This window comes from Aequorivita flava (assembly GCF_038742595.1).
Lineage (GTDB): Bacteria > Bacteroidota > Bacteroidia > Flavobacteriales > Flavobacteriaceae > Aequorivita > Aequorivita marisscotiae.
The window spans coordinates 115,343-156,230 of the sequence record NZ_JBANCF010000006.1 but is presented as its reverse complement, the minus strand read 5'-3'; the positions used below and the strand labels follow the sequence as shown (position 1 = coordinate 156,230).

Sequence of the window (40,888 nt, the reverse complement as noted above, 5' to 3'; positions counted from 1 at the left end):
AGTACAACAATAGAAAACATCAGGGAATTAAAAGACAAAAGCCAAGAAACCTTTATACTTTTGAAAAACAAGTTCAACTAAAATCAGCTTGATAGTGGTCTAAAGAATAGGTAGTACTACATTATCGCCTTTTTCGAAGACTTAGAATATTTATCTGAAAAGGTGGGTAATCCTTATGGTGAAGCATCATTTATACCCCATTTTATAAAAAATGGTTGCCATGCGCTCCAAAATGGTTCAAATCCATCAGATTTGAATAATTTCGATTATTCTGATTTAGATGATTTTATGAAGAAAGTTCATGAGAGCACCGACAGCGATTGGGAAAAAACGAAGTTATCATCTTATATTACGTTCATAGACTATATAAATTATTTTCATTCTCCAGACTTTATGTTAACGCGAGCAGATGAAATTGAGGGAGAACTAAAAGCGCTGCCCTGCAGATAATTCCTGCAGATAAGTAAAGTGTATAATTTGGAACTTCCTCTATATTCGCGTCTGAGAACAAAATAGATTTGTGTTCGTAGTTAAATAGGTAGCGATTTCTAATTAATACTTAATGTATTCCATTATTTCTAAACCGTAACCAATCATCCCTACACGTTTGGTCTGTTCGCTATTGGAGAGAAGTTTAATTTTGTGTATTCCCAAGTCGTGGAGTATTTGAGCGCCAATTCCAAAATCTTTGGCATCCATTTCAATACGGGGTGCTTTGGCAATTTCATTTGGCTTTTGGTTTTCTCTAAGCTCTTTTAATCTGCTCAGTAAATTCAAAGACTGGCTCTGCTGGTTTATAAATACAATAGCGCCTTTACCTTCCTTATTCAGAACATTAAACATATCGTCTAATTTTTGTTCGGCGTTGTTGGTAAGCGTTCCTAAAATATCGCTATTTACTAAGGTGGCATTAACACGAACTAAAACGGGTTCATTTTCCTTCCAATTGCCTTTTGTAAGGGCAATATGAATTTGGTCGTTGGTAGTTTGTTTATATGCGCGAAGTCTAAAATCGCCAAATTTTGTATTTATTTTAAAATCTTCCTTTTTTTCTATTAAAGAATCGTGCTCCATGCGGTATTTCACTAAATCTTCAATTGAAATAAGTTTAAGATCAAACTTTTTGGCAACCTTTATTAACTCGGGAAGACGTGCCATAGTACCGTCTTCGTTTAAAATTTCAACTAAAATTCCAGCGGGCTTTAAGCCGGCAAGACGCGCTAAATCTATTGCAGCTTCCGTGTGCCCCGTTCTTCTTAAAACACCGCCTTGTTTGGCACGAAGCGGAAAAATATGCCCAGGCCTTCCCAAATCGCTAGCTTTGGTGGTTTCCTCAACCAACGATTTAATGGTTTTAGAACGGTCGTGAACAGATATTCCCGTTGTACAACCGTGACCAATTAAATCTATTGAAACTGTAAATTGCGTATGGTGAAGCACGGTGTTGTTTTCTACCATCATATTTAAATCGAGCTCCTTGCAGCGTTCTTCGGTAAGTGGTGCGCAAATAAGTCCGCGTCCGTGGGTAGCCATAAAATTAATCATCTCTGGCGTTACCATTTCGGCGGCGGCAATAAAATCTCCTTCGTTTTCACGGTTTTCGTCGTCAACAACAATAATTACCTTTCCATTGCGAATATCTTCAATGGCTTCTTCTATAGTGTTGAGTTGAATTGATTTTTCTTTTTCTGTGGAAATCATAGCTTTAAATATGTTGTGCAAAGATAATAGAAACGTCTATAATTAGCCATGCCAAATTAGTTTACTTTGCTTATTTTAAATGTAACCGATATCCGACCAAAACAATACGGGAGTACATAAATAAATAGGTTGGTTATGGTGTTGCAGAAGTACTGAAGGTTAAAAATTAAAATTCAATAAAACTATAAATTTATGAGGTGTCGGAAGTACTGCCGAACCCTATAATGTTTAAAAAAATTAATTTATCATTTGTAATTCCTCCTTCATTTTCTTTATGTGGTTAAAGTGAAGAAACACATAAATAACGGGGCCTAGCAACATAAATATTAGCCAGGCACCGGTGTCTTGATCTTTTCCTAAAACTTTATAAAATTTTGAGCTGCTTAAAAGAGATTTAATTGCAAAAACATATAAGGCAACAAGCGAAATAATCTGCCCAATTTGAGAAATTAGTTTTAAGGTTTCGGACATGGTTAAATCTATATTGTTAAATAAAATCATTCCTAAAACACTAATAATGGAAGCGAAATAGGCAACCAATGCTTTTTTTGAAAAACTAGAAGATTCTTTAAAACTTTGCAAGGCGGAAGAATATTCCCTATTCTCAAAATCGCCACTCATTTTGAGTTCCATTTCAGAATATCCCTTTAAGCTAAGTTGTTGTAAAGCGGCGTTTCGTACTTCTTCGGAATAACCATACTGACGATAATTTTTTACAATATCTTTAAGCTGGGTTTCGGTTCTCGATAAAATCAAGGCTTTTTCCTGCTGTGTAAGTAAGATGGAAATTTCCTCTTTTTCAGCTATTTCTTCCGATGGCTTTTTGCCAAACAAACGCCCAATTCGCTGCATAAAGCTATCAAAATCAAAAATACCTTGGTCCGTTGTGGCGCGATAGGTTAGCCAAATACTTAGCGGAAACATTATTGCCGTGCTCAACCAAGTAGCAATAAACGGATGCATGGTGCCATCTTCGGCACTGTTTTTCGCAAATATTCCGATAAAATGATAGGTTAAAAAGAGTAAAATTGCCACCACCATCGGGAGCCCCATTCCGCCTTTTCTGATAATGGCTCCGAGCGGCGCCCCCACAAAAAATAAAATAATACACGCAACACCCAAGGCATATTTTTCATGCAGTGCAATTTCGGTTTTGTTTAATCTTTTGGTTTTGTTTTTAAATTCTACTTTTTTGGCATCAACGGTTTGTAATGTTCCTTTAGCGTTGTTTAATGCCAGTTTAATTATTTGCAGCTGTTGCGCAGGTTTGTAAATTTCGAGAATGGAGTTTATAGCAGGTAATTTTGCGGTATCGCTTATATTGTTTTCCTTAAACTTTTCCACACCACTTCGGTAATACATATTTTTAGTGTAGCTTTGAATGTCGGTACTGTAACTTTTTGAAAGCGAATCAATTTCTACGTGTAATTCGCTAATATTATACATATTCTGATTGTTCAAATTGTTTTCCTTATCAATGTCCTGATTGTTCAGTTCTGTAAGGTCAATATTGATGGCGTACTCTTCAAAATAGCTTTTTGCGAAAGGCTCCCCTTTTTGTTGGCCGGGTTTGTTGCTTTGAATTTCCTCGTAATAATTTCCTTCGTTCAAAATAAGCGAAAGGGTATTGCTGCCTTCTTGGCTAGCAAGCTCGCCGTTGTTTGCAATAATTACGGTAAAATTGCCATTGGGTTTCGCTTCATTCTTTTTATGGATTACTACATCTTTTAAAAATTGGCCTCTATCGCCACTTTTCTCTTCCACTTTTATATTGAACAACTCTCCAATCTGGCTAAATTGTCCTTCGGAAATAACCATCGAAGGTTGAAATTGCGAGATATTTCGCCGTAAATTCTGCCACTTGTATTCAGAATAGGGGATAACGCTGTTGGCGAAAAAAAACGCAGTAATTGAAAGTACTACAATAAAGCCAATAACCCCACCCATGGCACGTTGTAAGGAAATGCCGGTAGATTTCATGGCGGCAAACTCGTATTTTTCGGCGAAGCTCCCAAAAACCATTAAGGAAGTTACCAAAATGGTAAGCGGCAATACCAACGGAATTAATCTGGGTGAAACATACCAAAGAAACTTTAATATAATCCAAACATCTAAGTCCTTGCCGGCAAGTTCAGAAATATATAACCAAATGGTCTGCAGGACAAATATGAACATTAAAATAATGAAGACGCTTAAAAACGTCTTCAAATATGTAACCAATATGTACCTGTCTAGTATTTTCACTTATGCGTTTATAGCTTATTTATGTAGTAGCCGTCCTTTTTATATTTGGCCTCATCAAAAGTAAACAAGGTTTTGGAAACAGGTTGATTTGTTTTAAAGGAATTAACGGTAAGGGTGTATTTTGTTCCTTTGGAATCTGTTTGTATAAGCTTGTAAATATGCTTTGTTTGAACATCTACACCTAAAAGAATATCTTTAATTTCAGCTTTTGAATCGATTGGGATAAGTTTAATATACTGAATTTTTCTACCCTTTACATTTTGCTCAATATCCATTTTATAGTTGTATCCCTTTTCGTAAAAAGTCAACATTTTTGAAGGCGTAATATCTTTATCGTCCTTTGGATTATAAGCCGAAATGGTTACTTCTTCATCTTCGGGAACAATAGTATAAATATTTTTTCCGTCAAAAATACGAGTAGTTCCGAGCATATTTAAAACGTACTTATCTCCCTGTAGCGTTACATCGCCACGAGTTTCTTGGTTTACGTTTTCTTTGCTGTTATTCAAGTTGTATTTAAAGTCGATTGCAATATTATCGTAGCTTTTAACTTTTTCAGAAACTTCTTTTAGCAACGACTTGGCATCTTGCGCCTGTGCGATAGTTGTAAGTGTAAGTGCGATTAATAGCAGACTGATTTTCTTCATTTTAATTATCATTAGTTTCGTTATCTAATAGTTGATTTAATGCGTCAATTGTGGGAACCAAAACCTGGCGTGCCTTACTGCCCTCAAAGGGACCAACAATTCCGGCCGCTTCCATTTGGTCTATTATTCTGCCCGCCCGGTTATACCCCAATTTTAGCTTTCGCTGCAATAATGAAGCCGAACCTTGTTGTGCAATTACCAATACTTCTGCGGCTTCGCGAAATAGTTTGTCGCGTTCCGATATGTCATTATCAATAGTTGTGCCACCCTCTTCACCTACATATTCGGGTAATAGATAAGCATCGGGATACGCTTTTTGCGACCCAATAAAATCTGTGATATTGGCAACTTCGGGCGTATCTACAAAAGCACATTGAATACGGGTTAACTCGTTGCCTTGGGTATAAAGCATATCGCCACGCCCAATAAGTTGATCGGCTCCCGAATTGTCTAAAATGGTACGTGAATCAATTTTGCTAGTTACTCTAAACGCAATTCGCGCCGGGAAGTTGGCTTTTATAATTCCCGTAATTACGTTAACTGATGGTCGTTGGGTAGCAATTATTAAATGAATTCCGATAGCACGTGCCAACTGTGCCAAGCGGGCTATTGGCGTTTCAACCTCCTTTCCGGCGGTCATTATTAAATCGGCAAATTCGTCTATTACCAGGACAATGTACGGTAAAAATCGATGGCCTTCATTTGGGTTTAACTTCCTGTTTTTAAACTTGGTGTCGTATTCCTTAATATTACGCACCATTGCGTCTTTCAATAAATCGTAGCGCGCATCCATTTCAATACACAGTGAATTTAATGTGTGTATAACCTTGTTTGTATCGGTAATAATTGCTTCTTCGGTATCCGGCAATTTTGCTAAATAATGGCGCTCAATTTTGTTGAAAAGCGTAAGTTCTACCTTTTTTGGATCTACCAAAATAAATTTTACTTCTGCGGGATGTTTTTTATATAAAAGTGAAGTTAATACAGCGTTTAACCCAACCGATTTTCCTTGACCCGTTGCGCCTGCCATTAACATATGCGGCATTTTGGCAAGATCTACTACAAAAGTTTCGTTGCTAATGGTTTTTCCAAAGGCGATGGGAAGTTCCATTTCGGCATTTTGAAATTTTGCCGATGCAATCACCGAACGCATCGAAACAATTTTGGCGTTTTTATTGGGTACTTCAATACCAATAGTACCGCGACCCGGAATAGGGGCAATAATTCTGATTCCCAAAGCGGAAAGCGAAAGCGCAATATCGTCCTCGAGGTTTTTAATTTTTGAAATTCGAATCCCCGCGTCAGGTACAATTTCATATAAGGTAACCGTTGGGCCAACGGTAGCTTTTATATTTGCAATGCCTATTTTATAATTGTTGAGCGTTTCAACTATGCGGTTTTTATTTTCTTCAAGTTCTTCTTGGTCTATTGTTATGCCAGCGCCAATAGTATAATCGCGAAGTAGTTCTAAATTGGGGAATTTATAATTACTGAGCTCCAGTTTGGGATCGAATTCACCAAAATCCTTGACTAATTTATTGCTTAAATTTTCAATTTCTTCCTCGTCAGCGGTTTGTTCTACCTCCATTTCTACATCGCCTTCAACATCAGATTTTAAAATTAATTTTTCTACTACGGGTGGTTTTGGTGTTGCCTTTTCCTCAATGATGGGTGCAGGTTTTTTCGTTTCGGATGTTTCTTCTTCTTCTGAAACTTTTTTGGCAGTAGTTTTCTCAGTTTCACCTGAAATAAATTCTGAAGCTATTTGTTCTTTCGTATTGCTAAATAGGCTAATTGCCATCTCTGGAGTTAATTTAAGCCTTACGACCAAATAAAAAATAAGGACAAAAACCATGACCAACATAGCGCCGATTAAGCCCAAATAATCTTGTAAAATATCGTTTGTTTCAAATCCTACGATTCCACTAAAAATGGTAGCTTCACCCCCGAAAAATCCGAAAAAAACAGAGGCCCAAAGCATTAATAACAATCCCCAAAACCAAAATTTTATTAGTTGCTTTTTAAGGTAATCGAAAAAATAATAAACACCAGTGAGTGCTACTAAAAAGGCAAAAATAAAAGCCGAAATACCAAAGCCGTCGTAGATAAAAAAGTGCGCCACATTTGCGCCAAATTTGTTGAGCCAGTTTTGGGTGGGAAGATTGCGCTCGGCAAAATTTCCTAATTCACTTTGGTCTGCCTGCCACGTAAAAAAGTAAGAAATAAAAGAGAACACCAATGCAAGCCCCAATAAAAACAAAAAGCTACCCAAAAGTATCTTTTGTTGTTTGGATAGCGAAAAACCTATTTTTTTACGCGGAGCTTTAGTTGTTTTCTTCTTTTTTTTGGCCATTAATGGAGCGGTTGTATTTGCTGCAAAAATACAAATATACAACGGCACAAGCTAAATAAAATTTTATAAAAAAATAGCGGCGTTAAAACGCTACTTTTCATGTGTTTAAATGTTGGGCAATTGGTATTTTACTACTAATTGGTCGTTCATTTTCCAGCGGATCCAACCTTTTCCCAATTCGCGATAATTTTTATCTTTTAAAATTACCTGAATCCAATCTTCCTTTACTTGCAACGGTGTTAAATGCACAAAAGGGGTATTAATATCTCCTGCATAATCCAGAGGTTTTTCTTTGGGAATTTGTGTTTTTCCTTCAATAAAATTAAGTGATGAAGCCGTTAATAAAAATTCGGCCCAAAATAATAGCTCCCCATTGTGTTTATTGAGGTAGGATGTTTGCCCAGTTTTGGAATTCACTTCTACTTCAATAAATTCGCGCCCAAGAGTTTTTACCTTAAAATAAAAAATGCCAAAAGGTGTATTCATAGCCTCCGGCCAAAGCCAGGGGGGAGCAGATATAAGTGCGAAATCTCCAAACTGATCTCTCCCCAACGCCAGGCTATCTGTGGGGGTATGCTGGAATACCGATTTTTCTTGTGTCACATTTCCATAAAAGAATAGGGTAGGGAATTGAAAAAAGTTGGGCTCAAAAAACCCGATGCCCAAATCGTTATTTACATTTAATGAATTTTTTATCGATGTGTAATTAGATGCATCATTTTTATAATATGTTACCATACCAATGGGCTCCGTCTGCTTGGTTGGCGTAGTGGGAATAGATTTAAATTGTTCGGTTTTATCCTTTTCTTTTTGGCGCTGTTTGTACCGGTAATGGGTTATACCGTAGGAAATTATAATTATTACCAGCAACACAATATTGGCGTTTACTATAAATTTATGGGAAACAAAATGGACAATAAAAAATGAAGCAATAAAAGCGATACCCCCAAAGAGAACCCCATAACCCAAAACAATGGCACCGCCTGCCAAACCTTGTCCTTTCCCTGCTCCTATAAGTCCGGCAAAATACAGGCCAGCAATAAAAAAGGTAATAAGCATTAAAATATAAAAGGCGATTTTGGCGGGTTTAAAGAAGTTTTTCATTTTTTAGACATTAGACATTAAACATTAGATGTGAGACGTGATATTTTTTTGAATGTATTTACCTGCAAGGCATTGTGTTGTATTTCTGCAAAACTTCCTCGTAGGTCTGAGTTGAAATCAGGAAAATAAATTAGAATTAATCAGCAGTTTGTCGTCCTTTTTCCAACGTATCCAGCCTTTTCCCTTTACAGTGTTGTAATCGTCTGCCAATATTTCTACTTCCATCCAATCGCCCATAATGTAGCGAGCCCTAAAATTTGTGGGACTCACCACTCTTCCGGCAGATTTTATCATTGGATTATCGAATACTTTTTGATTTTTGTCTATAAATTCCACCGAATGGCAATTTAATAAAAACTCGCCCCAGGTTATGAAATTCCCTTGCCAAGCAGATACATAAGCCGTTTTGCCAGTTTCTTCATTGATGATAATTTCGTGATAATCCCGGCCCAATCGCTTTACTCTAATTAAAAAAACACCATAATCCAACTTTTCGTTAAATGGAGCAAAACCTTCAGGAGCGTAACCAATGCCATCCACATGATTGGCATATCGCTTTATAAATGTAATGCTGTCTATGGGGCGTTCCTGACTGCCCGCTCTGCTGTTTGGAATATCGTATAAATAGAGTGTTTCGGCTTCTGTTGTATTTGGTGAAAAAAAACCTTCACCCAATTCACTTTGGGCTCCCACAGTAAGTAGTGAACCAAAGAATACTATAAAAAAAGTACATATATTATAATTCATGTTTCACAATTAATAGTTGAACGTTTGCTTTATAGCTTCCCCTTTTTTAACAGTTACCGTCGCCGATTTATCGCCGCTAAAACCTGTTTTTTTCAGTGCTCGGACTTTTATTTCATAAGTTCCTGGGTTTATATTCATTTTTACACCTCGATCGTATGATCTTCCGCCGCCTACGCTAGTACGGGAGTTTACCTCAATTACATTAACTGTGGCATCTATATTTTTACCTCCGCCCATTGGCACAACTTCTAGGGTGCCCGACTCAAAATTATAATCTACAGCAGTGGTTTGCCCGGCGGTTACAACTTGGTTTTCTACCTTGGCTTTGGTATGTATTCCATTTAATTTAATAGCTTGCAATACAACGCTGTATGTGCCTGCGTTTAATTCAAATTCCTTAGTTCTGCCGTAAGTACGACCACCGCCAACTGTTTTTCCATCGGCATCAAGAATCTTTACGGTACTATCCCAGCCTTCGCCATTATTGGTAGAGGTAACGGCAAACTTGCCACCATCAAAACTTATAATACTATAGGTTTTATTATCGTTGGAGGTTTTAATTCCTTTTAAAATAATGGGTTCTACTCTTGAATTTTCTAAGGGACGTATTTCAAGGTCGTAGGTTTCTTGTGGTAAATACACAAAGGAAGTGTCGCGATAGGTGCGCGTGCCTCCGGCTTTATTTTTGGTGCCTGCTTTATATGCAGTAACCAAGGCATCTATGGCTTTACCGTTCATCGTAGCATAAACCCCGTGATTTCCCTTTGGCTTATCTACAGTTTCTGATGCTACTTCGGTCATTGCCTCACTTAAGCCACTGGCATCGGCGGCGTCGTAATAGTTGCCATCACCTGCTTTTGCAGCACATTCCAACTGCTTGGTTTCTCCAGCTTTTAGGCCGAAACCTACTATGTGCAATTTAAAATCAATTCCTTCTTTTTTGGCGGCTTTTACCACATCGCAAATATTGCCGTCGCAGGATTCTATACCGTCGGTTATTAAAACGATGGTCGCTTTTTCCTTACTTTTCCGAAGCTGTTCCATAACCATTTCTGCGGAATAGGCGAGGGGGGTCATCCCCAAAGGTTTGATGTTTTTAACGGCCAGTGCTACTTCGCTTTTTGAAGTATTGCTAATGGGAAGCAATGTTTCTACATCTCGGCAATCTCCCTTTTTACGATGTCCGTAAGCAACGAGCCCAATTTTTTGGTTTTCGGCAAAATCGTTAATGGAATTGGAAAGCACCGTTGATGCAATTTCCATCTTCGTTTTGCCTTGCATTTGGCCCCACATAGAGCCACTGGCATCATAAATAAAAATAATGGGGGAAGGAACTTCTGGAGCTTGCTTGGTCTGCGCCTCGCTTTGGAAAGTGAAAAGCAAAATGCAGAAAATAGTAACTAATTGTTTCATAATCAATAAGTTTGGTTGTGTTAAATTTAGTGAAAATTAATTCAAAAAATAAACTTACAACCAAATCAGAGAAAATGTAATTACCCAATTGGGTAGTTTTAAAGCCTTAAGCCTTAACGGGAAGGAATGCGTATAAGAAGTTAAAATTTCGGGATATAAATAAAGCACCCAATGATTATCGCAGTAACGGCCGCAAAAAAAACAGCACCCGCCGCAATGTCTTTAATTAATCCAATTTTATTGTGGAAATCGGGATGCACAAAATCCGCAATTTCTTCCACAGCTGTATTTAAGCCTTCAATACTGAGTACTAATCCTATTGCGAATATTTGAAACATCCATTCAACGGTAGTAATTTCAAAATAAAAACCCGCAATGGTCATTATTATCGCCAGAGCGGTTTGCACCTGAATACTCGCTTCATTGCGAATTAATAGAAAAGCACCTTTGAATGCATACCGAAATGCTTTAAGGCGCTTTCCTAAAAATGAATTCCTCATTATAAAAGAGTTTTTAATGCGGAAAGATAATCGGGCTCCTCACCAATGGCAGGTACCTGCTGGTTGTAAATTACTTTCCCATCTTCATCTAAAACAACTACGGCACGGGAATGAAGCCCTCTAAGCGCGCCGCTGGTCATTTCAACCCCGTAATTTTTTCCGAAGTTGCCATCGCGAAAATCAGACAGATTTGTAACGTTATTTAATTCCTCATCATTTACAAAGCGTTGTTGGGCAAAGGGAAGGTCTTTAGAAATACAAAGTACTTTTGTGTTTTCCAATCCGGTTGCTTTCTCATTAAATTTTCTAACCGAGGTGGCACAAACATTAGTGTCTATGCTCGGAAAAATATTCATTACCACTCGCGACCCTTTGTAATCGGAGAGTTTTTTTGAACTTAAATCGCGCGTGGTTAATTCAAAATCTGGAGCTTTTTCTCCCACTTTTGGAAGGGTTCCGAATGTTTCTATGGTGTTGTCACCTAATTTTATTTCTGCCATAATTTCTTTTAAAATTTATTTGCTTAAAAATAAGAAATCAAATTCACAATGATTCTAAAAGTCTTCCTAAAGGTTTTTAGTGCCTTTGCAATGTGGTAACATTCGGATTGTCATTTTTTAAATTACCCAGACGGGTAATTGACTGGCGTTTACGTGTATAGTAGATTTGGACGTATTAACTCTCCCCATTTTAAACTTCAAATTATGAAAAACAAAAACTTTATTACAGCACTTATCGTGTCGGTATTGGTGGCGTTTTTGGGCGTACAAACAGCCGAAGCACAGATCTGGAAAAAATTAGGAAAAAAATCTGAAGATGTCATCACCAGAAAATTAGAGAAAAAAGTTGAAAAAGATACCGGGAAAGCAATGGATACCCTTTTGGGCAACGATGGCGGAAGTAGCTCCAGTGGCACTTCTAATGATGGAACCTCAAATGGTAATAGTGGCGAACCCAATGGTGGAAGCAACACAGAAGTAGCTCAAACCGAGACCGCCACGGTAACCATGTACAAAAAAAGCGATTGGGTGCCGGGAGAGGATATCATTCTTTTTGACGATTTTGCCGATGACCCCGTGGGCGATTTTCCGCAATTATGGAATACCAAAGGTTCTGGTGAGCTTGTTACTTTAAGTGACAATCCGAAACAAAAATGGTTGAAAATGTACAATTATACAAAGTACGAACCAGATTTACCAAAGAATCTGCCAAAGGATTTTACTGTTGAATTTGATGTTAGAGCATTTAATTTAAAGAATAATAATACTTCACAAACAGCAGGCTTTTATGTGTATTTAGCCGATGGGGTTAAACCTTTAAAATTAGGCCAGCGATATGTGTATAGCTATTTCTCACCATATCCCAATTGGGTTAAAGCCCAAAACTTAAAATCGATAGATCACCAAGGTGAGGGTGAAATGGCCGTAGGGCGAACCGAAAGAGATATACGCCAAGCTTTTCAGAAAGGGATGCATGTGGCTATTTCAGTTAAAGAGAAACGCTATAGAATGTATGTGAATGGTGAGAAAATTTTTGATGCGCCACGAGCCATCAACGACTCTAAAAATTTTGGCAGTATCATTTTTGACAGTTATGGGCTGAAGGACGATCAGGCCATTTTGTTAACTAACTTACGTGTGGCCGAAGGTTTGCCAGAACCACGGACCAAGTTGTTTAAAACGGGAAGCTATTCTACCACCGCCATCACGTTTGATGTAGATAGCGATAAATTGAAACCTGAAGCTTATGGTATTCTAAAGGAAATTGCGGAAGCGATAAATTCTGAACAGGGAAAAAATATATTGATTACCGGCCACACGGATTCCGATGGATCCGATGAACACAATATGGATCTTTCCAACCGTCGTGCAGCATCGGTAAAAAATGCGTTGGTAAATGAGTTTGGAGTTTCTGAAGCTCGGTTAACAACCCAAGGAAAAGGAGAAAGCGACCCAGTGGCTTCTAATGATACTGCACTTAATAAGGCGAAAAACCGTAGAACGGAATTCAAACTTTTATAAAACGAAAGAATATGAAAAAATTACTCTATATCATCAGCTTTTTGTTCTTTACGGTCGCAATTGCCCAAGACGATTGCATACCTATTCCCAACGGAAATTTTCAGGAATGGTCTGGAACCGACAACCCCAAAAACTGGCTCACTACAAATATGGGCGATAAATACGGCACGCCAAACATTAATTTTGATATGCGGAATGTATTCCAAACTCCGGGAAAATTCGGCTTTGGCGTTCGGATAAAAAATGCTTCAATACTTGAAATGCTTAAAAATGAAAAACCGGCAGAGTATGCAAAATTACCAGCATCAATTAAAGAGCAACTACGGAAGAGTTCCTTTAGCGGTTCGTTATTTACCTGTCAAGGCAATTGTGAAGGAGCTGTCTTAGCAGAAAACGAAATTTTTATGCGCGAAAACATGAGTTTTCCCGTGGAAAAAGCTCCCGGCGCATTATGTGGCTATTATAAAGCTAATTTAAAAGAAGGCGATAAGCTATGGATTTGGCCCATATTATTTATGGAAAACAAAAACTTTGCAGGTGGTGTGATGCCGGGAGAAACTGCTTCAGTAATTTCAAAAAGTACTGGCGATTGGACTCCTTTCAGAATTCCACTTCGCATTTTGCCAAACCGAAAAGTGGCTAAAGCAGTAATACAGCTGCAAATGGTAAATAGCGGCTTTCCCATTACGCCACCCTATGGAATGAATGCGGTGGAACTCGCACAAAAATACCCCAGTACTGATGGCAGTGAAGTGTTTATAGACGAACTGTGTTTTTGTGGGGAAGCAGATTATATAGCTGAAGATGATCCTATTTTAGATGGAATTGATACAGAGGGAGGCTCAATAGGGCAAAACCCAAATGACGACGGAACTAACGGTGATGATGATCATCCAGAAAACCTATATGTTGCAATGGATGGTAACGACGCCAATTCTGGTAGTAAAACCAATCCGTTTGCAACACTTCAAAAAGCGTTGGATGTTGCCAATGGCAAACGGCAACAAGGAAAAAATGCAACTATAATTGTAAGGGATGGTACTTATAAGCAAGCCGCCTCGGTGCAATGGGGAACTTCAAGTTTGCCGCCCCTCAAGATAAAGGCTGAAAATGAACATCAAGCTATTTTTGTGGGGTCTGAAAAGATTTCCGGTAATATTTCTTGGCAAAATTTTGGTCAGGATATTTATAAAGCCTCCAATGCCAAATTACATCCAAATATGGTTGAGGCAGTTACGGATTATTCTAACCCTTATCAAAATTCAGTACCTGCTTTGCTGATGAATGGCGAAGTTCTAAATTTTACCCAAGCAGTCCAGCAAACCGCCGGCAGCTATTTTGTTTCACCGCAAATTACAATGGTACATCCTAAAAATGGGGCTGCGCCATCAAGCTCAAATACCGAAGTTTCTGTGTTCCCTTCAGCAATTAAAATATCAGGTGGGGGAGCGATATCAATAAATGGATTGCGATTTAAAGGTTATCCTATTTCTTCATTGCCTTCGGGAACGGTACCATTTAAATCGGGTTTGGACGTAAGTGATAATGTGGGTGTAGCCAATTGTTTGTTTAAATAACCTTGAAGTCTATATAAAATAATTTGAAAAATAAGTTTTGTTGAAGTGCTTTTAAATTGAAGTCCCGCTCGTATATAATACAAGCGGGATTTTCAATTTTTGGGCGTAATTGTTCAGTAGTGAATGCATAAAGGGAAAGCATATTTATTGCTCCGTCATATCGGCAAGCGTATGGCCCTCGGTACTAAAAATTGCATCGTCAAAGGTATCGTTCAAATTAAGTATTGATAACAGTACTGGATCTTTCCTTTCCCGCACGTGAATTTTCGCAAGCATCGAAAATCCCTGTATTCCGCAGTTTGCTAGCATTTCTACCGCACTATCATCTTTTCCGGCACCTACGGTTTGGTAGGCCAACACTTGTACCAAACTCAATTCAATTTCGTTGGCAATCCAAAAAGTAGCTTCCAATTTATCGAAGCTACAAACCATTTTATTACACAAGTAACCATTTATTTCTTTTTGCTCGTTGGCCGTGTTCAACTGTTTTCTTGGACCTGTGCCGTAATCCCTAAGCGCATAATCCATTGAGGGCCAATACTTTTTGTTCATCGGCAATATATAGCCACCTTTTTTTTCATTCACTATAAATAACCCGGTAATAGTGCTGTCTTTCGGACTAAAAACCAAGCGCAGATCGGGTTGGTTGCCACGGGCATGAATGATAAGCGCCTTTTTGTTTTCTCCAAAAAAGAAGGATAACGTATCGCTCCGGCTATTGACGTCTGGATTTTCCGGGCCAATAACGAGGTCAAAACTGCCGGTAAAATTTTGCGCAAAAACAAATTGCGATATAATTATAAATACGGTGGTGGCTATTAATTGTTTCATCTGTATTATTTTAAATTTATAAATGTAAACTTCAAAAGAGTCCCTTGCGAAACCCTTTCTTTACTGCCTCCGCTCGTGAATTAACGTGCAGCTTTTTATAGATATTTTTTACGTGTGCTTTAATGGTGTTAACCGAAACAAAGAGCTCATCTGCAATCTGGCTGTTGTTGGTGCCATTGCTCAGCTTTTCCAAAACTTCCAATTCCCGTTCGCTTAAAATAGTTTCGTACGATGGCTTAAACGAAGTAATTACTTCTCTAGCAATAGAAGGACTCATAGGCGCGCCGCCTTCAAAAACTTCACGTATGCCATCGAGCAGCAATTTTGAATGATTGCCCTTTACCAAATATCCCACAGCTCCTTGCCGTAACGCGGAAAAAACGTGTTCAGATTCCTCGTGTATCGTAAGCATTACAATGTTTAGGTCAGGCTGTATTTTTTTTAACTTCGCAATAGCCTCAATACCGCTTATGCCTGGAAGATCAATATCTAATAGAAGCACATCGGGGTAGTTTTCACTAAAGTTTTCGAGTGCCGCTTCCGCAGAAAAATACGTGCCTATTACTTTAAAACCGTCAGCATTATTCAATACTTGTTGTAGCGATTTTAAAATCAAGGCATCATCTTCTATGATACAAATTTTTATGGTGGGCTGTACAGTCATTGTCTTGTAGAAAGATACGTTACTTTCAAGGCTTTTTCAATTACCCAAGCGGGTAGTTTCCAGTGTTAGAGTAAGTTTGGTGCCGCCATTGGTTTCTGATTTTATTTTCAATGTACCGCCTAGTGCTTCGGCGCGTTCTTTCATATTTGTTAATCCGTTGCCACGGGTAGTTGTATTGCTATTAAAACCTTTACCGTTGTCTGCTAAGCTTAGTTGTAGCATTCCGGGTCTCGAATTTATTTTAAAACTTATTTCTGTACAGTTACCGTGCTTTACACTATTGTTTATCGCTTCTTTTAAAATAAGTAGCAGATGCCTTCTTTCAGCCATATTGAGTTCTTTCTTTTTTAAATTATCAGAAATATTCTGTGACTTAAACTGAATATTTCCGAATTCACAGAACTTTGCGGCAAATTCCACAAAACGAGTTAGTGTATCAAAAGCATTGTCTTTACTTGGATCCAAAGCCCAAATAAAATCGCGCATTCCTCCGTTGAGGTCCTGAAGGTTCGTATCAATCTGTGCCAGGTATTCGAGCATTTCGGGGTCATTGTCAGACTTCATTTTTGCAAGTTCAGTTATCAATGCGATACGCGTAATTCGGGTGCCAGCTTCGTCGTGAAAATCGCGTGAGCTTCGCTTTCTAAAAATATCGCGTTCCTGCGCCCGGGCTAATTCTAACCTACGTTCCTGCTGCAAACGTAATTTAAGGAGTAAATACACGGTTGCAATGGCAAGGAAAAAATACAATATATACGCCCACCAACTTTGGAACCAGGGGGCGAGCATTTCCAGTTCAAGAGTAGCCGTTTCGCTCCAAACGCCATCGTTGTTTGCTGCCTTGGCCAACAATGTATAGTTTCCAGCACCGAGGTTTGACCGTGTAATTACAGGGCTTTTAGATTCAATCCAATCGTCATCAAATCCTTCCAGTTTGTAGGCGTAACGGGTTTCTTCGGGAAGTGTGAAGTTTACTGCATCAATACTAAAGGAAATTATTTTATCGGATGGATCTAGGGTTACCTTTTCAACATATGCTATATTTTTTGGGATTGACGTGTTCTTGGTTTTTTTATTTGAAATGGCAACGGGAACATTCACAATTCGAAAGTCTGAAAATGAAACTTGCGGTGGAAATTGGTTTTTATATATTTCTGAAGGTCTAAAACGAACAATACCATTCGTTCCTCCGAAATATATAACGCTGTCTTTAGTGAGCGTTGCCGCGTTGTGATTGAACTCAAAGTTACGAGCGTTCATTATTCTTTTATACGAAGTGGCTTTTTTTTCAGCAGTATTTATTTTTGAAATTCCGTTCCCGGTACTTATCCAATATTCGTTGTTTTTTGTCTTTATTATTTCCGAGGTAAAATCGCTTGAAAGCCCATTTTCCGTAGTATATAATGTGTAATCGGGGTTTTCGGTAGTGAGCAGTTGTTCTGCATTTGGAAAATGGAACACCCCTGCTTCTGTTGTAAGTAAGGCCTCTTTTCCACTAAAAAAATAGTCGTTTACCACTTTTAAATGGAAGGGTTTATCGCCCTTTATTTTTTTAAAAGAAGTTTCTGAAGTAGGATTTTCTACTACAGCCCCGCCCAGATTGAAATTACCCAACCAAACTCTTTTTTTATCGTCTATTTGAAGCGTAACAACAAAGTCTTTGGAACTCATTTCGGGATTTTGATCTTCATAGCGATATTGCTGTGCTTTTCCGGCGGCATCAAAGGTAATGACCCCTGCTCCGTGGGTTGCCAACCAAGTTCGGTTTTCAGCATCATTTTTAATCTCGTAAATTCGTTTTTCGGGAAGTTTGTTAGCTGCGATCGGACCTTCTGGAACGGTAGTAATTGTGTAATTAAAGTTGCTTCTATCTGGCCAATTAACGATATGCAGACCGCCGGGGCTGCTTATCCAAATATTGCCTTTTTTATCTTCGGCTAAAGAATATATAGCGCTACTCCGCAGATGTTTGTTGCCAGTACCTTTAGTTATGTGATGAAATTTTTGTTCGCCATCCTCGTTTTTCCAAAGAATGGTTATGCCGCTATCCATAAAACCAAACCAGAGATATCCTTTAGAATCTTCCAAAATGCAGAAAGTATTATTGCTTGAAATGCTTTGTGGATTTCCGTTTTGGTGTTTTAATATTTCAAATTGGTTAAGGTAGGGATCATACAGATCTACGCCGGCAGCAGAACCAATCCACATTCTATTTTGCTGGTCTTGGTACAATTTTTTTATTGCGTTTTGTGAAATGGAATTTGAGTTGTCGGTTTCACTTCGGTAGTAAATTATTTTATTGGTTTTTTGGTCAAAGACGGCTAAGCCTTCATAACTGGCAATCCACAATTTTCCCGAGGCATCCTCTTCAAAATCGTAAACTGTGGTTTTTTCTTCTTTTGGGTGAGTGAGTTGGGGAAACTCTTTAAATTTGGGGTTGTCTATATTTCCTGACATTTGTATCACCCCATCATAATTGGTAGCAATCCATATTTTGTCATTGGAATCCTTAAACAAGCTCCATAGCCCATTTTCACGCATTTTCAGGGGAATGGCTATTTGTTTAAAATTATCATTTTTTGGATCGAATGCAACTAAACCTTCATCTGTAGCCAAAAGTAGCGAGCCATTTTTTAGGAGAAGTATATCTATAATTGAATAGATATTTGGTATTTCTGAATTGTCCTCCTTGTGCCACCAAGTAGTAATTTGATGAGTTTTGGTATTTATTTTTGAAAGCCCCCCGTTGGTGCCAAGCCAAAGATAGTCGCCGTCTTCCTTAATTACCTTTATTATTCGGCCTGCCAGACAATTTTTACAATCACCTATTTCTGTAAAGTTTGTAAACGCTTCAAGTTGCGGGTCGTATTTTGAAAGTCCGCCCGAGGTGCCAATCCAGATCATTTTGTTTTTATCCTCGATGATGCTTCTAATTTTGGGGTTGGGAAGTCCATTTTTCGTACTATCCCGCGAAACGGTAAAAATCTTAAAATGCTTTCCATTGCCTTTGTTTAAGCCGTTTGCCGTACCAATCCACATATAACCACGGCTATCTTGAAAAAATGCGGTAATATTTGAGCCTGACAATCCTTCTTCCACACCGAAATGCTGAAAGGAAAGGTGATTTTGAGCCGAAAAAACCCCAACAAAACCAAGAAAAAACAATACTTGAAACAATAAACATCTCATTCGTAAAGTGTTTGTTTATTGAAAGTTACGAAAATATCTTTTAAATAAATGCCGTTATTTCTAAAATAAGATAAAATTGTTTTAAAATAACACGAGTACCGTTAGAGGAATTAAAGTTACTTTAGATACCATTTGGTGGCGTGGTAAACATGTAAAAAGTCCCTTTGCAAATAATTGCAAAGGGACCTTTATAAAATATACTTCAAATAATTATCGGTCTATACTTCCCAACACTTTTTGTGCAAATGCGTTGGCAGCATCGCGCTCTGGCATACCGTCTGCTATCATTTTGTGAACTTCTACCGCACCGCAAAGGTTGGTAATAAGTTCGCCGATAACATCCATCTCTTCGTCCGTAATTCGGTTGTATTCGCTAAACGATTCCAAAACTTCAACACAGCTTTCAATCTGTGCTACGGAATTGTTGCGTTGTATATGTCTAATTACTGGCAACTTCATTTACAAGATCTTTTAAAATTTCAAATTTGTTGGTTTGCACCTGGTTTACCAATTCGCCATTTTTAAAGGTTGCGAAAGTTGGCAAATTATCTACATTGGCCATTTTTCTGCTTTCAGGATATTTTTCGGCATCTACCAAAACAAATTTTAAACTTTCAGTTTCAGAAGCCAATTTTTTGAATTTCGGTTTCATAACTCTACAGTTGCCACACCATCCTGCCGAAAATTGAACTACTACGTTTTTTTCTTCAGAAATAAGCTGCTGCAGACTATCATCTTTTAACTCAACTACCATATCTTAATTTCTTAAATATGTGGCTACTGCTTCGCGCGTTGCTTGCATAGCATCTTTTCCTTCTTCCCAGTTTGCTGGACAAACTTCACCGTTTTTCTGAACGTGCGTATATGCATCAATTAATCTAAGAAATTCATTTACATTTCTTCCCAATGGCATATCGTTTACGCTTTCGTGGAATACTTTTCCTTCTTCATCAATTAAATATGTTGCGCGGTACGTTACGTTATCGCCATCTACAGTTAACAATCCGGTTTCTTCGTCGTAACGCTCATTGGTAATATCCAGAATTCCAAGGGCGTTAGATAGGTTGCGGTTTGTATCTGCCAATAGGGGGTAAGTTACTCCTTCAATTCCGCCATTGTCCTTTGGTGTGTTTAACCACGCAAAGTGTACTTCGGGAGTATCACAAGATGCTCCGATTACCATTGTGTTTCTGTCTTCAAATTTTGAAAGTACTTCTTGGAAAGAGTGAATTTCGGTTGGGCATACAAATGTAAAATCTTTTGGATACCAGAAAAGCAATACTTTTTTGTTGTTTTTCTTAGCTTCTTCAAGCACATTTAATTTAAAAGTATCTCCCATTTCATTCATTGCATCAACTGAAATGTTTGGAAATTGTTTTCCTACTATAGCCATAGTTTTATTTATTTTTAAGGTTAATATTTTTCTACTACAAAGATAGAAAGTACCTTAAAAAAAGAATGAAATCTTGAATGGATTAACTTATAAAACAATAGATTTTAACAATAGGTTAAAATTTTAACGATAAATAAAAGTGATGATGGGTTTTAGGCCTTCGCCGAAGAAGTTGTTAGCATTCTAATCTTAATTCTAAAAGCAGCGAAGAGCAACGTCATAAATGGACTTAGCCAATTAAAGATGGCGTAGCCGGCATAATGAAGTGTATCTACACCCAAGACGCCACTGTGATAGGCGCCACAGGTATTCCAAGGAACCAACACCGAAGTTACCGTACCTGAATCCTCAAGCGTTCGTGAAAGATTTTCCGGTGCTAAGCCCTTGTCCTTAAAGGCTTGTGAATACATTTTTCCCGGAACCACAATAGCCAAATATTGATCACTGGCAGTCAGGTTCAGCGCCAAACAGCTGGCCACGGTACTTGCAAATAGCCCGAAAGTAGTGTGAAACAATTTTAATAGCGCTTTACTAATGGCAGAAAGTGCGCCAATCCCGTCCATTATACCTCCAAAAACCATAGCGCATAATATGAGCCAAATGGTCTTTAACATTCCTGACATCCCGCCAGCAGAAAACAATTCTTTTAAAGCTTCATTTTCTGTAGGAATCGCGCTATCAACGGTTATGGCGTTCATTATTCCTTTATATCCACTCTCAAAGGTAAGCGACGAGCTTCCTCCAATGGCGGCTACAATATTAGGTTGAAATAGTAAGGCGGCAACTGCGCCTAAAAGTGTGCCTAATAATAGCGCTATTAATGGAGGGGTTTTTTTTACAATTAAAATGATTACAATCAGAGGCACCACAAACAACCACGGACTTACATTTATTGAATCTTTTACAGCTGCTAAAATTAAATGGGTATCTGCAGTTCCAGAAGTGTCTAAAGAAAAACCTATTATTATAAATACTAAAAGTGTAATGGTTAAAGTGGGTACCGTGGTGTACAGCATATACCTAATATGTGTAAATAAATCTGTACCAGCCATAGCAGGAGCGAGGTTTGTAGTGTCGCTCAATGGTGAAATTTTATCACCAAAATAAGCGCCAGAAAGTATAGCACCGGCCGTCATCCCCACAGAAATACCCAATGCATTTGCAATTCCAATTAAAGCAATACCTACGGTGGCCGAAGTAGTCCAACTACTACCGGTAGCTACCGAAATAATTGCGCAAATAATTACACAGGATGCTAAAAATATGGTTGGATTTAAAATTTGTAATCCATAATAAATCATTGTTGGTATTATTCCGCTTATCAGCCAGGTTCCTGCCAGTGCACCCACCAATAACAGAATTAAAATAGCGCCAGCAGTAGATTTAATGTTTAATGCAACTTCTTCCAACATTTGTTCAAATTTCACTTTGTTGAAAAAGCCAACAATTGCAGCAACGGCGCCACCCATTAAAAGAATAAACTGGTTGCTTCCGTCTAATGCCGCATCGCCATAAGCGAAAAAAACATTGTAAAAAAGCATTATTATAAGTGCAACGACAGGTATTAACGCCTCCCAAATATTCAGTTCTTTGTTTTCTACTACTTGTTCATCTTTTGGATCTGTGGGTTTAATTTCCTGACTTTGCATAGGGAAGTTTTAAATTGGAATGTAATGTTACGACTTTGTTAAAACCTATGCAAATTTTAACTTCTCTCTTTGGGTTCATCCGAGCATTTGGCCAATTTCTTTTGATAATATTTCAGAGATGTTTGCGCAAGATGTTGCTTAAGCAAGCTCAAACTAGCCATTAATTATGGGGGTACCCAATTTTTTATTTTCAGTTTAATTCTATTCCAGCTTTTATAAAAACATTCTCTAGTTCTTTTTCAATCGGAAATGGTTTTAATGGTGGAACATTTGCTCCTCCAGGATTTCCAATGGGAATTTTTCCAACAAAGGATTTTACGCCTCCAAAAATCAGACGTGGAATTTGTCCAATAACTTCTTTTCCGCTTTTGATTCTAATTCCGAATTGTAACATTTTCCAATGTACAAATGTATGAGCGTATGGATATTTTTGTCCAATTATATGTGCTCTTTCCAAATGATTCCACGCATTTTTTAAATTTCCGTTTGAGTATTCAGCTCGGTATTTTTCCAATTCCGCTTTATAATATGGATTCAGACTTTCAGGTATTGAAGTGTAAAATTTCATATTTTTTCTAATATTCTCTTCAGTTTAATTTTTAACGTTCAGTTTTTTGTAAATGTTTGCCACTATGGTTTCGCATAACCACAGTTACGGGATTAAATTTAATGCTTTTCGGCTAAGCACCTACGGATGCAATTACGCGTGAATTCGGACGCAGTTTCCCGTAGCATCGGGACGCTGTAATTGTGGTTATGCAGTGTTAGGCAACGTTTTTACCCGCGTGTTGCTTTATTTCGTTAAGTTCTTTTTCCTTATTTTCTTTTTCTTCTTCGATATCAAAATCGTTTTGGAGACCGAGCCAGAATTTTGCCGAATTGTCAAAATATTTACTTAAACGTAAGGCGGTGTCTGCCGTAATTCTCCGGTTTCCTTTTATAATCTCCGAGATGCGGGTTTGAGGTATTTTTAAATCTTTGGAAAGTCGATATGCCGTAATTTCCAAAGGCTCAAGAAATTCAGAATTCAATATTTCTCCAGGATGAATATTTGCTAATTTTTCCATTTTTTTATTTTTAATGATAATCAATTATATCCACTGCACTCGCGTTTCCATTATCCCAAACGAAAATAATCCTCCATTGTTTGTTAATCCGAATACTGTAAAAATCACTTAATTTCCCGGTCAGTTTTTCAAGTCGGTTCGATGGTGGAATTCGCAAATCGGAAATGTCTTGCGAGTTATTTAACATTCTCAATTTTCGACGTCCTATACTTTGAATATCGATCGGCATTTTCTTATCTCGGATTCCGTTCCGGATTTGTTCGGTTTCTTTTGAACCAAAGGATAATATCATATCTTTTCACGTTACTAACGTTAAAGGTAAGTGAAATTTTTGATTGTTCGTGGAGTGTTTTTTTAAATGCTGCTTAATAACGGTCTCGGCTATGAGTAGTTGCGTGGTTTAGCATTTAACTTTGCAACTACGTACCAAGTTGGAAATTCCTGCGGAATTTCCAAAGTACGCGAGAAAAAGCAAGTACTTAGGGCCAATGATGTGGTGTCATTTTTTTTACGCTGATATTGGTTTCACGTTGATTTGACCACCAATGGCTTTCAGCACCTTCATTATTGTTCCAAATTGTGGTTTCGCCCCATCGGATAATGCTTTGTATAGACTTGGTCTGCTCATTCCAGTTTTCTCCGCAATTTTGGTCATTCCGATTGACTTTGCAATATGCCCGATCGCTACTATCAAATCAGCACTGTCTCCATCTTCGAGAACTGTATTGAGATATTCAGCAATCATGTCTTCGCTGTCCAAATAGTCCGCTATGTCAAATTTAGTGGTTTCCATATCAATCATTTTTTATTCTGTTCCAGATTTTTTTCGCTTTCTCTATGTCCTTTTGTTGACTTGCTTTATCTCCACCAATTAAAAGGATTACGATTTTGTTGTCTTTTTCTTTAAAATATAGTCGGTAGCCTTTAGCATAATTAATTCTCATCTCACTAATTCCGTCACCGATAGGTTTACAATCTCCGAAGTGTTCATCCGTTTCAAGTTTTTGAATTCGGAAAAGTATTTTAGATTTTGCCCGAATGTCTTTTAGCTTTCTAATCCACTTATCGAATTCAGATGTTTTTTCGGTAATTATCATTTAAGAGTTGTATCCATTTAGATACAAATATAATTAATTTGTTGGATACGGAAAGAGGAAATTGTTTTATACGAAAGGTTTGCCAAAATGCATCACAATGGTTTTGCATAACCGTCAGTTACGGGATTAAAATTAAACTTTTTCGGCTAAGCACCGACGGTAGCAATTACGCGTGGATTCGGACGCAGTCTCCCGAAGCATCGGGACGCCGTAATTGCTGTTATACAGTGTGTGTACCCAGCATGGACATCTTTTACTTTACCGAAAGGTAACTAATTAATCTAGAGGGTCCAAGTCCCTTATGGGCAGGAGTAATGCCTTGAATCATTAGTAAGCTGCAAGCTCGTTTATCGTGAGGTGAGGAGTGAAAGAAGCAGGACTACAATCTCGGTACTGACCCTTCGGCTGCGCTCAGGATAAACCAAGCAGGAACCGTATACAGAGGCATTTGTGCACGGGTAAGCAACCACATAATTGTAAGGCCCCAAGAAAACCAAAAGTGCATATATGTAGATACGGCAGGAATCGAGAGAAAGAAGATGCCATTACCTTGGGAGGTCTCCATAGCCACGTATTGGCATAATGGAGAAGTCAGCAGAGGTCATAGTACTCACGGGAAACGAGGTGCAGCAAACTGCATAGGTCTCACGGGTGGGGAAGGACTGAACGCAATCTTTTCGGAAATTAGATAAGGAACGGAAATATCTGTAGCCTTTTCTTAAAGTACGCAATAGTTCCAATTGGTGTAAAGAGCGATTGGAAATATGGACTGCGAACCACCCAGTACGAAACCTGTACGCTGGGTGGTGTGAGAGGTGCACTCCGTTCCTATTTAGGAGCGGAACCGTCTATTGATTGTGTGGCATTATTAAGTTTTTCAATCGTTTTATCCAATTCTTTCTTTAAATATATTTCTGTCATTAATACGTCATTGGTTAGCAATTCAAAAATTCCGATTATATCCAAAATTTTCGTATTTGAATCTATTCCGATAAATTTAGTAGTTAAACTTCTTCCTAATTCAGTATTTGAATTTAATTTTTTATAAGCATTCGATATTAGTTTTATTTTCTCAATATCTAATTCTTGAAAAATTCCGCCAATTTTTGCACTTTCAAATGCTATGTCTTCAATACCAGGAATTCCAAGCCCATTCCAATTTGGAATAGAATTATGTCTAAATACAGTATTTGAAAAATATGGTAAATATGCATTTTCCATTGAAATATTTTTTCTAATACTATCAAATCCTACTTTAATGTTTTGATGATAAATAATAGATTCTTCTAATCTTAATGAGTTTGATTGCAACTCTTTTGTTATTAAGTCCAAAGATTCTATAACATTTTCTTTCATTTTTTTATCAGACTTGTATTCACTCACTTCTATCCCTAAAAAAACTCCAAAAGCAACAATCAACAATTCAAGTATATATTTTAATACAGACTTTTTATTTATCTTCATTTCTATGGTTTTAATGCCAGAAAAATATTTTAAAATAGACCTTTTTGACATTCTCATTTTCTTGTTTTTAATGACACACAACGGTTATACATTGTTGTAAAACGTTTTTATTTCGCTGTCCATTCCCAATTATCTAATATCAGCGTGATAATGACATCATTCCACATTTCGAAATTCGTAAGTTTTGGTCTAATAGGAATTATACTTGTTTTTAATAGTTCTTCTCGTCCTACAATAAACATTCTCGCATCATAAGTCATAGTTTTATCAAAAGGATTTTTTACGGTCAGCATCATCATTTCGCTTTTTCTATCTTTAACCTCTTGCTTAAAGTCAATTGTTATTGTTTTTTCAGGAAACTCAACTTTTTCAACTGTTTTCATTGATATTATGCTATCATTTTCAATTTCAACTTCGATATTTATTTTTTCGGACGGAAATATTTGAAGGATATTGTCTTTTACAAAATATGGTGACTTTTGTATTTCTTGTTGATAATAATTGACGCTATCTACCGCTAATTTTAAAACGAATGGTTCTCTATTCGGCTTTTCGTTTTGCCCAAAGCTAATTCCGATAGATATAAGAAATATGATGAGTGTTATTTTGTTTTTCACAATGTTTGTTTTAAATGTTTTACAATGCCAACGTTTATGAGCTGTGGCGTGTCTCGGCACAGACCTCTCCAAATAAAAACTGACTTTGGAAAATCCGCAGGATTTTCCAAGTGAGGACAGACCAAGCCATAGCTTATATACTGTGTTGCCACACGTTTTTTTTTCAGTTCGTTGGAAATGGCGGTTTTTCAATTCGAATATACGGATATTCATTTAATTTAATTTTAAGCGGTAAACTGTCAGAATGTTTTGTATTCAAATTATTAAATTCAGTAACAATTTGAATTAGCTGTTTCTTAATATCTTTCGAGCTATACGAACTATTTTGGTAATACATTATTAAAGCTTTCTCTATATCAGTTGAATAGTCGAAAACTTTTTTCGGATTTAGTATGTGGTTTTCTAAAACGGATTTTAGGCTATCAAATGGTTTTTCAATTTCGTCATTTATTATTATTGTTTCATTCTCTATCGAAATCACATTTCTACCAGAAAAATCGACAATGTCATTTGATTCAGAACATTCTTTATAAATAATCAGATTAAAGTCCGTTTTTTCATTTCCGAACCTCAATAAAGGTTCTTTTACGTCACAAGCGATTTTGTCGGCTATCTTTGTTAATTCTCCATAATTTTCTATAGAGTCCAAATATATTTTAATCAGTGAAGAATCAGATTTAAAGTTAGAAATTCGAGGATAATAGAATTCCGTTTTCTTTAATGCCACTTTATGCTTCTTCGTTTCGCAATTGCAAAACAAATTGGCAATTATTAATATGATGACGATTTTTTTCAAAATGTGTGGCAATATGTTATATCCAAACATTTATCTTGGTTATACCGAGCCTATGCTAGTCTAAACCAAGTCATTTGTTGTGGTTATCCGATAAATATAAGCTATTTAATGTAGAATTTAATGGACTTTTTATTTGCCGCAATTCTTATTTGGGCTTGTTAAATCGCGCTGCCTTGCAACTGCTTAACCAATGCAGGCATTCCGTTCATTTCCGAAGTAAAGGATATTTGTAACCATGCTACTGTACGAATGCATCCCATACCAAAACCAATTACAAAAAACACAGCCCGATTCCCTTATAAAAGGTGGTTTATTCAAAAAATTTCTTGAAGATTAATTGTTATGTCAACGGATCATTGATCATTAGAAGGGTTTCAGAATATAATAAATCCACCAAAATACTGGATGCCAATACCCGATTCAGTAATACTCTCTTACCATTTTCTAATATTGCGTATATAAAGTGTGTATAAAGTGTATTTATAGCGTATTTATAGTATGTTTATAGCGTGTATATAGCGTATTATAGATTGTTTACAAATATAATAACCTGTGGTCTCCCCCTTCCACGTAATCACTATAAATGATAATTCAAAAAATGTACAAGTTGCTAAAACAGGAAAAAACCGCAAACATTTACACTGTTTATGGAAAATAGGAAGATAAGAGAGAGGTTAGGGGTAAAATTTAGACTAGCTGAGTGAAAGCGATTGTATTTCCGGGATTTGCTATTTTTTATTTTAATTAAAGTCAATTTTTTAGCTACACTTCAAAAATAAAAACATTTAAGTGCGTGCCAATAACCTTTATATATAGAAGTCGATCAAAGGAAAATGTAAAAAAATCTACCAATTACAAATATCTAAAAATTGGGATAATTATAGCAACCTAAAAACTTGAAGTGACATATAAAAAACTCCCGGATCATCTTCGGGAGTTTCTGGTTATACTACGTTACGCATCTACAAAATCCCGACTTCAACCATACATTTCCTCATTATTTGATGGGTGCGTGCTATGTCGTTATCCAATCCTATTGAAAAACGTATTAATCCATCACTAAGGCCCATTTCTCTTTGTTCCTCCTCAGGTATTTCTGATGAAGTAGAAGAACCAGGCGCACTAAACAATGTTTTGTAAAAACCTAAACTCACCGCCAAATAGCCGAGGTTTTTTTCCTGCATAAGCTCCATTAACTCATTGGCTTTATCAATTCCACCTACATCTACTGTCAACATTCCGCCGAAACCGTATTCTGCGTTCATCATTTTTTTAAAAAGCTCATGACCACTGTGCGATTTTAATCCGGGATAAACTGTTTTTAGGCCGTCGGCTTCAAATTTTTCGGCTAAATACATAGCATTTTCGCTATGTTGTTTTATCCGAATATGAAGCGTGCGTAAATTCTTTAATATTGAAGCTGCCCGCAAACTGTCCATTGCCGGGCCAAGTAGCATATTTGCCCCATCGTTTACATTGCGAAGCGTATCAATAAAATCCTGTGTGCCGCAAGCAACACCGCCCATAGTATCGCTGCTCCCGTTTATAAATTTTGTTAAACTGTGCAACACCACATCGGCACCCAATTTGGCAGGTGAAATGCTTAAGGGCGAAAAAGTATTATCAACTAAAAATTGTAGGCCATGTTTTTTGGCAATTTTTGAAAGTGCTTCAATATCGGCTATCTCCAAAAGTGGATTGCTAACCGTTTCGCAGTACAATATTTTTGTATTTTGGGTAATCGCAGCTTCTACGATATCTAGCTTTGTAATATCTACAAATGAAGTTTCAATATTTAATCGCGGCGCAAAATTCTTTAAAAAAGCATAGGTTCCGCCATAAATAGTTCGGCTGGAAACTACGTGATCGCCAGCTTTGCACAGCTGTAAAATTGCAGGTGTAATTGCGCCCATTCCACTGGCGGCAACATTTGCGGTCTCGGTTCCTTCCATTGCTGCCAAAGCTTCGCCCAAGTATAAATTGGAAGGGGTAGAGTGGCGCGAATATAAGTAACAGCCTTCGGCATTGCCTTCAAAAGTATCAAACATTGTTTTTGCCGAAAGAAACGTATAGGTCGAAGAATCGGAAATAGAGGGATTTACCCCTCCAAACTCACCGAAATATTGTAAATCCTGTATTTTATCTGCTGGTTTAAAAGCCATAATTGAATTGTTTAGATTGTTTGACAAATTTGCAAAAATTAAAATGAGTGGTAAAATTATAAGCCAATTCCTTTTAAAAAAATCGTTTCGAAAAATGCCTAAACTTTATTGATTATAACTTTTACTATCTAAGCTTTAACTGTTAAATTTGCACTTCAATTTAAAAGAAATATTTTATGAGCACTTATGATGTAGCAATAATTGGATCGGGTCCCGGTGGCTATGTAGCCGCCATCCGTTGCGCACAATTGGGTATGAAAACCGCGATCATTGAAAAATATAATGTTTTAGGCGGCACTTGCCTAAATGTAGGCTGTATTCCCAGTAAGGCATTGCTAGATTCGTCGCATCATTACGAAGAAGCCATAAAACATTTTGAAGATCACGGAATTGAAATTCCCGGCGATATAAAGGTGAATTTCAAAAAAATGGTAGAACGCAAAGCTTCGGTAGTAGAGCAAACCACCAAAGGAATTGAGTTTTTAATGAATAAAAACAAAATTGATGTTTTTACCGGAATGGGGGCTTTTAAAGATGCAACCCATATTGAAATTACAGAAGGAGAAAAAAAACAAACCATTGAAGCAAAAAACACAATTATTGCAACCGGCAGTAAGCCCGCTACACTTCCGTTTATAAAACTGGATAAAGAACGAATTATTACTTCAACAGAAGCTTTGAGCTTAAAGGAAATTCCAAAACATTTAGTTGTAATTGGTGGTGGCGTAATTGGCTTAGAATTAGGCCAAGTGTACCGTCGTTTAGGTGCCGATGTGTCTGTAGTGGAATATATGGATCGCATTATCCCAACGATGGATGCCGCGCAAAGTAAGGAGTTAATGAAAGCGATGAAAAAGCAGGGCGTTAAATTCTATCTTTCTCATAAAGTTTCTGCGGTGTCTAAAAAAGGAAAAGAAGTAACCATTACTGCTACCGATAAAAAGGATAAAGAAGTAACATTTAAAGGGGATTATTGCTTGGTTTCCGTTGGAAGAAAACCATATACCGACGGTTTAAAAGTTGAAAATGCAGGTGTAAAAATCACCGAACGCGGCATGATTGACGTTAACGATCATCTCCAAACAAATATTAAAAACATTTATGCCATTGGCGATGTAGTTCGCGGAGCAATGCTGGCACATAAAGCTTCAGAAGAAGGAACTTTAGTTGCCGAAATTATCGCCGGACAAAAGCCGCATATTGATTATAATCTAATTCCAGGCGTTGTTTACACGTGGCCCGAAGTTGCTTCAGTAGGTAAAACCGAAGAACAATTAAAGGACGCTAATGTAGAATACAAAGCAGGACAATTTCCTATGCGTGCTTTGGGTAGAAGCCGTGCAAGTGGTGATATTGATGGTTTTGTAAAAATACTGTCAGATAAAACTACCGACGAAGTTTTGGGCGTACATATGGTAGGAGCAAGGGTAGCTGATTTAATTGCCGAAGCCGTTGTAGCAATGGAATTCCGCGCTAGCGCCGAAGATATTGCACGTATGAGCCACGCACATCCAACCTATGCCGAAGCTGTTAAAGAAGCGGCGCTTGCTGCGACTGACGATAGAGCCTTGCATATTTAATGAACGTGTTGATTATTACCAGAAAAAGCCGATAAGTTAAATATCGGCTTTTTTGGTATCGGGTGTTTTTTAAAAATCTATAACCGTAAACATAAATTCTCTATCTCTTGGCACTCTTGCAGTCCCACCATTGTCGTTGGAGCCAATTCCAACGTTAAAGCCGCTGGTTGATTGGCTACTATAGGAAATATTAATACTGTTATCACCTTGACAATCAGCACCTGTTCCAGTACATTCTAGATATGCTAACTGAATTATATAATTACTATGGTCTCTACTAGTTGAAAAAGTAATGCTGTAATTACCTGTGCCTATTTTTGAAACAGTTGCTCCTGTAATTTTTATAGCAGTACCATCATAAGCTACTTTTCCCGAAGCAACTATCGCAGGACCAGTATTTGATAAATTTCCATTTGCATCAGTATAAACCGGACCGGCGGTTAAAGATCTAACTCTTGTACTACCATTTACGTCCAAGGTTTGAGTTGGTTGGGATGTTCCAATGCCTGTTTTACCGTCATTTTTTATAACGAGTCTTTCTACATCTGATGAGCTACCCACAGGCGTAGTTTCTACTACAAATCTAGTGGGAACATTATCTGCCGATACCGCTACACTATCTATATAAAAACGAACACCTCCAGGTTCTCTTATTCTACTACCATCGAATGTTTTTACGATAAACGAACCAATTTCCTGATTTAATGGAAGTGGTAAAGGTTCTTCCAATGTCCCTGCTGTATTGTATAAAATTAAATTTGGCGGATTGGTATTAGCACTTGTTATTTGAAAATCGTTATCACCGGGCCCCTTAAATTCAAATCTTTCTATTGGATCACTTGTTCCAAAACCAATACGGCCATCATCTGTAATAACTACATCGGTTCCTGTTAATTTAGCCCGGGTAGCATAAATTAGATTGTCGCCACTGATGTTCGTTCCTGCCTTCCATTCTTCTGCGCCAATGGAAAACCATCTGCTATTGGGGTGGTCCCAATAATAAAATCCTTTATCATTTAAACCAACTGCATTTTGCAGAAAAATCATCATTCCGTTTTGATTTCCTCCAGGATCTACTGATGGAAAATCGTTTACTCTTGGTATCAAAATACCATCTGTATTTGAAGGAGCAGAAATACTAGAGGCCGAAATATCTAAAGTACTTTTCGGATCCGTATTATTTATACCTACCTGACCTTGAAGTGGTGCTGAAACCAGTAAAAGAACAACGCTCAGTTTTAAAATTGCTTTTTCCATATTATTTGGGGTATATGTTTATGGCAAATCTATGGTAAAATATTTAACAATTAACATTTTAACCGATATTTTTATCGATTAAATGCATAATTTAACGTTTATATGAATTGTATGTCTTTCTGCTAAAGAGTGTCTTTTATTATTTTCATGTTTCAAAAAATGACAGATTATTTAATTTTTAAAGAAATTTATTTTGCAATAATCATTAAATAAAAAAGAATTTGAGACATAAATTACACGAATACCATATATTAAAAACCTCTTTGAAGATCCAAGGGGTTATCATTTATATACCATATAACTTTCGGAATTGTCAATTATATATAATAACCTTCCAATTTGTTGAATTATTATAAACTTGTGAAGTACTAATATTTGAAAGCCTAAAAGTAATTTGATTATCAGCATTAACGAAACATTGCCAAATCAGTGAAGCTTCAATGTTAGGATATGGAGAGCAGGAACATATATCACCTAACCTTACACCATTAATTGGAACAGATCCTACTTCTACCGTACCATGTGCGGGTATGTTTCCAAGACTAAGACCGGAATATGAAAATTCTATCGCAGTTAAAACGGTCTTGCGTAAGTTAGATGGTGTAAAATACAATTGTGTACCATCATATTCTATCGCCCCTGTTTCCGGAGTAGTGGTCACTGTACCAGATGATAATTTAAGAGGAGCGCCGCCTACACCCGAAGTTCCTGGAGCGATTTCTAAAGTTGCCGTAGGGATGCCGGTTGTGCCAATTTTTACCTTACCGACAAATGTTGAATTTCCAGAAACCTTTAAAGCACCTCTTAAATAACTGTTTCCACCTACTTCCAAAAGATCGGTTGCATTAGGATTTGACACATTTCCAATGGTTACTTTTCCCACTAATGCAGTACTTCCTACAATACCAGCATTGCTGCCCACAAGAAAACTATCTCTAATAATTGCTGAGCCATTTACATCTAAGGGCAGAACAGGATCATTAATCCCAATTCCAACATTACCATTATTTTTAATTACCATTTGCGGATTGGCAGCATCTATTCCCGTAGAATTTTCTTGGGTAACCACAAATTCTATTTTGGTAGGAAGGCTAGCTGCGGTGTGTACGCCATCAGATTTAATCTGAATATTGGCGAGGTCTCCAGACTTCCCTGTACCATTATAGGCTTTTGCAGTAATATAGCCTATGGGTTCATTATCGGCTAAAAAATCTCTATTGGCAAAATCGGTTCCATTTGTAGTGTAAAATATTAAGTTTGGAGCATTTGGAGGAGCCACACTTGATATTTGTATATCATTATCGCCCGGTAATTTTATCTCTAAACTTTCTTCTGGCCTATCGGTGCCGAGCCCCATTCTGCCAGAATCATAAACCACAACATCTACATTATTGGCACTAGCTTGCTGCGCATAGATTAAATTATCCCCATTTGAATTTGCACCATCTTTCCATTCACCTCCATAAGAAATCCAGCGTGAATTTGCATTGTCCCAATAGTGGAATCCTTTTTTATACCCAACAATATCTTGATTTAAAAACACTAACACCCATCTTGATCTGCTGTTGGATTTGTAGTGGGAAACCTATTAATTCGGGGAATTAAAATACCATCTGTATTTGAAGGATCTGCCGAATCAGAGGCCGTAATGTCTAGCGCACTCTTTGGGTTTGTTGTTCCTATACCCACTTGGGCATGTAAAGAAATTGAAAAAAGTAGAGAAAAAGTGAGTAATAACTGAGGTAATATTACTTTCATAAATTTGGGATATATATTCTCGATAAAAGTATAAAATGTTACCGAAATAATTGAAAATATAACTACAAAGATTATTTTATATTCATCTAATTGTTAAAATAATGCACTAATATTTAAAAATGATTATCAAGATTTTAATTGTTGGTTGTTATGGGACTATTATGTTTAGTGCTTGGTCTCTCCAATCCTCCTCCATAATTTCGTGATCTGTAAACGCTTCTGCCATTTTAAAATCTGTAAAGTTTATTGGCTCCTGCAGTACAATTCCCAAGTACTTAGTAGTGTCGTCTTCTGAATACGAAAATTGAAAAACGAAATATTTTTTGTTGTTTATGGTCAATTGGTCTAAATAGTTTATAATTTCAGGGTAGCCATCGTATTCGGCCCCAACCATGTTGTAGAGTGATAGCTTGGCAAACGCTAAAGGGGCTAAATATTCTTCGGGAATTAAATATGATTTTTCTGCCTTTACTAAACTCTCCATCAATTCAAAACGCACATATAGTTCTTTTAAAACAGATTTTACAATTTGAGGATTTATTTCAATATTTAATTCAATTGCTGCCATTAATGCCTGAGCTTGCAACCAATTATCATCTTTTACTTGTTCGGAAATTAGTTTTAATGTTTTTGAAACTTCCTGCGGAATATTTTTAAAACCTTTTGCAAATTCAATATAACTGTACATAAGTCCGTCGGTAATAAGCAAATTCCCTTTTCGTGCAATTGTATCAACATATAGGGCTGCATCTTCGTACATATGCCTTAAAAGCTTATTTTTTAGTAATGGCATCCTATCTTTATAAATACTATCTTCCATGACGTAGTAGGAATACATTGATGCTATTTCGGCTCTGTAATCGTCTATTTCTGCAAGTTCGGCAAACTGTGCATCGTTTTCAACCAACAGCGGAATAGTATCTAAAAACGAAGTCATAATATCATAGTCCTTGTTTGACGGGTGATTGAGTTTATGCTTCTTTAAAAGATTAAAATAAGTTGCCATAGCCTCCGTATTTTTTAGTTTTGGAAGCTGCTCAAGAATTTCTATACGTGCTTCATAACTGTTTTGTTCATTTTTATAGAATGAAGAAAACGTTTTTAGCGTCTCTGGTTTTTCAAGTTGAGCCATGGCATTGATTATATAATATTTTGCACCGTAATAGATAGAGTCGTCTGGAAAATTGTGTTTTAAATGCTTTTCCAAATATTTGTATTCCGAAGCATCAAAATCGTAATACCCCAAAGCACCACTAGCTTCAGCAAATTTTGTGGTGTCCTCGGATTTTAAGTGTTTAAAAATTAAATCTGCTTTTGAAGCCGAAAGATCAAAATTTTTGGAGCTATGTTTAATTTTTAAGGAATTGAAAAATTTCTCAACGCGGGGATTATTAATTTCCTCATCGCCTAAATAGGTAAGCATTAAAAGGATAGTATCGTCATCCAACACAATCTTCATCCGCTGCTTTACGTGGGTATTTGTGTTTTGCATAAAAATTTCGCGCGCGGGTTTTCCTCCCAAAGTAATGCTCACATTACTTGTAATACTATCGTTGTTGGCAATAAGTAGCTCGGCGTAATCTTTATAAAACGCGTCGAGCGATTTTTTTCTGTAATACGGTTTTAATTTCATTTGTTGAACCAAATACGTACCCGATGAGGTTGGGTCCAGCGAGCTGTAATTTTTTACGGAACTGTATTCCGAATAGGCATCTTGGGGTTCGTCTTCGGTTAGCACATTTTTGCTCGGTGCCGTAAACAAATATTTATCTTGAATGTTTACGATAGTATCAAAAGCTGCGTTGGTATATGGTAAAAATGTAAACGACTTAAAGAATTCATTATCTGCTGAAATTTTTTCTTCTTCATTAAAACTTTGTGCCATGAGCAGGTATGTCCTGTTTCCGCGTAAAAATAGCTTTGCAATAGTATGGTGTTTTCCTGAAAATAAAAGTTCATATTTTCTACCCTCATTTCCATCCATCATTATTTTTTCAGGCTCTGCTACGTAGCTTCCACTCGCTTTAAAATAGGTGTCGAACTCGTTAAAATATACTTCTTTTTGATCTAAATAATAACCCACCGGTTGATCGTTATAACGAACCAGATAAATAGAATTGTTAGCCTTGTCTTCTGCCGAAAAAATATTAATTATGTAGGGCGAATTATCATTTCCGTCCGGATTGTCTTTTGTCTGGCTCCTATCTAAAATCTTGCCTGGCACGCGAATGCTAAACGCACCAATGCTATCTGTATGTGTTTTCCAGATAGATGGTTGTACCTTGGGTATAAAAATTTTAATAGAATTAAAAAATGCATTTGCGTAGGCCGAATTAATTTCGTCTAAAGTATTTTCGGTCATAAAAGTATATACTATTTTATCTTTCATGGCTAAGCGCATGCGTACATATTCACTGCCTTTTGCTATAAGCACTTCGGTAAATTGAACATCGTCTTTTACAAAAGTTTCTTTACTTATTATTGAATCCGTGGGCATACGGGTCTGACTGGCTATAATATTACCCAGAAAATCATACCCTTCTTTTAACACCTGATTTCTTAAATCGCCAATCATATACATAAAACTTCCGCCGTAAATTAAATCGGTACTCGTCATGGCATTTACGGTTTCATTAATTGCAATTGGGGTTGCCTTGTTGGGCGTTAAAACACTATAACCCATAGATTCGTCGCGATCTAGCACCCATCTGTCTAAATCGGGCGTTATACTGTATTGTGCTTCAGTATTGTTAAAGGTGGCCTTTACTTTATTTACCTCATATCCATCTTGGCGAAGCATAGCAATTATACCTTGCTCGCCAGGTAAATGAGCTGCGCCAACAGCGGCAAATAAGGTCTTGGTTTTTATAATGTTTTCAATACTGTTGCGCATAACGAGGTTTCGCTTAACCATGATAGAATCCGTAGCCCTGTCGCTTACATAATCTAGTATTTTTTCTAAATCGCCTTCGTAATATAACTGTGTTATGTGGTTAATTTGATTATTCGTATTTCGCTGGGTATCGTCCAAAATAGATAAAATACTCTCGCGCAACGTTATATCGTTTTGGTCATTAAATATGTACATTTGATCTGCAACATCTTCAAGACCGGTTATTTCTTTTTTGCTGTTGTACGCAATTCCGTATAAATAGGCATCTAAAAAAGTACGTCTGTCGTCAGACCTGCCTACAGTATTGGTTAACATAGATTTTATTAAACTCGGATCTTTCATTGGGAAACTATCCAAATTTATTTGTTTTACCTCAAAAAGACGATCTTTCAATTTTTGATATTCTTCTTCTGAAAGAATTTTTTTATAAATATTTTCTTTTTCGGTACTGTAAAATTTTTCACTAAAGCCACTTACTGCAGAATCGGGATGAATTTCCAAAGCGAACACTTCAGAACGTTGTATAGCAGGTATTACGGAATCACTAAAGCTAAAGGCACGAGCGTCCTTAAGGTGAAGGGTACCGAACAGATACGATTTTTTGTCGCTATTTTTGTGCTTAATCTCCCAGAGCAATTCATATTTACTTCTATCTTGGGAATAACCAATGTTTAGCGCAAAAAGAAGTAAAATAGTAAATAAGTAATATTGTGGCGAAGTATGCATAAGGGGCTGGGTGTGTTTTATTAGTTGTTTTCAATATTAATAAATTTAAAATTCATTTTAATTATTTTACTCCTTCAAAAAGTGAAATAAAAAAAAGCCACCTTAAAAATTAAGATGGCTTTTACAAAATGTATAGTACTATTATTTAATTATTCCACCACAGGAAACTCTTCCTCCAGCATCGCCAGTAGGTTGCGTTTTAAAATCGTCTTGTCCTTCGTGAACAATTACGGCTTTGCCAATTATATCTTTATCTTCATCGCCGCATCCTATGCACCATTGATCTGTAAGCATGGTAATCTTTCCGTTTCCATCTTCGCCTACCTCAAAGTTACCAATGTCGCCTTTGTGATAGCCCTCTGCATCGCCCCATTTACCGTGTTTGGAATGTGTGGGATTCCAATGTCCGCCTGACGATGTTGCATCTTCGGCGCTACAATCGGCCTTTTCGTGCAGGTGGATTGCGTGTGTGCCCGGGGTTAAGCCGCTAAACTTAGCTTCAAGTGTTACCACGCTATTTGTTTCGCTAAAATAAACTTCGCCCTGTGCGGTACTTTTACTCTTTGGCTCCATGGTTACTGAAACGCTTTTAGTTACTTCGGTTTCTGCTGGTGCTTCTACCTGAATGGTATCATTCATAGTATCTAAATTTTCAGCATCTTTTTTTTCATTTTTGCAACCTACAAATGCCAACAAAGCAAATAGGCTACAAACTAAACTAATTTTTTTCATGATTTATATTTTGGTTTACTTTTAGTTTTATAATTAAAGGTACAATAGTTTTTATGCGAACACAATTATTTAAGACTTATTTAAAAGTTTATAGTACTCAATTCTGAAGTATCCGTAATATTATTCGGATTTAATTGGTATTGATATATTCCGTTTTGTCCGATTGCAATAAGTACATTATTTTGAATTATAACATCAAAAGCAAGCCTGTCTATATTGTGAACCAACACTGAATTGGTAGGGTCCGAAACATCAAAAACCTTAATCTCGTCGTCGCATACAATTAGATAATTTCCGTAAAGTCCCAAACCTTTTGGGAAGGCTAGGTTTCTAACGCTTAGCAATGTTGGGTTTACAACATCGGTAATATCATAAATCTCTAACTGATTTACGGTGGTACCACAACCCAATTCAGACCAGAGGGTTACAAATGCAGTAGTAGCGTTTGCAACTACAGGGTCGCAGGCAGTAAAATGCGCTACATCTGAAAGATATTCAGGAAATTCAGGATTTGCCACACTGTAGATAAACATCCCATTTTGTGAACCTATATATAAAAACTCTTTGTAATTAAAAAGTGTCTCTATTCTAAAGCCAATGGGTACATTATTAACAAACACGGGATCTGAGGGTGTTGCAATATTATAAACATTTAAACCGTATTCATCTACGGTGTATAAATAATCGCCCAACATAGAAAACCGCGCCAAAGAACCTCCCTGCCCGTCGCCATTGCTCATCATTTCGTTTGCCGCACCATCGTTTCCGTCTTGGCTACAACCCATAGCCAATAGTACCGTTAGTAGTATAAAAGTTACTTTTTTCATGGCGTGTTGGTTTTAGGAATCCAATTTACAATTACATTATTTTCGGGAAGTTCATAAGGGAAAAATCCATCTGGAGATAGCATTACGGGAAATGTTTCCTTTATTCGTTTTGAAACGGTTAAATTGCCGCCTTCCAAATCTACTTGAACCGCAATAAGATCGGTAGCCTGATTTATAAAAAATACGTTTTCTCTTATGGCCAAATCTGTTGCGCCAGGCGATGCTAAAAAGTGAATGGGCAACGGATTGGATGGATCAGAATTATTAAAAACATGAAATCCTTCGTTTTTTTCATTTATAAAAAGATACGAACCTTGTACGTATATTTTTCCAGCATTTAGCACTGGTTTGGGAGCAGATAACTCCACACTCGTTTCAAAAGCGGGTCGCTCCATATACACTGGCTCATAGGCCGAAACTACCATAGTGCCGGGAAAGTCGTCTGTTTCATCACAATCGCCACTCCTACAGCAACTTTGTAACGTAGCAATACCTAACGTAAAAAGTAGTATTTTAAAAATTTTAGTCATAAATTTTAGATTTTGTACTACAAGTTTACGAAATAGATAAATATAAATAAATCTTAACTTAGTATTCTTCCAAAATAGTTATAACCTGGGTTTTGGAATGTAGCGTTTTATGTACAGGACATCTATCAGCAATCTGAAGCAGTCTGGCTTTTTGTTTGTCGGTAAGGTTTCCCTTTAAAATTAATTTGCGTTTAAAAGTGTCAATTTTAGCCGAATCATCTTCGCAATGTTCGCAATCTACTGCATGATCCTTTGAATAGTCTATATGGCAACTCACATTTTCAACCTCCCATTTTTTTCTTCGGGCATACATTTGTATAGTCATAACCGTACAGGCGGCAAGACCCGCAGAAAGCAACTCGTAGGGGGAAGGCCCAAAGTTATTACCTCCAAAATTTGTGGGTTCATCGGCAATAATATCGTGATCGCCTAGCTTCATTCGCGTAGTAAATTTATCATCGCCGTTTAGGCTTGCCACAACTTTACTTTTACTTTTCAATTCCTTTTTTTCGGGAAGCGTAACATAGCGCGCCGCCCAACCTGCAATTACTTGCCCAACATAGGTAGAGTCTTCTTTATTGCTCAAAAGATGATCAACCCCATCTAACGAAACAAAACTTTTGGGATGATGCGCAGCGATATACAAATCTTCGGCATTTTTTATACCCACCACTTTGTCTTGGGGCGCGTGTAAAATTAATAGTGCTTTTCTAAAGTTTCCAACTATGTTTTTGAGTGTTTTGTTTTTAAGATCGTCTAAAAATTGTTTTTTTATGGTGAAATCTATTCCGCCTAAATTTACTCTTGCCTTTCCATTTTTATTAATTTCCTGTGTGCTATCGCGCAATAAATTTTTAACATGCGAAGGGTCGCTCGGTGCATTTACAACTGCTACAGCCTTTATTGAAGCAATTTTATCTGCTGCAAAAATGGCCGCCGCTCCACCCAAGGAATGACCAATTATAAGCGTGGGGGCAGCATAGTTTTTTTCTAAAAAATTTGCAGCCTCAATTAAATCGTCCACATTTCCGGAGAAGTTGGTGTTTTCAAAATCGCCTTCACTTTCACCCAAACCTGTAAAATCGAATCTCAAAACTGCAAAGCCTGCAGCGGTAAGGGCGCGACTTACATTTTTAACGGCAATTAGATTTTTTGTGCACGTAAAACAATGTGCAAAAATTGCGAAGTTATGCGGTTTCTGGTTTAAGGGCAATTCTAACCTTCCCGCCAATTGCTCTTTGTCTTTGTTTGTAAATGATACTTTTTCAATATTCATAATTTGCGTTTATCGTATGTAAATTACAGAATTTTTCGGGTACTGCCACTTTTAGCTTGTTTTTTGAAACAAT

Annotated in this window: 40 protein-coding genes (1 of these 40 only partly in view); 4 read left to right on the top strand and 36 right to left on the bottom strand. The window is 37.1% G+C overall.

Annotated elements, in window-relative coordinates; translation table 11 throughout:
• Positions 1-162: 162 nt before the first annotated feature.
• Entirely contained in the window at positions 163-450 is a 288-nt protein-coding gene (locus VZD24_RS09480; protein ID WP_342688795.1) for a hypothetical protein, read from the top strand.
• Between the two features lie 102 nt (positions 451-552).
• Here VZD24_RS09480 and ribB read toward each other — a convergent pair whose 3' ends face one another.
• From ribB to tpx, 9 genes are all read right to left on the bottom strand, one after another.
• Entirely contained in the window at positions 553-1,701 is a 1,149-nt protein-coding gene (gene ribB, locus VZD24_RS09475; protein ID WP_279448333.1) for a 3,4-dihydroxy-2-butanone-4-phosphate synthase, read from the bottom strand.
• A gap of 237 nt (positions 1,702-1,938) precedes the next feature.
• Positions 1,939-3,876, bottom strand: a complete 1,938-nt coding sequence (locus tag VZD24_RS09470) for an LptF/LptG family permease (protein WP_444876291.1) — start codon at positions 3,874-3,876, stop codon at positions 1,939-1,941.
• Positions 3,877-3,953: 77 nt separating this feature from the next.
• The gene (lolA1, locus tag VZD24_RS09465; protein ID WP_279448332.1) at positions 3,954-4,592 is read right to left on the bottom strand and encodes an outer membrane lipoprotein periplasmic chaperone LolA1; all 639 of its coding nucleotides are present in this window, start codon (positions 4,590-4,592) and stop codon (positions 3,954-3,956) included.
• A gap of 1 nt (position 4,593) precedes the next feature.
• Positions 4,594-6,945, bottom strand: coding sequence for an FtsK/SpoIIIE family DNA translocase (locus VZD24_RS09460; RefSeq protein ID WP_342687441.1), 2,352 nt, complete (start codon positions 6,943-6,945; stop codon positions 4,594-4,596).
• 105 nt (positions 6,946-7,050) lie between these two features.
• Positions 7,051-8,049: a hypothetical protein gene (locus VZD24_RS09455; RefSeq protein ID WP_342687442.1), complete on the bottom strand. Its 999-nt coding sequence runs from the start codon at positions 8,047-8,049 to the stop codon at positions 7,051-7,053.
• A 117-nt stretch (positions 8,050-8,166) separates the two neighbouring features.
• Positions 8,167-8,796: a hypothetical protein gene (locus VZD24_RS09450; protein ID WP_279448329.1), complete on the bottom strand. Its 630-nt coding sequence runs from the start codon at positions 8,794-8,796 to the stop codon at positions 8,167-8,169.
• 9 nt (positions 8,797-8,805) lie between these two features.
• On the bottom strand, positions 8,806-10,209 hold the full coding sequence (locus tag VZD24_RS09445) for a vWA domain-containing protein (RefSeq protein ID WP_342687443.1): 1,404 nt from the start codon (positions 10,207-10,209) through the stop codon (positions 8,806-8,808).
• 140 nt (positions 10,210-10,349) lie between these two features.
• Positions 10,350-10,709: a diacylglycerol kinase gene (locus VZD24_RS09440; RefSeq protein ID WP_279448327.1), complete on the bottom strand. Its 360-nt coding sequence runs from the start codon at positions 10,707-10,709 to the stop codon at positions 10,350-10,352.
• On the bottom strand, positions 10,709-11,209 hold the full coding sequence (tpx, locus tag VZD24_RS09435) for a thiol peroxidase (protein ID WP_279448326.1): 501 nt from the start codon (positions 11,207-11,209) through the stop codon (positions 10,709-10,711). The genes VZD24_RS09440 and tpx overlap by 1 nt, the downstream gene beginning before the upstream one ends.
• A 204-nt stretch (positions 11,210-11,413) precedes the next feature.
• Between tpx and VZD24_RS09430 the strand changes: the two genes are divergently transcribed.
• Positions 11,414-12,730, top strand: a complete 1,317-nt coding sequence (locus VZD24_RS09430; RefSeq protein WP_342687444.1) for an OmpA family protein — start codon at positions 11,414-11,416, stop codon at positions 12,728-12,730.
• A gap of 11 nt (positions 12,731-12,741) precedes the next feature.
• Positions 12,742-14,307, top strand: a complete 1,566-nt coding sequence (locus tag VZD24_RS09425; protein ID WP_342687445.1) for a DUF1565 domain-containing protein — start codon at positions 12,742-12,744, stop codon at positions 14,305-14,307.
• 144 nt (positions 14,308-14,451) lie between these two features.
• On the opposite strand, the gene VZD24_RS09420 is transcribed toward VZD24_RS09425, so the two are convergent.
• The 18 genes from VZD24_RS09420 to VZD24_RS09335 all read right to left on the bottom strand — a co-directional run bounded on the left by VZD24_RS09420 (position 14,452) and on the right by VZD24_RS09335 (position 29,236).
• Positions 14,452-15,138 (bottom strand): hypothetical protein, encoded by a 687-nt coding sequence (locus VZD24_RS09420; RefSeq protein WP_279448322.1) that lies wholly within the window; start codon positions 15,136-15,138, stop codon positions 14,452-14,454.
• Between the two features lie 31 nt (positions 15,139-15,169).
• On the bottom strand, positions 15,170-15,802 hold the full coding sequence (locus VZD24_RS09415) for a response regulator transcription factor (RefSeq protein WP_342687446.1): 633 nt from the start codon (positions 15,800-15,802) through the stop codon (positions 15,170-15,172).
• 36 nt (positions 15,803-15,838) lie between these two features.
• Complete coding sequence (locus tag VZD24_RS09410) at positions 15,839-18,991, bottom strand: sensor histidine kinase (RefSeq protein ID WP_342687447.1); 3,153 nt, start codon at positions 18,989-18,991, stop codon at positions 15,839-15,841.
• Positions 18,992-19,201: 210 nt separating this feature from the next.
• The gene (locus VZD24_RS09405) at positions 19,202-19,450 is read right to left on the bottom strand and encodes a DUF6952 family protein (RefSeq protein ID WP_342687448.1); all 249 of its coding nucleotides are present in this window, start codon (positions 19,448-19,450) and stop codon (positions 19,202-19,204) included.
• Entirely contained in the window at positions 19,431-19,745 is a 315-nt protein-coding gene (locus VZD24_RS09400; RefSeq protein WP_342687449.1) for a thioredoxin family protein, read from the bottom strand. The genes VZD24_RS09405 and VZD24_RS09400 overlap by 20 nt, the downstream gene beginning before the upstream one ends.
• 3 nt (positions 19,746-19,748) lie before the next feature.
• Entirely contained in the window at positions 19,749-20,384 is a 636-nt protein-coding gene (locus VZD24_RS09395; RefSeq protein ID WP_279448317.1) for a peroxiredoxin, read from the bottom strand.
• A gap of 152 nt (positions 20,385-20,536) precedes the next feature.
• Positions 20,537-22,033, bottom strand: coding sequence for a Na+/H+ antiporter NhaC (nhaC, locus tag VZD24_RS09390; RefSeq protein ID WP_342687450.1), 1,497 nt, complete (start codon positions 22,031-22,033; stop codon positions 20,537-20,539).
• A gap of 190 nt (positions 22,034-22,223) precedes the next feature.
• The gene (locus tag VZD24_RS09385) at positions 22,224-22,601 is read right to left on the bottom strand and encodes a DUF3703 domain-containing protein (protein WP_279448315.1); all 378 of its coding nucleotides are present in this window, start codon (positions 22,599-22,601) and stop codon (positions 22,224-22,226) included.
• A gap of 196 nt (positions 22,602-22,797) precedes the next feature.
• Entirely contained in the window at positions 22,798-23,100 is a 303-nt protein-coding gene (locus tag VZD24_RS09380; RefSeq protein ID WP_279448314.1) for a HigA family addiction module antitoxin, read from the bottom strand.
• A gap of 10 nt (positions 23,101-23,110) precedes the next feature.
• Positions 23,111-23,392 carry a type II toxin-antitoxin system RelE/ParE family toxin gene (locus tag VZD24_RS09375; RefSeq protein ID WP_342687451.1) on the bottom strand — a complete coding sequence of 94 codons (282 nt, stop codon included), beginning with the start codon at positions 23,390-23,392 and terminating at the stop codon, positions 23,111-23,113.
• 216 nt (positions 23,393-23,608) lie between these two features.
• Positions 23,609-23,893, bottom strand: a complete 285-nt coding sequence (locus VZD24_RS09370; protein ID WP_279448312.1) for an addiction module antidote protein — start codon at positions 23,891-23,893, stop codon at positions 23,609-23,611.
• Position 23,894: 1 nt separating this feature from the next.
• Positions 23,895-24,197: a type II toxin-antitoxin system RelE/ParE family toxin gene (locus VZD24_RS09365; protein WP_279448311.1), complete on the bottom strand. Its 303-nt coding sequence runs from the start codon at positions 24,195-24,197 to the stop codon at positions 23,895-23,897.
• 379 nt (positions 24,198-24,576) lie between these two features.
• The gene (locus VZD24_RS09360; protein ID WP_342687452.1) at positions 24,577-24,762 is read right to left on the bottom strand and encodes a hypothetical protein; all 186 of its coding nucleotides are present in this window, start codon (positions 24,760-24,762) and stop codon (positions 24,577-24,579) included.
• 263 nt (positions 24,763-25,025) lie between these two features.
• Positions 25,026-25,718 carry a hypothetical protein gene (locus VZD24_RS09355; RefSeq protein WP_279448310.1) on the bottom strand — a complete coding sequence of 231 codons (693 nt, stop codon included), beginning with the start codon at positions 25,716-25,718 and terminating at the stop codon, positions 25,026-25,028.
• Positions 25,719-25,768: 50 nt separating this feature from the next.
• Positions 25,769-26,278: a hypothetical protein gene (locus VZD24_RS09350; protein WP_279448309.1), complete on the bottom strand. Its 510-nt coding sequence runs from the start codon at positions 26,276-26,278 to the stop codon at positions 25,769-25,771.
• Entirely contained in the window at positions 26,275-26,430 is a 156-nt protein-coding gene (locus VZD24_RS09345; protein WP_342688794.1) for a hypothetical protein, read from the bottom strand. The genes VZD24_RS09350 and VZD24_RS09345 overlap by 4 nt, the downstream gene beginning before the upstream one ends.
• An 11-nt stretch (positions 26,431-26,441) precedes the next feature.
• The gene (locus VZD24_RS09340) at positions 26,442-27,005 is read right to left on the bottom strand and encodes a hypothetical protein (RefSeq protein ID WP_279448308.1); all 564 of its coding nucleotides are present in this window, start codon (positions 27,003-27,005) and stop codon (positions 26,442-26,444) included.
• Positions 27,006-28,036: 1,031 nt separating this feature from the next.
• Positions 28,037-29,236: an aminotransferase class I/II-fold pyridoxal phosphate-dependent enzyme gene (locus VZD24_RS09335; RefSeq protein WP_279448307.1), complete on the bottom strand. Its 1,200-nt coding sequence runs from the start codon at positions 29,234-29,236 to the stop codon at positions 28,037-28,039.
• A 176-nt stretch (positions 29,237-29,412) separates the two neighbouring features.
• Here VZD24_RS09335 and lpdA point away from each other — a divergent pair, with 176 nt between their 5' ends.
• On the top strand, positions 29,413-30,816 hold the full coding sequence (gene lpdA, locus VZD24_RS09330) for a dihydrolipoyl dehydrogenase (protein WP_342687453.1): 1,404 nt from the start codon (positions 29,413-29,415) through the stop codon (positions 30,814-30,816).
• A 69-nt stretch (positions 30,817-30,885) separates the two neighbouring features.
• Here the strand turns inward: lpdA and VZD24_RS09325 are convergent, their stop codons facing one another.
• From VZD24_RS09325 to VZD24_RS09285, 9 genes are all read right to left on the bottom strand, one after another.
• Positions 30,886-32,073 carry a phage tail-like protein gene (locus VZD24_RS09325; RefSeq protein ID WP_342687454.1) on the bottom strand — a complete coding sequence of 396 codons (1,188 nt, stop codon included), beginning with the start codon at positions 32,071-32,073 and terminating at the stop codon, positions 30,886-30,888.
• Positions 32,074-32,386: 313 nt separating this feature from the next.
• The gene (locus tag VZD24_RS09320; RefSeq protein WP_342687455.1) at positions 32,387-33,616 is read right to left on the bottom strand and encodes a hypothetical protein; all 1,230 of its coding nucleotides are present in this window, start codon (positions 33,614-33,616) and stop codon (positions 32,387-32,389) included.
• Complete coding sequence (locus VZD24_RS09315) at positions 33,616-33,831, bottom strand: hypothetical protein (RefSeq protein WP_342687456.1); 216 nt, start codon at positions 33,829-33,831, stop codon at positions 33,616-33,618. Before VZD24_RS09315 ends, VZD24_RS09320 begins: the two co-directional genes overlap by 1 nt.
• A 148-nt stretch (positions 33,832-33,979) precedes the next feature.
• Positions 33,980-37,450 carry a TraB/GumN family protein gene (locus VZD24_RS09310; protein ID WP_342687457.1) on the bottom strand — a complete coding sequence of 1,157 codons (3,471 nt, stop codon included), beginning with the start codon at positions 37,448-37,450 and terminating at the stop codon, positions 33,980-33,982.
• A gap of 141 nt (positions 37,451-37,591) precedes the next feature.
• The gene (locus VZD24_RS09305; protein WP_342687458.1) at positions 37,592-38,182 is read right to left on the bottom strand and encodes a superoxide dismutase family protein; all 591 of its coding nucleotides are present in this window, start codon (positions 38,180-38,182) and stop codon (positions 37,592-37,594) included.
• A gap of 80 nt (positions 38,183-38,262) precedes the next feature.
• Entirely contained in the window at positions 38,263-39,009 is a 747-nt protein-coding gene (locus VZD24_RS09300; RefSeq protein WP_279448301.1) for an LVIVD repeat-containing protein, read from the bottom strand.
• Positions 39,006-39,539, bottom strand: a complete 534-nt coding sequence (locus tag VZD24_RS09295) for a hypothetical protein (RefSeq protein ID WP_342687459.1) — start codon at positions 39,537-39,539, stop codon at positions 39,006-39,008. The genes VZD24_RS09300 and VZD24_RS09295 overlap by 4 nt, the downstream gene beginning before the upstream one ends.
• A 58-nt stretch (positions 39,540-39,597) precedes the next feature.
• Complete coding sequence (locus VZD24_RS09290; RefSeq protein ID WP_342687460.1) at positions 39,598-40,815, bottom strand: bifunctional alpha/beta hydrolase/OsmC family protein; 1,218 nt, start codon at positions 40,813-40,815, stop codon at positions 39,598-39,600.
• Positions 40,805-40,888 carry the final stretch of a diacylglycerol/lipid kinase family protein gene (locus VZD24_RS09285; RefSeq protein ID WP_342687461.1) on the bottom strand. The gene runs 837 nt beyond the window's last position, so 84 of the gene's 921 nt are visible here — the last part of the coding sequence; its start codon lies beyond the right edge, outside the window — the gene reads right to left on this strand; the stop codon is at positions 40,805-40,807. The genes VZD24_RS09290 and VZD24_RS09285 overlap by 11 nt, the downstream gene beginning before the upstream one ends.

Coding starts and splice junctions, on each gene's coding strand:
- ribB (WP_279448333.1), bottom strand. CDS start 1,701: ATGATTTCCACAGAAAAAGAAAAATCAATTCAACTCAACACTATAGAA.
- VZD24_RS09470 (WP_444876291.1), bottom strand. CDS start 3,876: ATGTTCATATTTGTCCTGCAGACCATTTGGTTATATATTTCTGAACTT.
- lolA1 (WP_279448332.1), bottom strand. CDS start 4,592: ATGAAGAAAATCAGTCTGCTATTAATCGCACTTACACTTACAACTATC.
- VZD24_RS09460 (WP_342687441.1), bottom strand. CDS start 6,945: ATGGCCAAAAAAAAGAAGAAAACAACTAAAGCTCCGCGTAAAAAAATA.
- VZD24_RS09455 (WP_342687442.1), bottom strand. CDS start 8,049: ATGAAAAACTTCTTTAAACCCGCCAAAATCGCCTTTTATATTTTAATG.
- VZD24_RS09450 (WP_279448329.1), bottom strand. CDS start 8,796: ATGAATTATAATATATGTACTTTTTTTATAGTATTCTTTGGTTCACTA.
- VZD24_RS09445 (WP_342687443.1), bottom strand. CDS start 10,209: ATGAAACAATTAGTTACTATTTTCTGCATTTTGCTTTTCACTTTCCAA.
- VZD24_RS09440 (WP_279448327.1), bottom strand. CDS start 10,709: ATGAGGAATTCATTTTTAGGAAAGCGCCTTAAAGCATTTCGGTATGCA.
- tpx (WP_279448326.1), bottom strand. CDS start 11,209: ATGGCAGAAATAAAATTAGGTGACAACACCATAGAAACATTCGGAACC.
- VZD24_RS09430 (WP_342687444.1), top strand. CDS start 11,414: ATGAAAAACAAAAACTTTATTACAGCACTTATCGTGTCGGTATTGGTG.
- VZD24_RS09425 (WP_342687445.1), top strand. CDS start 12,742: ATGAAAAAATTACTCTATATCATCAGCTTTTTGTTCTTTACGGTCGCA.
- VZD24_RS09420 (WP_279448322.1), bottom strand. CDS start 15,138: ATGAAACAATTAATAGCCACCACCGTATTTATAATTATATCGCAATTT.
- VZD24_RS09415 (WP_342687446.1), bottom strand. CDS start 15,802: ATGACTGTACAGCCCACCATAAAAATTTGTATCATAGAAGATGATGCC.
- VZD24_RS09410 (WP_342687447.1), bottom strand. CDS start 18,991: ATGAGATGTTTATTGTTTCAAGTATTGTTTTTTCTTGGTTTTGTTGGG.
- VZD24_RS09405 (WP_342687448.1), bottom strand. CDS start 19,450: ATGAAGTTGCCAGTAATTAGACATATACAACGCAACAATTCCGTAGCA.
- VZD24_RS09400 (WP_342687449.1), bottom strand. CDS start 19,745: ATGGTAGTTGAGTTAAAAGATGATAGTCTGCAGCAGCTTATTTCTGAA.
- VZD24_RS09395 (WP_279448317.1), bottom strand. CDS start 20,384: ATGGCTATAGTAGGAAAACAATTTCCAAACATTTCAGTTGATGCAATG.
- nhaC (WP_342687450.1), bottom strand. CDS start 22,033: ATGCAAAGTCAGGAAATTAAACCCACAGATCCAAAAGATGAACAAGTA.
- VZD24_RS09385 (WP_279448315.1), bottom strand. CDS start 22,601: ATGAAATTTTACACTTCAATACCTGAAAGTCTGAATCCATATTATAAA.
- VZD24_RS09380 (WP_279448314.1), bottom strand. CDS start 23,100: ATGGAAAAATTAGCAAATATTCATCCTGGAGAAATATTGAATTCTGAA.
- VZD24_RS09375 (WP_342687451.1), bottom strand. CDS start 23,392: ATGATATTATCCTTTGGTTCAAAAGAAACCGAACAAATCCGGAACGGA.
- VZD24_RS09370 (WP_279448312.1), bottom strand. CDS start 23,893: ATGGAAACCACTAAATTTGACATAGCGGACTATTTGGACAGCGAAGAC.
- VZD24_RS09365 (WP_279448311.1), bottom strand. CDS start 24,197: ATGATAATTACCGAAAAAACATCTGAATTCGATAAGTGGATTAGAAAG.
- VZD24_RS09360 (WP_342687452.1), bottom strand. CDS start 24,762: ATGGAGACCTCCCAAGGTAATGGCATCTTCTTTCTCTCGATTCCTGCC.
- VZD24_RS09355 (WP_279448310.1), bottom strand. CDS start 25,718: ATGAGAATGTCAAAAAGGTCTATTTTAAAATATTTTTCTGGCATTAAA.
- VZD24_RS09335 (WP_279448307.1), bottom strand. CDS start 29,236: ATGGCTTTTAAACCAGCAGATAAAATACAGGATTTACAATATTTCGGT.
- lpdA (WP_342687453.1), top strand. CDS start 29,413: ATGAGCACTTATGATGTAGCAATAATTGGATCGGGTCCCGGTGGCTAT.
- VZD24_RS09325 (WP_342687454.1), bottom strand. CDS start 32,073: ATGGAAAAAGCAATTTTAAAACTGAGCGTTGTTCTTTTACTGGTTTCA.
- VZD24_RS09315 (WP_342687456.1), bottom strand. CDS start 33,831: ATGAAAGTAATATTACCTCAGTTATTACTCACTTTTTCTCTACTTTTT.
- VZD24_RS09310 (WP_342687457.1), bottom strand. CDS start 37,450: ATGCATACTTCGCCACAATATTACTTATTTACTATTTTACTTCTTTTT.
- VZD24_RS09305 (WP_342687458.1), bottom strand. CDS start 38,182: ATGAAAAAAATTAGTTTAGTTTGTAGCCTATTTGCTTTGTTGGCATTT.
- VZD24_RS09300 (WP_279448301.1), bottom strand. CDS start 39,009: ATGAAAAAAGTAACTTTTATACTACTAACGGTACTATTGGCTATGGGT.
- VZD24_RS09295 (WP_342687459.1), bottom strand. CDS start 39,539: ATGACTAAAATTTTTAAAATACTACTTTTTACGTTAGGTATTGCTACG.
- VZD24_RS09290 (WP_342687460.1), bottom strand. CDS start 40,815: ATGAATATTGAAAAAGTATCATTTACAAACAAAGACAAAGAGCAATTG.